The organism is Aestuariivita boseongensis (genome assembly GCF_001262635.1).
Classification (GTDB): Bacteria; Pseudomonadota; Alphaproteobacteria; order Rhodobacterales; family Rhodobacteraceae; genus Aestuariivita; species Aestuariivita boseongensis.
Window position 1 is genome coordinate 1 of record NZ_JXYH01000018.1, and the last position, 56,988, is coordinate 56,988.

Here is a 56,988-nt window from a genome sequence, read left to right on the forward strand (position 1 = left end):
CAATCAGATCGGGCTGCTCAGATATCTCGGACAAGGGCGAACGCCAGTCTCATGGCACGATGGTCAACTATCTCTACGACCTTGGAAAAGTCTCCGAAAACCACGAACAATTCGCCAGCTCTCACAGGGTTGCGCAATCGCCGGAAATCCGGTCTCTCTCTGCCAACGCAGCGAAACTCATCCCAGACGAGGCGCATTGATGTCCAACCCTCTCTACGATCAGCTCTTCGGCGTCCATGCCGGGAAAACAACACCATTCCTGCAACTGGAAGATGGCCAGGTGATCACCCATTCCCAGTTCCTGACCACGGCGGCGCAGCTGGCCCATGTGCTTGTTCAGGCCGGGCTTCAGCCCGGTGACCGGCTGGCGGTGCAGGTACACAAATCAGCCCACGCGCTTGCCCTTTATGCAGCCTGCGTTCAGGCGGGTATCGTCTTCCTGCCACTCAACACGGCCTATACAACGGATGAGCTGACCTATTTCATCGAAAACAGCGGCGCGGGCTGCGTGGTCTGTGATGCCGCCAGCAAAGCCAGCCTGACACCGGTGGCAACCGGTCTGGGCGCGCGGCTTGAAACCCTGAATGCCGACGGGACCGGATCGCTGACCGATCTGGCCACGGCGATGCCATCGGACTTCCCGACCGTGTCGCGCGCGCCGGATGATCTGGCCGCCTTCCTCTATACGTCCGGCACGACCGGACGCTCGAAGGGCGCGATGCTGACACAGGCCAACCTTCTGTCCAACGCGCTGACGCTTCGCGATTACTGGCGGTTCACCGCGCAGGACGTGCTTTTGCACGCCTTGCCGATCTTCCACACCCACGGGCTGTTCGTGGCGACCAACATCTCGCTCGCAGCGGGAAGTTCGATGATCTTCCTGCCGAAATTCGACCTCGACCAGGTGATCCGCCTGCTGCCTCAGGCGACAACGATGATGGGCGTGCCCACCTTCTATACGCGCCTTCTGGACGATCCGCGCTTCACCAGGGAACTGGTCGCGCATATGCGGCTTTTCGTGTCGGGAAGCGCCCCGCTTCTTGCCGATACCCATGTTCAGTTCGAAACACGCACCGGTCACCGCATCCTCGAGCGTTACGGCATGACCGAAACGAACATGAACACGTCCAACCCCTATGACGGGGAACGGCGCGCAGGAACGGTTGGCTTTCCCCTGCCCGGCGTCGAATTGAAAATCACCGACCCCGCAAACGGAGAGACCCTGCCACCAGGCGACGTGGGGCAGATCGAGGTGCGCGGACCGAACGTTTTCAAGGGCTATTGGCAGATGCCGGAAAAAACCGCGGCCGAACTGCGCGAAGACGGGTTCTTCATCACGGGCGATCTCGGCAGGGTCGACGAGGATGGCTATGTCCACATTGTCGGCCGCAACAAGGATCTCATCATTTCCGGCGGCTACAACATCTATCCCAAGGAAATCGAACTTGTGCTGGATGAACAGCCCGGTGTGCTGGAAAGCGCCGTGATCGGCGTGCCGCATGCAGACTTCGGAGAAACAGTTCTGGGGCTGATCGTGCCAGAACCCGGCGCGCAACCGGATATCGACCAGATCTCCGAAGCCGCGCGCGCATCCCTCGCGCGGTTCAAGCATCCAAGGAAACTGATCGTGGTGGACGAACTGCCCCGAAACACGATGGGTAAGGTGCAGAAAAACCTGCTGCGCGAAAGCTATGCGGGGCTGTTTGCTCCGGCAGAGAACTGAACGCAGACCGATCGGGGCGGCACCATCGCCGGATGGCCGCTGCCCCGACAGATCAAGTCGCCGAACGCCGCGCGCCAAGGGCGGAAATCCCGCCCGTATGTTGATCCAGAACATTCCTTCAATCGCGATAATGCGAAAGACTGCCCCCAACGAAAGGCTGTGCGTGCTTTCCGGTGATTCGTAGGCCCTGCGCATTGCAGGGGGCCGAACATCCGGACACAGCTTTCAGGCCGTCTGGTTTTTGTTTGAGGGTAATCATCATGGCGCATATCACGAAACGGGCTTTCATTGCCGCCGGCGTCTCAGTCGCCGCGCTCGGAGCGGTCGGCTATGGTCTGTGGCCGCGCATGGACGGGTATCGGGACGAGGTTGAACGACAAAGGCGCCTCCTTGGCAGCGATCCTGACCTGCGGGAACTGGTTCGCATGGCTACGCTGGCGCCCAACGGGCACAACACGCAGCCCTGGACATTCCGGCTGGCCGAAGACAGCCTCAATATCCTGCCGGATTTCACCCGGCGCACCCAGGTCGTGGACCCCGACGACCATCACATCTACGTCAGCCTCGGATGCGCCGCGGAAAACCTCGCGACAGCCGCCGCCGCCCATGGCCGCGCCGCCGATATCACCATCCGGACCGATCAGGCGGCGCAGATCGACGTCGCCTTTTCACCAACGCGCGTTCAGGACGGGCCGTTTTACCAGGCGATACCGCTGCGACAATCCACGCGGTCGGTCTATGACGGGCAACCCGTGTCGGCCGAGGACCTCAGGCTGCTCGAAACGGCGGCGCGGGAGGATGGCGTCAACCTTCTGATGTTCACCGCACGCTCTGATCTGGATGCCATTCTTGATTTCGTGATCGCCGGCAACACGGCGCAGGTCAACGACCCGGCCTTTGTGCAGGAATTGCAGGACTGGATCCGGTTCAGCCCCGCCCGCGCGCTCGAGACCGGCGACGGCCTGTTCTCGGCCTGCTCGGGTAACCCGGTATCTCCGGAGTTCATCGGCTCGCGCCTTTTCCGCTCCGTCTTCAAAACAGAATCCGAAAACAGGAAATACACCGACCATGTGAAGTCCTCGGCCGGGATCGCCGTTTTCGTCGGCGACAGCGACACGCCCGAAAACTGGATCAAGGTCGGCCGCAGCTTCGAACGCTTCGCCCTGCAGGCCACGGCACTTGGCATCCGCAACGCCCATCTCAACATGCCGGTCGAGGTCCTGTCGGTGCGCCCCGATTTCGCCGACTGGCTGGGCGTGCCGGGAATGCGCCCAAACCTTGTGATCCGCTTCGGCCGCGCGCCCGCATTGCCCATGTCGCTCAGGCGGCCGGTCGAGGCCGTTCTGGTGTGAAGAGAACCGCATTCGGTTGGGACGCTGGGGCCCGCGCTGATGCCCTCACGGGCGCAGCCTTTGGCGCGATCGCGCGGCTGCGTCTTTTCGGCACTTGGGCGTCTGACCGCGTGCATAGGGTCTGTGCAAATTCAGGCAGACATGCAACCAATCCCCCATGACCAGAATGAACATCGAACAGCTTCGGACATTTCTTGCGGTGGTGCGGTATGGCGGCGTCCGCAAGGCGGCGCTGGCGTTGCATCTGACCCAACCTGCCGTGACCGCCCGGATCAAGAACCTTGAAGAGACGCTGGCCTGCGAACTTTTCGAACGGCGCGCGGGCGGAATGCGCCTGACAAAGCGCGGCGAACTTCTTCTGGCCCATGCCGAAAAATTCGAACAGCTGACCGAGCTTGTGGAACGCGACGTGGTGGATCCGAAAGGCGTGGAAGGACGGTTGCGCCTTGGGGTGTCGGAGACCATCGCCCAGTGCTGGCTGCCGGATCTGGTGTCGCGTCTGCACGCGCTCTATCCCCGGCTTGAGATCGAATTCAACGTCGATATCTCGACCAATCTCCGCGCCGGGCTGATGGACCGGGAAATCGACCTGGCGATCCTGTTGGGCCCGATTTCCGAGCATACGGTCAACAATATCGCGCTGCCGGGGTTCGAACTGGCCTGGTACGCGGCGGCATCGCGCAACGATCTTGCAACGACACCCGATCTGACCCGCCCCGTGCTGACCTATGCGCGCAACACCCGCCCCTATCGCGAGTTGAAAGAGATGCTGTTCGAACGCGTCGGACCGGATGTGTCGCTGTTTCCCTCCTCGTCCCTGTCGGCCTGTTTCCGGCTGGTCGAGGCCGATCTGGGCCTTGCCGTGCTGCCCCGCGCGCTGGGTCAGGAACATGTGGCAGCGGGCCGCATCGCCGAGTTCGATCCGGGCTGGGTGCCCTCGCCGCTGCAGTTCACCGCGTCCTATCTGGGCGAACCGAAAAGCCATCTTGTGGAAACGGCAGCAAAAACCGCGCTGGAGGTCGCGACGGCCTATCAGTCTGACCTGTCCCGCCGATAAAAATTTCTGATCACTTCAGAGAAAAACTTTCGATTTGATCCTATAGCCCAAACTTGTGACCCTCTGAACAACGCAGGGGGACAGCATTGACCGAATCCTATGAAACACTGAAAGCGCGCCCGCTTTCCGACCAAAGGGCCGCCATTCGTGCGGGTGATTACGGCTCGCATACCGCTGGTCTGGGCCAGGGCTGTCTGCAAGCCAATATCGTGATCATGCCCGAGGCTTACGCGCTGGATTTCATGCGCTATTGCCAGCGCAACCCCAAGCCCTGCCCGCTGACCGGCGTGTCCGATACCGGCAATCCGATGATGATGACCATGGGCCGCGATATCGACATCCGCACCGATGTGCCCGCCTATAACATCTATCGCGATGGTAAGCTGGCGGGGTCGGCATCGGACATCCTTGATCTCTGGCAGGATGACATGGTGGCCTTTGCCCTTGGGTGCTCATTCACCTTCGAACAGGCGCTGCTGCGCGCCGGAATACCCGTCTGGCATATCGAAAACGACAAGACCGTGCCCATGTTCCGCTCGAATATCGACACGGTGCCGGCAGGCCCGTTTTCGGGCAAGATGGTCGTGTCGATGCGCGCCGTGCCCGAAGACCGGATCGACGAGGTCGTCCGGATCTCGCGCCGCTTCCCGCTGGCCCATGGCGCGCCGGTCCATTGGGGCGATCCGGCCGATATCGGCATCACCGATCCTGCCGCGCCGGACTGGGGCGATCCCGCGCCGATTGGTCCCGGCGAAGTGCCGGTTTTCTGGGCCTGCGGCGTCACCCCGCAAGTGGCCATCGAAGCGGCCCGCCTGCCGATTTGCATTACCCACAAACCCGGTCACATGCTCATCACCGACGTGGCCGAGGACGCCGAAGTCCCGATCCTGCACTTTACCTGAAACACACCCCAACACCCAACAAGGAGACCCAAATGAAACGCATTGCATCCGTCCTGGCCATGACCACAGCGCTGGCTGGCCCCGCCCTGGCCGAAGACCTGTCCGTCGTGGGCAGCTGGTCCGGCCTGCCGCTTCACAAGCAATACGAAGCCCCCTTCTGGGGCGAGACCCTGCCCGCCGCGTCCGGCGGCGCCATCAATGTCAGCCTGACCACGCATAACCAGATGAACCTGGGCGTGGGCGACGTGTTCCGCCTGCTGGGCGACGGCGTCTATGACGTGGCCATGACCGTTGCCGATTACGCCGTGGCCGACGCGCCGGAACTGGAAGGGCTGGACGTGCCGCTTCTGGCGCTGACCGCGGACGAGGCGCGCGCCATGGTCGATGCCGCCCGCCCGATGGTGGCCGATATCTACAAGGACCGCTTCAACAGCCATGTCCTGGCCATCGCGCCCTATCCGCCGCAGGTCGTCTTCTGCAATGCCGAGATCAACAGCCTGGATGACCTCAAAGGCCTGAAAGTGCGCGCCTCGGGCCGGATGACGGCGAAGTTCCTCGAAGCGCTGGGGGCCGAAGGCGTGAATGTCAGCTTCTCGGAAGTGCCGGGCGCGCTGCAGAAAGGCGTTGTGGATTGCGCCGTCACCGGCGCCGGCTCGGGCTATTCCGCGGGCTGGTGGGAAGTGTCGACCCATCTTCTGCCAATCCCGCTGGGCGGCTGGGACAGCGTTGTGACCGCCATCAACATGGACAAGTGGAACAGCCTTGATGCCGACACCCAGAAACTGATCAGCGATCAGGTCGCCGCCGAATTCGAAGCCCCCGCATGGGACAGCGCACAGGACGCGCTGGTCAATGACATCGCCTGCCTGACCGGCAATGGCGACTGCCCTGCGGGCGAGGCGCGTGGCATGACGCTGGTCGAAGTGTCGGACGCCGATTTCGCCCGGGCACGCGACGTGCTGGTCGGAGAGGTGCTGCCCGACTGGGCCGAGCGCGCAGGCGGTGACTGGGCCGAACGCTGGAACGAGTCGGTCGGCGCCACGGTCGGTGTGACCATCGCGAACTAAACTGTCGGGATGGGTGCGCCGCGCCCATCCACCCTCGCCCGCCCGTGCGGGCATTCACCCGAAGTCAGATCCGTTTTCCATGCCACAGGACGGATATAGGGGGCCCTTATGGAAGAGATCCTTCTGGACAAACTTCGCAGCTGGAACAGGCGCATTGCGATCCTGACAGGGATAGTTCTTCTGATCTGTGCCGCCGTGGTCCTTCTGGACATCGTCCTCAGGCGGCTGGGCACATCCTTTGGCGGCACGGACGAGATTTCGGGCTATGTCATGGCCATCGCCACCTCCTGGGGCATGGCCTATACGCTGCTGGAACTGGGCCATGTGCGCATCGACATCCTGCGTACCCGCACCGGTCAGCTGGGCCGCGCGCTATTCGATCTGTTTGCCATGATCATGCTGGCCGGAACGGTCACGCTGATCGCGTTCAAGTGCTGGCCGGTTCTGGCCCGGTCGCTGGCCAATTCGTCCCGAGCCAACACACCGCTTGAAACGCCGCTTGCGCTGGTACAGGCGCCCTGGTTCGCCGGATGGGTCTGGTTCGCCATCGTATCCTGGCTGACGCTTTTCGCCGCGCTGATGCTGGTGCTGAAGGGCCGGTTCGACCAATCCGAAGCCGCCATCGGCTGCTTTGGCGAAGAAGAGGCGGCACTGAAATGATCGGTCCAATTACCATTGGCCTTTTGGGTCTTCTCGCGCTCTCGATCCCGGTGGGGATCGTTCTGTTCCTGCTGGGCTTCGGCATTGATGCCTTTTTCAGCCCCTTTCCCCTGATCCGGGGTCTGGGCAACCAGGTCTGGTCGACCTCGAACAACGCCACGCTGATCGCCATTCCGTTCTTTGTGCTGCTGGGCGAAATCCTCGTGCGTTCGGGCATCGCCACGCGCACCTACGCAGCCCTTGACCGCTGGGTCAGCTGGCTGCCCGGGGGGCTGGTTCATGCCAATGTGGCCACAGCGACCATGTTCTCGGCCACCTCCGGATCCTCGGTCGCCACCGCCGCGACCGTGGCCACCGTGGCGATGCCGCAGGCCGAAAAGCTGGGCTATGACCCGAAGCTGTTTTCCGGGGCCATCGCCGCGGGCGGCACGCTGGGCATCATGATCCCGCCGTCGATCAACCTGATCGTCTATGGGTTCCTGACCCAAACCTCTATCCCGCAGCTTTTCCTGGCCGGGCTGGTGCCCGGTCTGGCGCTGGCGCTTGGGTTCATGGCAATCACCATCCTGATCTGCATGATCCGCCCGTCGCTGGGTGGCACACGGCGCGTCTTTCCGTTCGCCGAAATGCTCAGGGCGCTGTTGCAACTCATCCCCATCGTGCTTCTGTTCACCATCATCATCGGCACGATCTACAAAGGCTGGGCCACCCCGACCGAGGCCGCCGCCGTCGGCGTCGCGGGTGCTGTCCTGATCGCCGGGTTCTTCGGTGGCATCAGCCTGCAGATGTTCACCGACAGCATTCTGGGCACGATCAAGATCACATCGATGATCATGCTGGTGGTCATCGGCGCGTCGTTCCTGAATTTCACGCTGGCCTCGGCCGGGCTGGGGCGCGAGCTGGAAGCCTTCCTCGGCAGCCTGGGCCTGTCGCCGCTGGGTACGATCCTTGTTGTGGTTCTGATCTATATCGTGCTGGGCTTTTTCATCGAAACCCTGTCGCTGATGGTCGTCACCATCCCGATCATCGTCCCGCTTGTGGTGGCGCAGGGCTTTGACCCGATCTGGTTCGGCATCCTGATGATCGTCCTGATCGAAATGGCACTGATCACCCCGCCCGTGGGGCTGAACCTTTACGTCGTGCAGGGCGCGCGCAAATCCGGCAAGATGAGCGAGGTGATGCTGGGCAGCATCCCATATGTCATCGCCATGCTGATCATGGCCGGTCTGCTGATCGCCTTCCCGGGCATCGCGCTTTATCTGCCTTCGGTCCTAAGCGGGTAAGACCTCATGCTGTTCAAACTCGACACATCCGAAATCGACATCCGGATCGACGATCTGATCGTCGCGGGCTGGACCGGGCGCGACCCCCATGCCGTTCAGCACCATATCGACGAACTGGCCGCCATCGGCGTGGCCCCGCCCAGCCAGGTGCCGCTTTACTATCGCGTGTCGGCATCCCTTCTTATGCAGTCGCCACAGATCGACGTGCTGGGCCCATCCACCTCGGGCGAGGTCGAGCCGCTTCTGATCCAGTCAGACGGCGTGCTATTTCTGGGCCTGGGCTCGGATCACACGGATCGGGAGCTTGAAGCGGTCTCGGTCGCCGCCTCCAAACAGGCCTGCCCGAAACCGGTCGCGCAAGCGCTTTGGCGCTTCGACGAGGTCGCGGCCCATCTCGATGACCTGACCCTGCGCTGCGAGATCGAGGAAGACGGCGCATGGATAACCTATCAGGATGGGCCCCTTGCCGGGATCCGGCCACTGCGCGACCTGGCGCAAGGCGCGGGCTTATCCGACGGTCAGGCCATGCTGTGCGGCACCCTTGGCGCCATTGGCGGCGTGCGTCCCGCGCAATCCTACCGGATGCGCCTGTCCGACCCGAAACTGGGCCGCTCCCTGTCGCTGGATTACCGGGCGCGCCCGCTTCCCGTGATATCCTGACCCGCACGGCCCCATGTCTGACCCCGCAACAGCCACCTGGCCCCAGATCCGCACCGCAGGCTATGACGGCTTCCTCGTCAGCTTCGGCGACAGGCTGAGCGAACCCGCTAACCGCGCCGCGCTCGCGTTCCGTGACGCCATCGAAAAGGCGGGCTGGGACGGGGTCGAGGAAAGCTCGACCTCGCTGGTGTCGGCCTATCTGCGCTTTGACCCGCTGCATCGCGATCACGCGACCATGCGCGCGGGGCTCGAGGCGCTTTTGCAAGACCGCGACTGGTTTGCCGCCGACCTGCCGGGCGGCCGCCGGTTGTGGCGCGTGCCCACCGTCTTTGGCGGCGACGCCGCGCCCCAGCTTGACGAAGCGGCCCGTGCCGCCGGGCTAAGCGCGGCGGACGCCATCGCCTCAATCACCTCCAACCCGGTGCGCGTCCAGACCATCGGCTTTGCCCCCGGCATGCCGTATCTGGGCGAATTGCCGCCCGCCTGGGATATCCCCCGCCAGACCACGCTGACCGGACAGGTGCCCGCAGGCGGGCTCTGCGTGGCGATCCGCCAGCTTGTTCTGTTTCCCGTCGCCACCCCCACGGGCTGGCGTCATATCGGCCAGACGGCCGTCCGGCTGTTCCGACCGGACGCGGCCGAGCCCTTCCTGCTGCGCCCCGGCGACGAAGTACTGTTTCAACCTGTCGAGACGGACGCGCTTTCTTCCCTGCAAAGCGACCCCGATGGCGGCGCAACCTGCGAAGTCATCGGATGACCCGCGCCCTGATCATCCACCGCGCCGGGCCGGGCGTCACCGTGCAGGACATGGGCCGCCCCGGATTTCTGGCCTTCGGCCTGTCGCGCGGCGGGGCGGCTGACCGTCTGGCCCTGTCCGAGGGGGCGGCCCTTCTGGGGCAGGACGCGGGCTGCGCGGCGCTGGAAATGGCCGGCATGGGCGGCGAATTCGAAGCGACCGAGGACATGCGCATCGCCCTGACCGGAGCGCCCATGCAGGCCAGCATCGACGGCACCCGCATCGCCTGGAACGCCAGCCACCTTCTGCCGCAGGGCGCGCGGCTGAGCATCGGCGCGACGCTGGCCGGGGTTTACGGCTATCTGCATCTGGGCGGCGGGATCGAAACGCCGCCGATCCTCGGGGCGCACAGCGCGCATCTGGCGGCGGGCCTCTCGGCACCGGTCAAAACCGGTGAGCGCCTGAATGTGGGCGAGGACGCACGAACCGACACCGGCTTCACCCTGCCCGCCGAAGACCGCTGCGGCGGCGGAACCGTCCGCATCGTGGCAAGCCTGCAAACCGAATTCTTCGCACCGTCAGAACGCACGCGGTTTCAGACAACCACCTTCCGCCGCGACGCGCGCGGCAACCGGATGGGCGTGCGCCTTGAACCCGAGGGCGACGGGTTTCACAGCGAAGCCGGTCTCAGCGTTCTGTCCGAAGTCATCGTGCCCGGCGACATCCAGATCACCGGCGACGGCACGCCTTTCGTACTGCTCAGCGAATGCCAGACAACAGGCGGCTATCCCCGGATCGGATCGGTCCTGCCCGTGGACCTGCCCCGCGTGGTCCAGGCCCGCCCCGGCGAAGAGCTTAGGTTCACCTTCGTGACGCTGGACGACGCCGTCCAGATCGAAGCCCGCGCCCGCGATGACAGGCAGGGGCTGCGCTCGAAACGCGTGCCCCTGATCCGCGACCCGGCGACCATCCCGGACCTGCTGTCTTACCAGCTGATCAGCGGTGTGACGGCTGGCCAGGACAGCGACGCGACAGAGGCCTGAGCGCCCCTTCCGACGAAAGCCTGCCCTGCGACGAAGCCGCTGTTGCTGGCCACCAACTTTGCAGCGATGATGCCGTCCAACACGATATCCGCAGCCTGGAAGACACGTGACATGACCCTGATCCGCGAAGATGACCTGATCGCCTCGATCGCCGAGGCGCTGCAATACATCTCCTATTTCCACCCCACCGATTTCATCCAGGCCATGAGCGCCGCCTGGCAGCGCGAGGAAAACCCCGGCGCGAAACAGGCAATGGCGCAGATCCTGGTCAACAGCCGCATGTGCGCCATCGGCCGCCGCCCGATCTGCCAGGACACGGGCGCGGCCAATATCCATATCCGCTATGGGGTTGAGGCAAAGACCGATTTCAAACGCTCCCTGCAAGAGATCTGCGACGAAGGCACCCGGCAGGGATATCTGCGCGACACCAACCCGTTGCGCGCCTCGGTCGTGGTGGACCCGTTCGGCGACAGGAAAAACTCGGGCGACAACACGCCCTGCATGCTGACCGTCGAAATGGTCGCGGGCGACAAGATCGAGGTCGAAGTCGCAGCCAAGGGCGGCGGGTCCGAGAACAAGGCGAAGTTCACCACGCTGAACCCGTCCGGTTCGATCGCCGATTGGGTGGTCGACACGGTCGAAACCCTGGGCGCGGGCTGGTGCCCGCCGGGCATCCTTGGCATCGGCGTGGGCGGCAATGCCGACAAGGCCATGGCGCTGGCCAAGGCCGCGCTGTCCGATCCCATCGACCTGCATGATCTGCAGCGGCGCGGGCCATCCAACCGCACCGAGGAACTCCGCCTTGAGATCGCCGAACGCGTCAACGCCCTTGGCATCGGCGCGCAGGGGCTTGGCGGCGTGACCACCGTGCTTGACGTCAAGATCCGGTCCTTCCCGACCCACGCCGCGTCCCTGCCCGTGGGGCTGATCCCCAATTGCGCGGCCACGCGGCATGTGCATTTCACGCTGGATGGCTCCGGCCCGGCCGAATTCACCCCGCCCGACCTGTCGCTCTGGCCCGAGATCCTGCTGGATGCCGCCAGCGCGCATGCCCGCCGGCTTGACCTCGACAACCTCACGGATGAGGTGCTTGCCACGCTGGAGCCGGGCCAGACGCTGCTTCTGTCGGGCACGCTTTATACCGGCCGCGACGCCGCCCATAAGCGGATGATCGACCTTCTGGACAAGGGCGAACCGCTGCCCGTCGACCTGAATGGCCGCGCGATCTATTACGTCGGTCCCGTGGACGCCGTGGGGGACGAGGCGATCGGCCCCGCAGGCCCCACCACCTCCACGCGGATGGACAAGTTCACCGACCGCATTCTGGCCGATACCGGCCTGAAACTGATGATCGGCAAGGCCGAACGCGGCCCCGTCGCGCTTGAGGCCATCGCCAAGCACAAGGCGGCCTATCTGATCGCCGTGGGCGGTGCGGCCTATCTTGTCTCCAAGGCCATCAAGGCCGCGAAGCCGGTGGCCTTCCAGGACCTGGGGATGGAGGCGATCTATGAACTGCAGGTCGAAGACATGCCCGTCACCGTCGCCGTCGATACCCAAGGCAACTCGATCCACAAGACAGGCCCCGCCGCCTGGAAACGCACGCCGGTCCTCGCCTGATCGGCAGCTGGCGCTGGGGTCGGTGCGCAGCCGGTAAAAAAACCCGTTGCCAGCCTACGCAAGCTGGGTACAGTCTCCCGCAATCAAAACGGGAGGAGAAAACATGTTCAAACAGGTTCTGTGCACAACCGCCGTTCTTGCGGCGCTTGCCACATCCGCAACGGCGGCAGAAAAGATGCGCATTTCGCTGCAGCTGCCGCTGACCAGCCACCTGGGTGAAAACCTGGTGCTGTTCGAAAAGGAAGTGGAAGAACGCACCGGCGGCGCCATCGACGTCGAGATCTATGACAGCGCCACGCTCTATCGCGACAAGGAAGTACCCGCCGCGGTGGGTTCCGGTTCGATCGAAGCCGGTGTCGCCTCGCTCACCCGCTATGTGGGCGATGCGCCGGTGGTCGATGTCTTCTATATGCCCTTCCTCTTCAACACCGAAGAAAAGGTCCGCGCCGCCGTTGCCGAAGGTTCGGTCGTGCGCAGCGTGATCGAGGAAGAGGTCGCCAAGACCGGCGGCCAGATCCTGTTCTGGCAGGCCTATGGCGGCGCGATCATGCTGTCCAAGGGCGGCCCGATCCGCACCCCCGCCGATCTGGAGGGCAAGAAGGTCCGCGTCTTTGGCAAGACACTGGGCGATTTCGTGAGCGCCGCTGGCGGCGCGCCGACGCTGATTTCGGGTTCGGAACAATACCTCGCCTATCAGCGCGGCACGGTTGACGTGGGCATGACCGGCGTCTCTGGCGTGAAATCGCGCAAGCTGTGGGAGGTGATGGATACCATCACCGTGACCAACCATGCCGACATCGAATTCGTCGTGGTGGTCAACACCGACTGGTGGAACGGCCTGTCGCCGGAAATCCAGGGCCATATCCGCGATGCCGCCGCCGTGGCGCAGGACGATGTGCGCGACCGCATGGCGCAGATCGAAGCCGATGCTTACGCCGCCGCCAAGGAAAACGGCATGACCATCGTGGAACTGACCGACGAGGATCTGGCCGCATGGAAAGCCGTCGCGCAGCCCGTTTATGACGCCTATCTCGAAGCGACGGGCGACGCGGGCAAACGCATCCTCGATTCCGTCTCCGGCGGGTCCTGATCCCTTTTCCATCCAATGAAGGAGCCTGGGCGGTCCCCGTGACCGCCCATGTTGATCCGGCATGCAGATCATCACGCGTATCTCCCTGGCAGCAGGGCTTTTCGGCGCCTGCCTGATGGCGGCCACGGGCGCGATGCTGACCTATGAGGTCGTCGCGCGCTATTTCTTCATCAAGCCCACGATTTGGGCGGCCGAGCTGTCGCAGCTCTGCCTGATCTGGGGCTGTCTTCTGGCCATGGCGCAGGTGCTGACGTTGCGCCGGCACATCACCGTGAACGCGCTGACCGCCCTGATGCCCACCGGGTTGCAACGGCTTTGCGCGGCGCTGGCGCTGATCTTCGTGATCGTCTTTTCCGCCATCGTGACCTTCTGGGGGGCCGAGATTTTCTGGGACAGCTTCCAGCGCGGCCGCACCACCGGATCGCTTCTGAACCTGCCCATCTGGATCACCGAACTGTCGATCCCCGTGGGCTTTGCCCTTCTGGCCGTGCAATCCGTGGTCGAGCTGCTGCGCCTGCCCGCCGCGACCGATCCCGGATTGGGGAGCACCCACGAATGACCATCATCGTAATTCTCGGCACGCTCTTCGTGCTGCTTCTGCTGGGCGTGCCCGTGGCCTTTGCCCTGGGCGGTCTGGGTCTGGGTATGCTGATTGCGGGGGACTTTTCCCCGCTCATGGCGCCGCAGGCCATCCTGTCGACGCTGGATGGGTTCATCCTTCTGGCGGTGCCGCTGTTCCTGCTGATGTCGAACGTGCTGCTGAAAGGCGGCGTCGGGCGCGACCTTTTCGCCGCGGTGCAGGCCTGGGTCGGGCACTGGCCCGGCGGGCTTGCCGTGGCCACCATCATCAGCTGCGCGCTCTTCGCGGCCATCTCGGGCTCATCGGTGGCCACCGCCGCCACCATCGGCACCGTGGCAATCCCCGAAATGATCTCGCGCGGGTATGAACGCCGCTTCGTTTATGGTCTGCTGGCCGCGGGCGGCACGCTGGGGATCCTGATCCCGCCCTCGATCCCGATGATCGTCTACGGCTTTGTCACCGAACAATCGGTCATCGCGCTGTTCCTTGCGGGCATTGGTCCGGGCCTTCTTCTGGTCTTTCTGTTCGTGATCTTCGCGATGGTGCATGCGCGGTTTTCCTCGGGCTATACCCAGATGGAAAAAGCCACCTGGTCCGAACGCTGGAGCGCCACCTGGCGCGCCACCCCGTCGGTCGCGCTGGCGCTTCTGGTGGTGCTGGGCCTCTATTCCGGGGCCTTCACCCCGACCGAGGCCGCCGCCATCGGCTTTGCCGCAGCCCTTCTGATCACCGCCTTCTGGCTGCGCACCCTGACATGGGAAGCGCTTTGGTCCGCGATCCGCGATTCCGCGATCACCACCGCCGCGATCCTGCTGATCGTCGCGGGGGCCAAGGTCTTCGGCAAGGCCATCGCGCTCTACCGCATCCCGCAGGATATCTCGGCCTTCATCGCGGCCAATATCGACGGGCCGATCATGTTCCTGCTGGTTGTCTCGATCGTGCTGCTGCTGATGGGGCTGGTGTTCGAGGCGCTCTCGATGATCCTGATCATGACGCCGGTGCTTCTGCCTGCGGCCATGGGGCTGGGCTTTGATCCGATCTGGTTCGGCATCTACATGGTGATCATGGTCGAATGCGCCCTGATCACGCCGCCGGTGGGTCTGAACCTCTACGTGATCCAGTCGGTGGCGCGGGCCACGCTGGCGGATGTGTCGCGCGGTGTCATGCCCTTCCTTGTGATGATGCTGATTTCGGTCGTGGTGCTTTACATGATCCCCGACCTTGCCCTTTACATCCCGTTCAAGTGGTGACCATGACCCAAGCTGACCGCCTGCGCGCGCTTCTGGCGCAAGACACCTGCCATATCATGCCCTGCTGCTTTGACGCGCTGTCTGCAAAGCTGATCTCGCAGGAGGGCTATGCGCTGACATTCATGTCGGGCTTTGCCGCCTCGGCCAGCCGGATCGGAGCGCCGGATCTGGGCCTGATGAGCTATGGCGAGGTGGTGGATCAGGCGCGCAACATCACCGAGGCCATCGACATCCCCCTGATCGGCGATGGCGACACCGGCTATGGCAACGCCATGAATGTGCGCCGCACCGTGGCGGGTTTTGCCAAAGCGGGCTGCGCCGCCGTGATGATCGAGGATCAACTCGCCCCCAAACGCTGCGGCCACACGCCGGGCAAGGCGGTGGTGGGCCGTGACGAGGCCTTCGACCGCATCCGCGCCGCCGTGGATGAACGCACCCGCCTGCGCGAGGCCGGCGGCGATATCCTGATCCTTGCCCGCACGGACGCCCGCCATGAACACGGCCTGTCCGAAGCCATCGACCGCGCCGCGCGCTTTGCGGAACTGGGTGCCGATATCCTGTTCGTCGAGGCCCCAAAAACGGTCGAGGAGATGACGCAGGTCTGCCAGAACCTTCCCGGCCCCAAAATGGCCAATATCGTCGAAGGCGGCGAAACCCCCGACCTGCCCGTGGCCCAGCTGCACGAGATCGGCTTTTCGCTGGCCGCCTATCCGCTGTCGCTGATGGCGGCGGCGATGAACGCCATGGTGACGGTGCTGCGCGGCATGCGCGACGACACCCGCCCCGGTCAGATGGATTTCACCGAACTGCGCCGCCGCATCGGGTTCGACAGCTATTACGACACGTCCGAGGCCTATGCCTCCTCCCGGCGGTCGTAACCCTTTCAGCTCCCTTCGATCGTAAAATCCGGCGTGCCGTCCCACACCAGCGTCCAGCTGGCGCCGGGCCGCACATTCTGGATGATGCCGGGATCGAACGCCACGAAACACCGCCCGCCAGGATGGCGCACCGAGGGATAGATCAGCCCGCGATGCCCCTCGGCCCGCAGATCAGCCGCCAAAGCCTGCCCCGCCGAATACCCGCGCGCCGGATCGGGATCCAGCGCGAGGTGGTCCTGCCCCCGCAGATCGGGGAAATCCCCGATGAAATCCGCCAGCAACTCCACATAGGGCGCCCTGTCCTGATACCGCCCCACATAACCCAGCTCGCGCGTGCGGTGAAAGCCCACCTCCTGCGCGCTGGTCAGCATTTCCCAGGCGCAATACCACGCGCCGCGCGCGCCGGTGTTGAACCGGTTGCCCGAGGGCCGGGTATAGGTGAAGGCCGCATTGATATGGCTTTGCCCGTAAACCGCCAGATCCCGCGCGCGGCGCACAAAGGCCAGCTCGCGCCGGTCAAGGCCGGGGGTGCCGTCGCGCTCTGCGATCAGGCGGGCGCTGGTCTCCCCCTCGATCCCGGCCAGGATGTCTGCCTCTTCCTCGCTATCGACCAGCCCGCGCAGGACAGGCGGCTTGTGATGGGTCTGGGGGATCAGCCGCACCAATGCGCGGTCATTGACGGCGGTGATCTTCACATCCCGCCTCTCAGCGCGTCCATATACATCCGCACCCGCAGGATCTTGGGCAGACCGCCCGCGATCATCGCATCCACCGGCCGGGCCCCGTCGAATTCCGGCCCGGTATTGGCCAGGCGCACCCAGTCGCGCGACAGCGGCGCGTCGAAATAAAGCTCCAGCGATTTGTAAAGCCCGATCAACGCGCTCAGCCGCAGCATCTGATCGCGCGTCAGATCACCGGAAAATCCGGGCTTTTTCGCGCGTTTCCAGGTCGATTCCGACATATCCGCCAGCGCCGCCGCCTCTTTCTGCGTCAGGCTCCACGCCTCGGCAATGCGCGCGAAGGCCTTCAGCGCGACCGCTTTGGCCTCCGGTGCGGGGCGATCCAGAACAGGGGTTTCCATCTTGCGGTCCTCATGTGGCACGCGCAAGATAGGCTCATTTGACCGTAAATTCAAGTCCATATGGACTTAGTCGGATGCGCTCAACACCTCTACCATCCGGTCGCGCATCACGAATTTCTGCGGTTTCCCGGTAATGGTCATCGGCAGCTCCTCCACCACCCGGATATGGCGCGGCACCTTGAAATGCGCGATCTGCCCCTGGCAATAGGCGCGCACCGCCTCGGGCTCCAGCGCCCGGCCCTGTTTGGCGACGACCCAGGCGCAGACCTCCTCGCCCAGCTTCGGATCGGGAATGCCAAAGACCTGCGCCTCGCTGATATCGGGATGGCTGAACAGAAACTCCTCGATCTCGCGCGGATAGATGTTCTCGCCGCCGCGAATGATCATGTCCTTCACCCGGCCGGTGATCGAACAGAACCCGTCCTCATCCAGAACCGCCAGATCGCCCGTATGCATCCAGCCGTCGCGAATGGCCTCGCCCGTGCGGTCGGCGTCTTCCCAATATCCCTTCATCACCGAATAGCCGCGCGTGCACAGCTCGCCCTGCACGCCCACCGGCACGATCCGGCCCGCCTCATCGACGATCTTGACTTCCAGATGGGGATGCACCCGGCCCACGGTCTCGCAGCGTTGGCGCGTTGTGTCATCCACAAAGCTCTGGAACGAGACCGGAGAGGTCTCGGTCATGCCATAGCAGATCGTCACCTCCTTCATGTGCATCCGGTCATTGACCGCCTTCATCACGTCCACCGGACAGGGCGCGCCCGCCATGATGCCGGTGCGCAGCGATGACAGATCGCGGGGCGTGGCGCTCAGATCCTGCAGCATGGCCACGAACATGGTGGGCACCCCGTAAAGCGCGGTGCACCGCTCGCGCGCCAGCGCATCCAGCGTGGTCGCGGGATCGAAGGCCTCGCCCGGGAAGACCATCGCGGCCCCTTTGCTGACGGCCCCCAAAACGCCCATCACCATCCCGAAGCAGTGATACAAAGGCACCGGTATCGCCAGCCGGTCGGTTTCGGTCAGCCTGATCCGGTCGGTCACGAACCGCGCATTGTTGACGATATTGTAATGCGACAGGGTCGCGCCCTTGGGCTGGCCCGTGGTGCCCGAGGTGAACTGAATATTGATCGCATCATCGGGCTGCAGCGTCGCGTCGATCTGGCCCAGCCGCAATTGCTGCGCCGGCCCGCCCAGGATCGAGACCTGATCGAAACTCCAGATCCCCTCCCCCTCGGGCGCGTCGCCCATCACGACCACATGGCGCAGATGCGGCAGCCGCGCCGCATGCAGACGCCCCGGCGCAGAATGCGCCAGCTCCGGCGCCAGCGTGCGGATCATCCCCAGGTAATCCGAGCTTTTGAACGACGCCGCCAGAACCAGCGCCTTGCAGCCCACCTTGTTCAGCGCATATTCCAATTCCGCCAGGCGATAGGCGGGGTTAATATTGACCAGCACAACCCCGATCCGCGCGGTGGCGAATTGCGTCAGCACCCATTCCAGACGGTTGGGCGACCAGATGCCCAGCCGGTCCCCCTTCTCCAGCCCCAGCGCCAAAAGCCCCGAGGCCAGCGCGTCCACCGCCCGGTCGACGTCATAGTAACTCAGCCGCGCCTCCGGAAAGACCAGCGCATCGCGCGGCCCATATCGCGACACCGCATCACGCAGCAGCTGCGGGATCGTGGCAAAGGCCAGTTCCGGCTGTTTCGGCCCCTGCACATAGGATTTTCCGTCCCGGGGGGCCAGGTCGGCCTGCGCCCCATCCTCCTGATCCAGACCGAAATTCTGGATCCGGCCCGCAATACTCTCATTCAGGATCGTCATGCCGAAACCTCCCTACATGTCGCGCCAGTCACCCGAGTGTTCAAAGGCGTCCGCCGCCTGATAGATCTTCATCTCGCCGTAATGCGGCCCCACCAGCATCAGGCCGATGGGCAGCCCCTCGCTCAGACCGCAGGGTATACTCATCGCGGGCAAACCGCCATTGAAAGGGGCGGTGTTGGGCACCATCTCGAAGGCGCGCTGCACATAGAGGCTCAGCGAACAATCCGCCGGAGGGTGCTCCTGCGGCTTGATCGGCAGCGTCGGCATCAGCAGAAGATCATACTGCTTCAGCGCCGCTAGATAGCGCTCGTTGCACCGGCGCATGATGTTCTGCGCCTTGCCATAAAAGCGTCCGCGATACTGGCGCTGGAAATGCTCGCCCACGAACATGCAGGCCTTCAGCGAATGGCTCAGCTCATCCGCGCGGCCCTTCCATTGGGCCATGTGATCGGTCATCGAGGGCAAAAACAGCCCGCGATAATTCGTGCCGGTAGAGTTGCCCCACATCATGCCATCCTGCAGCCCCTCCAGCGTGATCGCGGTCCAGGCATCCATGGCGGTATAATGATCGGGGATCGACACCTCTTCGACCCGCGCGCCCAGCTCGCGGAACCGCTCGGCGGCCTGCATCACCTTCGCATCCACATCCGCTTCGGAATTGGGATGGCCAAAGCCCTCTTTCAGCACACCGATGCGCAGCCCATGCGCGCCCCGGCCCAGCGCTTCGGTATAGGCATAGACCTTGGGCTTGTACTGGCGCGGGTCCAGCCCGTCTTCCCCGGCCAGAACCTCCAGCAGCAGGGCATTGTCGGCCACCGTATTGGTGACGGGGCCCAGATGGTCGATGGTCTGTTCGATCGGCATCGCGCCGGTATAGGGCACAAGCCCGTGCGTGGGTTTCATCCCATAGACGCCGCAATTCGAAGCCGGGATACGAATTGACCCGCCCTGATCCCCGGCAATGGCCATATCCACCTCTCCGGTCGCGACCAGCGCCGCCGACCCGCCCGAGGATCCGCCCGCCATATACCCTCGCTTCCACGGGTTGTGGATCGGCCCCTTGGCATTGGTGTGCGACCCGCCCGACAGGCATAAATTCTCGCAATGCGCCTTGCCCGCGATGGTCGCCCCCGCATCCAGCATCCGGGTGACGATGGTGGCGTCGATCTCGGGCGTATAGCCCTCCATGATCGAAGATCCGTTCATCATCGGCACGCCGGCCAGGCAGATCGTGTCCTTCAGCGCGATCCGCTTGCCGCGCAGCTTGCCATCTGGCGCGCCCCGCACCTCGGTCTTCACGTACCAGGCATTCAGCGGGTTTTCCGTCTGGCTGGGGAAATATCCCGGGCTGCGGGGATAGCGCACCTCGGGCAGGTTGTCGGGCATCGCATCCAGCCGGTCATAGGCCTGCATGTAAGGCTCGATGATCTCGGTATATTCGATCAGATCCTCGTCCGACAGGCTCATCCCGAAGCGATCGGCCATCGCGCGCATCTGGGCAAGGGTGGGTCTTTTGATACTCATGGCGGTCACCGTTGGAAGATGGGATTGCGGGCGTGGCGGCTTGGATTGTCGCGGCGCGTCAGGCGGAGCCGAGCCTCCAGAGACCCCTCGCGCAGGCGGCGGCGCGGCAGGGCCTGACCGGGCCGTGCCCTGCCGCGTACCCCGCGCCGCGCCGAAGCCCAGGAAATGATCGACCTTCGACTGGTCCGACAGGTCTGCACGGCTCAGCGATCCGGTGATCCGACCCCGTTCCAACACCAGCACCCGATCCGACAGATCCGCGATGAAATCGAAATTCTGCTCGACCAGCAGGATCGACAGGCCGCGGGATTTGCGCAGTTTCTGCAGCGTCTCGGCCATCTCTTCGATGATCGAGGGCTGGATGCCCTCGGTCGGCTCGTCCAGCAGCAGGAAATCCGGATCGCCCATCAGGCAACGCGCCAGCGCCAGAAGCTGCTGCTCCCCGCCCGACAGCGCGCCGCCCTCGCGGTCCAGAAGCCGGGTCAGCCGGGGAAAATCCGCCAGCACCGCATCCAGCACATCCGCCTCGGACCCTGCCCCATGATCCTGCCAGGCAAAGCGCAGGTTGTCGCGCACGCTCAGCTGCGGAAAGATGCCCCGGCCCTGCGGCACATATCCCAGCCCCATCTGGCCCCGCGCATGGGGCGGCAGCCGGGTGATATCCGTGCCGTCATAGCGGATCTGCCCGGACGTAGCGGGCAGAAACCCCATCAGCGTCTTCAGAAGCGTGGTCTTGCCCATGCCGTTATGGCCCAGCACGCCCACGACCTCATTCTCGGCCACATCAAGGTCGATGCCATGCAGGATCGGCACCCGGCCATAACCCCCCGACAAACCCTTGGTCGACAAAAGGATATCGCGTTCGTCCTGCATCACGCCTTTTTCCCCAGATAAACGGCGCGCACATGCGGGTCCGACATCACGCGGTCCACATGATCCTCCATCAGCACCGCGCCCTGATGAAAGACGGTCACCACTTCCGCGATCGAGCGGATGAACTGCATGTCATGCTCCACGATCACCACTGCCGCGCTGCGGGTCAGGTCGTGGATGATCGCGGTCATGCGGTCGACATCCTGCGCGGTCATTCCGGCGGCAGGTTCATCCAGCAGAACCAGCCAGGGATCGGCCACGGCGACGATGCCCAACTCCACCCGTTGACGCTCTCCATGAGCCAACTGGCCCAGCGCCGTCCGCGCGATGGACCCCAGCGCAAGCCGGTCGATCATCGTATCCGCGCGCGCGCGCGCCTCGGCCGGGTCGAAGAAACGCCGCGCGGCGAGCCAGATGTTTTCATGCACGCTCAGCGCATCCATCACATTGGGCGTCTGCGTCTTGATCCCCACCCCAAGCGAGGCGATCTGATGCGGCTGCCAGCCCGTGACATCCTGCCCGCGCATGAACACGTGGCCCTCGGTTGGGGTCAGAAGGCCCGTGACGCATTTGAAAAAGGTGGATTTTCCCGCCCCGTTCGGCCCGATCAGACAGCGCAATTCCCGCGCCGCCAGCTTGAAATCGACGTTGTCGCTGGCGGTCACCCCGCCAAAGCGCATGGTCAGCCCGTGGGTCTCCAGCACCGTCTCAGCCATGACGCAGCCTCCGCATGCGCCGGGCCGAAGGCTTGCGCCGGCTGCGCCCGAAAATGCTGGTCAGAAGTGCTGCAATCGCCGGCACCAGCCCGCGCGGCAGGAACAGAACGAAAAGAACAAGGATCAGCCCGGTGATCAGCGTGTTGTCGATCATGCTCTGCTGGCCCAGCAGAAACTTCAGATACGCCAGACCCGCCGCCCCCACGATCGGCCCCAGCCGCGTGCCCAGCCCGCCGACAATGCACCAGATGATGATTTCCGCCGACTGGCCCAGCGAAAACAGGTTCGGCGTGACGATCTCGCCCCAATTGGCGAAAAGCGCCCCCGCCAGCCCCGCAATCGCGGCCCCGATGGCAAACAGCACCGTCTTGCGCGCGGCCACGTCATAGCCCATCAACGCCATGCGCACCTCGTTCTCGCGGATCCCCACGGCGATCCGCCCAAAGGACGACCGCAACAGCCAGGTGACCAGCAAAAACACGATCACCAGCATCACCGCGCAGACATAGAAATAGGGATCGCCCCAGATGTAAGCGTCGGGATCGCCCGGAACGTTCAGCGTCTGGAAGCCGGGAATGCCGTTGAACCCGCCCAGCCGCGCCTCGCCGATCTTGTACTGAGGCCCGGCGGTTGAATTGACGAACTTGAACAGGATCAGCGTGACCACCAGCGTGATGACGCCCAGATACACATCCGTCAGACGGCCATAGAACATCATGGCCCCCAGAAGCGCTGCAAACAGCGCGGGCACCAGCACCGCCAAGATCATCGGCACTGTGCTTTCGCCGATATTGATCGCGGCAATGGCATAGGTATAGGCGCCCAGCCCGAAAAACGCCGCCTGCCCGAAACACAGGATGCCGCCAAAGCCCCAGATCAGCCCAAGGCTCAGCCCCAGCATCCCGTAGATCACCAGCACCGTCAGCGTATAGGTGCCGATGACCAGCGGCATCAGCCAGATCAGCAACGCCGCCACGACCAGCGTGACCAGCACCTCGCGCCCTGCTCCGCCCGCCCGCATCACAGCTTGCCCTTGAAGAAGCGGCCGGTGATGCCCTGCGGCATGGTCCGCAGCAGAACCACGGCGGCGATCAGAAGCGCGACCTCTCCGATCACGGGCGAGATGGCGAAGGTGAAGATCTGGCTGATCACCCCGAAGGACGTGGCCGAACTGACCAGCCCCGCGATCAGTGATGGCCCCCCGGCGATCACGGTGATGAACGCCTTGGCGATATAGGCCCCGCCCGAGGTCGGCACCAATCCCACCAGCGGCGCCAGGACAGCGCCCGCCAGCCCCGACAGGGCCGAGCCGCAAAAGAACGTGGCCATGTAAATCCGGTCGGGGCTGTATCCCAGCGCCGCCGCCATATCCGCCCGCTGCATCGTGCCGCGCGCGATCAGCCCGGCGCGCGTGCCGCGCAACACTGCGTAGATTCCGATGACCAGCAGGATCGACACCACGATGATGAAGAAATTGTACCCGTTGATCTGATACCCGCCGACCGCAAAGCCGGGGATCGGGGTCGAAATACCGGTTGTCGTATTGCCGAAAATCATCGTGGCCAGCCCGATGAAAACAAGGCTCAGCCCCCATGTGGCCAGCATCGTGTCGACCAGACGCCCGTAAAGATGCCGGATCACCAGCCGTTCGACCACCAGCCCGATCAGCCCGACAACCAAGGGCGCGATCACCAGCATGGCGACAAAGACATTCACCCCCAGATTGACCGCCGTGATGGTGGCATAGCCCCCCATCATCATGAATTCGCCATGCGCCAGGTTGATGACCTTCATCATGCCAAAGACCACCGCCAGCCCGGCACTGATCAGCACCAGCGACGCCACGGCGTAAAGCATCTCGACCAGGATGACGAAGGTAAGATCCATGAACCCACTGCCTTTCACATCTGCGGATCAGGGCGGCCAGCGCCGCCCCGATCCCTTGATCTGTTGATCAGATCTCGATCTCGTATTGGGTGTTGTCGTCGGGATTGGCGCTCAGATCGCAGACCGCCTGCGTGTCGATGGGCTGGCGCTGGGGCAGCGTCTCGACCACGCGCATCTGCTGGTCCTGCATCTCCATCAGATGCACGTCCAGAACCGCGTGATGCGTGTTGGGATCGACCGTCACCTTACCGCCCGGCCCGGTGATGGAAATCCCCGTCTCCAGCGCCGCGATCACCGCGTCACGCTCGATCGACCCGGCCTGGCGCACGCCCTCGGCCCAGGTCATCAGCCCGTGATATTGCGACACAGCGATTTCGTGCATCGACTGATCGCCATTGAACATCGCGGCCCATTTCTCTTTGAAGGCGGCGTTTTCAGGCGTGTCCAGCTCCTGGCTGTAGTTATAGGCGCACATGATGCCGTTGCCCTCTTCCGGGGTCAGCACCTTGTGTTCATTGCCCACCCCCAGCGTGGTCGAGGCCAGCGCGATCCGGTCCTTCATCCCCGCCGCGGCCCATTGCCGGAAGAACGACAGATGCGCACCGCCCACCAGCGGCGCGATCACCAGATCGGGCGCGGCGGTCTGCACCTTGGCGATGGTCGATCCGAAATCCGACACATCCAGCGGGAAGAAATCGGTGGCAACCACTTCCCCGCCATTGTCATTGACGAATTTCTCGATCCAGCGCGCGGTGATCTGGCCATAGTTGTAATCGGCCGCCAGGATATAGACCTTCTTGCCCGATTTCCCCATGGCGTAAGGCACCAGCGCCTCGACCTGCTGGGCAGGTGTGACCCCGTTGATGAAGATATTGCGGTCACACACCCCGCCTTCGTAAAGCACGTTGTAGAAATAAAGCGTCTTCGACTTGCGCATCGTCTGCCGGATCGCCTCGCGCGAGGCCGACAGGATCCCGCCATGAACCACGTCCACCCGGTCCTGCCGGGTCAGTTGCTGACCGTATTGCGAATAAAGCGCCATGTCCGACTGGGTGTCATAGGCCACCACCTCGACCGGGCGCCCCAGAAGGCCGCCGGCTTCGTTGATCTCGGCCACCGCCAGGCGTGTGGCCATGTCCATCGGCTTGCCATAGGCATCGAAAATGCCGGACGTATCCAAAATGGACCCCAGTTTGATCGCATCCGCCGCGAGCGTCACATTGGGCAGCAGGCTCGCCGTGGTCAGGGCGGCCGCTCCGCCAAGCAATTCTCTCCTGTTCAGAGACATGTCATGTCCTCCGTTGGTTGGGTGTTGGGAAGGGTGAGTTCAGATCACTCTTGTGGTTTCGGCTCGTCTTTCGCCTTGATCCGGTTGGCGTAATCGGCGGTCCGTCCCGCCGTGGGCACGTCGAAATCCAGTCCGATCTCCTCGCCCATCTGTTTCATCGCGGGCAGCCGCACGGCCATACCCAGGATCTGGTCCATCGCGGCCCCGAAGGCGCCATCGACACCCGTGCCGCCATCGCCGCCACCGCCGCCGATACCACCGATCTGGTTGATCCGGATCGAGTCGATCTTTTCCACGGGTTTCATCATCTGCGTCATGATCTCGGGCATCTTGTCCAGCTTGCGCTCTTCCAGCCGCATGCGGATCACCGCCTCGCTCAGGGTGTTTTCCGCCGAGTTCAGCGCCGCGCGCCCGGCCGCTTCGGCCTCCATCGCGGCTTTTTCGGCATTGGCCGTCGCCGTCCGGGCCGAGGCATCGGCCTGCGCACGCGCCAGAAGCGTGCTTACATCGCTTTTCACACGGGCGTCTTCCAGCTCGATATCGCGCTCCTGTTTCAGCTTGGCGATCTCGCGTTCCCGCAGGGTGATCGCACGCTCTTTCTGGGCCTGCACGTTCTCGGCTGCCAGGATCACCTGCGCGCGCGCCTCCTCTTCGGCGGCCTTGGCCTGCGCCTCTTTCGCGCGGGCTTCCGCCAGGCGGATGTCATTGGCGATCTTGGCCTCTTCCAGCTCAAGAAGGGCGCGCATCTCGGCCTTGCGCAGCGCCTCATCCTGGGCCACCTGCGCGGCCTTGGTTTCCTGCTCCTGCTGGATCCGCATCGTCTCCGAGGCGCGGCGGGCCTCTGCCCGTGCCTGGGCCGACCGGCTTTCGGCCTCCGCCTCAAGCCGCGCCAGATGCTCCTGCTGGGCGATTTCGGCCTCCCGCTCGGCGCGCTGCAACTCGATCTGGCGCTGATGCTGAGACAGGCGATGTTCGCGCACGGCCACTTCGGTGCTTGTCTCCACCGCGATACGCGCCTTGCGTTCCTCGGCAATCATCTCGGCCACGCGGCGCATGCCACGCGCGTTGAAGGTGTTGTTTTCGTCGCGATGGGCGAAATTGCTCTGATCCACCGACACCAGCGCAGCGGTGACCAGCTCAAGCCCTAGCCGCGCGGCGCGTTCGGCCACTTCGCCGGCCACTTCGGCGGTGAACGCCCCGCGCTCAAGATGGATATTGTTCAGCTCCCGCACCGCGGCGGCGGTCTGGATCGCATCGGCCAAAGGGCCTGCCAGCGCCTCTTCAAACGCCTCCCCGCCCCGCGCGATCCGGTGCCCGAAAGCCTGCGCGGCGGTGGCGATGCTGTCGGGCCGCGCCGCCACGCGCAATTCGAACTTCATCGCGATATCGGCCCGCAGCGGATCGGCGGTCAACACCGCGTCCTTTCCGGTGCGCGCCACGGTCACGGTGCTGGTCTGCATCGACACGCGCTGTGCCTGATGCAGGATCGGCAGCACCAGACAGCCGCCATCGGTCAACACCCGGCGTCCGCCCATCCCGGTGCGCACTAGCGCGCTCTCCAGCGTGGCCTTCGCGTAAAACCGCTGCAGGAACCAGATGCCCACAGCCAGAACGATCGCTAGAATGACACATGCCAAAAGCCAGTACACCGTGATCTCCCCTCTTCACATTTGACACCCCGTGCAGGGGGTGCGGATCAGGCAGGATCACGGTGGGCGAATTTATTTTCCATTTCAAGTGTTTTGTTTGAATTGGAAAATAAACAGATTTTACAGTTTATTTACAACAGCTTGAAGTCACAGAACTGAACGCCATCCGCCCGCGCCAGATAGACCGAGGCGCGTTTGACCCCGTTCTTCTGCGCAAAGCTTCGGCCGCTGGCGTGAATCACCGGAAGACCGTCGCGGGTCGAACGTTCACGCCACACATCGCCGAAATTGCGCAGCAGCGCGGCCAGGTAATGCAGCCCCTCATAGGTCGATTGGCCCAGCGCATTCAGCGCCGGCGCGGCCTCTCCGTGCAGCGCGTAATAGCGTTCCTTGAAGCTGGCGTTTTCCTCGGTCGCGACCGATCCGAAATAGGACGACACCGAAAAATGCCGCTCCAGGTTGCCGCTGCCACAGGCCATCAGCCCGTTTTCCTCCAGCGCGCAGGACAGGCGCAAAATGGATCTGTGCAGCCCGCGCCGCCCGAATTCGCGGTTGAACCGCACCGCGTCCTGCCCCACCAGCGACACCAGAACCGCATCCGCGCCCGAGGCCACGACCTTCTCCACCAGCCCGGTCATGCTGGGCAAACCGAAAGGCACATAGCACTCCATCGCCAGCGCCGCGCCCATCTGTTTCAGACAGCTCTTGGCATAGCTGTGCGAGGCGCGCGGCCAAACGTAATCATTCCCGATCAGCGCCCATTTCTTCAACCGAAAGGCCCGGCTCAGCGTGGTCATCGCCGGGCCAAGCTGTTCGCGCGGGGTCTCGCCAATGGCAAACAGGCCCGGCGTGGTCTCTCCGCCCTCGTAAAGCGGGGTATAGATATAGGGGATCCGCTTCTGCACCACCTTGGACAGGCGCTGGCGCACTGCGCTCAGGTGCATGCCGACAATGGCGTCTATCGCGCCCAGCTCGATCAGTTCGTTGACGATTTCCTCGATCGGCTCGCCCGCCTCGACGGCGGCATCGATCATCACCAGCTGAACCCGCCGCCCCTGTATGCCATTGGCGCGGTTCAACTCGGCCACCGCCACCTGCGCGCAGGAAATGCACGAGGGCGCCCAGATCCCCGCAGGCCCGCACATCGGGATCAGCAGCGCCACCCGGAAACTGCCCGGCGCGCGCAGCGGGCCACGCTCGCGCAGATCGGCAAGTTCGATGGGCCAGCTCAGGGCATCAGGTTGGCGTCCCAGGTCCGGATCCTCCCTCGGCATCCGCAGACAACCACCACATAGCAATTGAATTTGTTTTCCAAGTCAACTAATTTCAGGTCATCCGACGCCGCGAGGTCCGACCATGACGCAAGATCGACAGATATTTGGCAGCCACCTCTCCTATGCACTGGCGGCAGCGCATCGGTCTGTCCATCAATCGCTCAGCGCCCGGTTGAAAAAGCACGGCATCCAGATCGAAGCCTGGCGCGTGATGGAGTGCCTTGATTCCGGCGAACAGCTCACCATGGGTGAACTGGCCAAACGCGCCCTTCTCAACCCGCCTGCGCTGTCCAAGCTGGTGGACCGCATGGTGTCGGACGGTCTGGTGCACCGCCAGATCTCGCGCAGCGATCAGCGCCAGATCCACCTGCTGCTGACCGATCTTGGCCGTGCCCGCATGTTACAGATCCGCCGCGACGTGGAAGACGAAGACCGCGCGCTGGCAGGCCTGCTTGATACCGAAGATAGCGCGACGCTGATCCAGCTTCTGTCAAAACTCGCCTGACGGGCCTCAGCGGCCCTCAGCCCGCCTCGCCCAGCACGCGCAGCGCGTTTTCCTTCAGGATCAGCGGGCGCACCTCGTCCTTGAACGGCGCTTCGGCGAAATCCGCCAGCCAGCGATCCGGCGTGATCGCGGGCCAGTCCGATCCGAACAGCATTTTCTTTTTCAGGATCGAATTGGCGTATTTGATGAAGATGTCGGGAAAGTATTTCGGCGACCAGCCCGACATGTCGAAATAGACATTGGGCTTGTGCTGGGCCACCGCCAGCCCCTCTTCCGTCCAGGGAAAGGACGGATGCGCCAGGATGATCTTCAAATCGGGGAAATCCGCCGCCACATCGTCCAGATGCATCGGGTTGGAATATTTCAGCCGCATCCCCATGCCGCCGCGCATGCCTGATCCCACGCCGGTCTGCCCGGTGTGAAACAGCGTGATTACCCCCTCTTCGGCGCAAGCCTCCAGCACTGTGTAACAGGCCTCCCGGTCATTGGGGAAAAAGCCCTGCATGGTGGGGTGAAACTTGAAGCCGCGCACGCCGAACTCGCGCACCAGCCGGCGCACTTCGCGCGCACCGGCCTTGCCTTTGTGCGGATCGACCGACGCGAAGGGGATCAGGATATCGTCATTCTCGGCGCAAAGCTGGGCCACTTCCTCGTTCGAATAGCGGCGGAAGCCGGTTTCGCGTTCCGCATCCACCGGAAAGATCACCGCCGCGATATTGCGCTCGCGGTAATAGGCGGCGGTGTCCTGCACCGTGGGCAACATCCCCTCTGCCCCGGCGGGGTTGCGGAAATACGCGGCCATGCCGGCCTGGAATTCGTTATACCCGTCATCGCGCCCGTGATTGCAGGGCTCCTCTGCATGGGTGTGAAAATCAATTGCTGTGACGGCGTTGAAATCGACCATGCCCCTGCCCCTTGGATAATGCGCTGAAAGAACGCTATACAGAAAAACTGTTTACCTGTACAACAAAATCACGCGCAGACTGACAGAGGCCGACATGCACGACAGCCCCCAGACCCCCGACCAGGTCACCCGGACCGAGATTGACGGCGATATCGCCACGCTGATCTTCAACCGCCCCGACAAGCGCAACGCGATGAATGACGCGCTTGTGGATGCGCTGGACGCATTCTTTTCCAATCCGCCCGACGGGGTGAATGCCGTCATCCTGCGCGGCGAAGGCGGGCATTTCTGTTCCGGTCTTGACCTTGCCGAACATGAACAGCGCGAACCGGTGCCCGGTGTCTATCATTCGCGCAACTGGCACCGCGTGTCCGACCTGATCGAATTCGGCGGGCTACCAGTGATTTCCGTTCTGACCGGCGCGGTGATCGGCGGCGGGCTTGAGATCGCGGCCTCCACCCATGTGCGCATCGCCGAACCCAGTGTGCGCTTCCAGCTGCCAGAAGGCCGGCGCGGCATTTTCGTGGGCGGCGGGGCCACCGTGCGCGTGGGCCGCTTGATGGGCCCTGACCGCATGCGTGAAATGATGCTGACCGGGCGCAATTACGGGGCCGAAGACGGCGTCCGGCTGGGCCTTGCGCATTATGCCGTGGGCGAAGGCGAAGGGCTGGATCTGGCCAGGAAGCTCGCCCGCCGGATTGCCGACAACGCGCCCTTCTCGAATTACCTGATGATCAACGCAATCCCGCGCATCAATGACATGTCCCGTTCAGACGGGCTTTTTGCCGAAAGCCTTGCGGCGGCGATGTCGCAAACCTCGGACGGGGCCAAGGAAGGCCTGCGCGCTTTCCTTGAAAAGCGGGAGCCGAAATTCCGCTGAGCCTTGACCGGGGGCTTAATCCTCTACCGCGCGAATCTTGCGCAGCAGCTGCATCAGCGTCTCCTGCTCGGCCTTGGTGAAATTCGACAGCCGCGCGGCCTCATGCGCCTGAACCGCCGCGCGCGCCGTGTCATAGGCCGCAATGCCCGCCGCGGTCGGCGCCAATGCCTGCACGCGCCTGTCCCCCGGCACGGGCTTGCGCTGCACCAGCCTGCGCGCCTCAAGATCATCCACGATGGCCACAAGGCCCGAGCGTTCAATGCCCAGAACCCGCGCCAGTTCGCTTTGGGTGATGTCGGGATATTGCACGATCAGCGACAGGGCCGAAAAGACGCGCGGCGCGAAGCCATCCTCACCCAGCGCATCGCGGAAATCATTGCGCAGGATCACATAGGCGCGCTTGAGGTTATATCCCAAAAGCCCCTCAAGATCGCCCACGGGCGCGTCGTCGTCTTGCGCGCGCTGCAGGGATGCCTGCCGTCTAGCCATCGCGGCCCTCTCTCGCGTTGCGTTTCGGAAAGACTATGCTAGCTTGTTAACCACGTAAACAATTATCGCCTGTACCAAACATGGACCTGCCGACCCCGACGCTTGAGCATATCTGCACCCTGCGGGTGGAACTGGCCCCGATCCGCGAGATCGGACCGGGCCGCGCCGGGCGGCGACGGATCATCCCCATCATCGGCGGCACGGTGACAGGCACGCGCCTGTCGGGGCGCATCCTGAACTTGGGCGCGGATTGGCAGACGATTTTTGCCGATGGCATGGCGGAACTCGACACCCGCTACGGGATGGAAACCGATGATGGCGCCACGATCGAGATTATCAATTACGGCTTCCGCCACGGCCCGAAAGAGGTGATCGAGGCCATTGCCCGCGGCGAAGAGGTGGATCCGGCCAGCTATTACATGCGCACTCAGGCGCGGCTTGAGACCGGCGATCCGCGCTATGACTGGGTGAACCGCACGCTTTTCGTGGGCACCGGCGCACGGACAGAAACCGCCGTGCAGGTCGATCTCTACGCCATTCGCTGATCTGGCCACGCCGAAAGCCCCGCACGGACGGGTCTGTCCGGCAGGGGATCGTCGGTATGACTGGGATATGACAGCGTCAGGGGGCAGGCCCGCCTGGAAAAGGATGGATCTGCCGAACCGGGTTGAAAGGCCGGTCCGGACAGGATTTCCGCAGAAGAGTGTTCCATCTTCCTGATCGCGCCACCGGGTGCAAAACCGGCGGCCATGCAGCTACACGGGCCAGGGTATAGCACCGGGGGATTTACGATCTGTTAGGCATGCGCGCGGTAGGCCGCACGCCCCCCCCTTATCCCAGTGACCTCAGCAATTCGGGCGAAGGATCACCGGTGGCCGCCGCTCCGATGCTGCGCTGATAGGCGCTGATCGCATCGCGGCTCTTCGGCCCGATCACCCCGTCCGCCCCGCCCGTATCGAACCCGCGCGCGGTCAGGCGCCGCTGCAGGGCGATACGGTCATCCTTGGTCAGGCCGAACTCGTCGGGTGGAAAATTGCCGCGCAGCGGCCCGCCGCCCGCGATCCGGTCGGCCAGATGACCCACGCCGATCGCATAGCTGTCGGAGTTGTTGTAACGCTTGATCACCCGGAAATTCGACGTGGTCGAAAAGCGCGGCCCGCCCGGCTGCGGCTGGATCACGGTGCCTTGGGGGGCGGCGTTACCTACCTCCCCGCCCCAGCGGACACCGCGCGTCCAGCCGTTGCGCTGCAAATACGCGGCGGTGGAGGCCAGCGCGTCGGTGGGATCGTCCGACCAGATATCGCGCCGCCCGTCGCCGGTGAAATCCACCGCAAAGGCAAGATAGGATGTCGGGATGAACTGCGTATGCCCCATCGCACCGGCCCAGCTTCCGGTCATGCGAGATGCGGGGATATCGCCCGATTGCAGGATCTTCAGCGCGGCGATCAGCTGTTTTTCGAAAAACGCCCCGCGCCGCCCGTCATAGGCCAGGGTCGAGGTGGCTGAGATCACCGGCACATCGCCGCGCCTTTCGCCGTAAAAGCTCTCAAGCCCCCAGATCGCCGCGATGATCTCGGCATCCACGCCATATTCCGCCTCAAGCCGCATCAGCGTGCCGCGATGGCGGGCAAAGGCCGCGCGGCCTTTGCTGACCCGCTCATCCGAGGCGGCGATGGCCAGGTAATCCTCCAGCGTACGGCTGAATTCGACCTGATTGCGGTCGCGGGTGACCACACCCGGCAGGTATCCCGTACCCCGGAAGGCGGCGGTCAGCGTTGTGTCAGAAATGCCTTGTGCCGCCGCGCGGCCCCGGAACGCGGCGACCCATTGATCATAGCCCGCATTGGGCGTGGGGCGCAGATCGGGCGGCAGGCCCGAGGGCGTGGCGCTACTGGGGGTGCTGCCCACGCGCGGCCCCAGAACTCCGGCGCCCGTGCAGGCCGAGAGGCCCAGCGCGCCGGTGCCGATGACGAAAACCCGTCGTGAAATGCTCATTGCTCTGCCCGTTGGTTGTTTTCATCAAACCTAGCGCAAAGGCGGTGATCACGAAAGGGTGGCGCGACCGGATGAGCGGAGGGCCACGCAGTTTCAAAACTGCGTGGCAAGCGCGTTCGAACGCGCTTGCCCAAGGCCTTTCGAAAGGCCTTGGCGCCTAACGGACCTGCGCGGCCAGACGCTCCACCATGAACTCCATGAACAGCCGCGCCTTGGGATCCTGCCCCCGCCGGTGGGTATATAGCACCGCCATTTGCACCGGCTCGGGCGGGGTCTGCTGTGCCACAGGCACAAGGCGGCCCGCCTTCAGATGCTCGGCCACCTCGAAAATCGGCTTCAAGGCTATCCCCTGCCCCGCCAGCGCCCAATCGGTCAGGACCTCGCCATCGTCGGCCTCGAACCGGCCCGAGACTCGGAACCGTTTCCGCCCCTCGGGCGTAATCAACCGCCATTGAAACTCGGTCGCGCCGGGAAACCGCAGATTCAGACATTCATGCCCCTCCGAAATCAACTCGGCCCCCGAGGCCGGGTTGCCACGCGCCGCGACATAGTCAGGTGCCGCGCACAAAACCCGGTCCACGTCGGCGATCTTGCGGATGCGCAGCGTGCTGTCCTCGGGCGTGCCCAGAAAGAACGCCAGATCCAGCCCTTCGGTCGTCAGGTCCACCTTCCGGTCGGTCAGGCGCAGACGGACGCTGACCTCCGGGTAGGCCGCCAGAAATTCCGGCACCAGTGGCGCGATCAAGCGCCGCCCGACACCCAGAGGGGCCGCCACATAAAGCGAGCCGCGCGGGTTCTCCGTCAGGTTCACAACCTGTGCTTCGGCCTGATCCACCGCCTCCAGGATCTCGCAGGCCCCGCCATAGAACGCCTTGCCCTGTTCGGTGGGCGTCAGGTTCCGCGTGGTGCGCTGGAACAGGCGCACCTTCAGGTGGTCTTCCAACTGCGCAATCCGCGATGACGTCACCGCCGGAGAGATGCGCAAATCCCGCCCCGCCGCGGACATGCTGCCCAATTCATAGACGCGGACAAAGGTGCGGATGTTGTCGAGATAGGACATCTTTTGGAAATTTTTGAAGCTGCTTGGTATTTGACCCGAATACCAGAAGAATACCTTCACGCCTAGACTGGGCGACACGTCGAATCGAAGGAAGGCCACAGCGATGTATGATCTGGCGGTGATGTGGGATTGGATCGGCTTTGCCGTGCGCTGGCTGCATGTGATCACCGCGATGGCGTGGATCGGGTCGTCTTTCTATTTCATCGCGCTGGATCTGGGCCTGAACCGCAACATCCAGGGCCCCGCGGATGGGGAGGAATGGCAGGTCCATGGCGGGGGCTTCTATCACATCCAGAAATATCTGGTGGCCCCTGAGGCGATGCCCGATCACCTGACATGGTTCAAATGGGAAAGCTATTCCACCTGGCTGTCGGGCGCGGCGCTCTTGATGATCGTCTATTGGGTGGGGGGTGAGCTCTATCTGCTCGATCCCTCACGCGCAGATATCACGCTGTGGCAGGGCATTCTGATCTCCGCCGCGACGATTGCGGTCGGTTGGGTGCTTTACGATCTGCTGTGCAAATCCAAGCTGGGCGATCACCCCACGGCGATGATGCTGGTGCTGTTTGCCATCATCGTCGCGATGAGCTGGGGGCTTAATCAGGTCTTCACCGGCCGCGCGGCGCTTTTGCATCTGGGCGCGTTCACGGCCACGATCATGACGGCGAATGTGTTTTTCATCATCATGCCGAACCAGCGGATCGTGGTGGCCGATCTCAAGGCGGGGCGCACGCCCGATCCGAAATACGGCAAGATCGCCAAGCTGCGCTCGACCCATAACAATTACCTCACCCTGCCGGTGATCTTCCTGATGCTGTCGAACCATTATCCGCTGGCCTTCGCCACCGAACATGCGTGGATCATTGCAGCCCTTGTCTTCCTGATGGGGGTCACGATCCGGCATTTCTTCAACACGATGCATGCCCGCAAGGGCCGGCCCCATTGGACATGGGGGGTCACGGCGCTTCTCTTCATCGCGATCATGTGGCTGTCCACCGCGCCCATGGGCCAGAGCTATGAGGAGGCCGAGGCACGCGTCCTCACCCCGGCCGAGACGCGGCTTGTGCAGCTCGCCAGCTTTGACGCGGCCTATGACACCGTCCTGTCCAACTGCTCCATGTGCCACGCGCGCGAGCCGGTCTGGCAGGGCCTGCGCTGGCCGCCCAAAGGCGTGGTGCTGGAGACCGAGGCCGATGTCGCCCGCCATGCCAAACTGATCTATCTGCAGGCGGGCATCAGCCACGCCATGCCCCCGCCGAACGCGTTCGAGATGGATGGCGAAGCCCGTGCCGCCATCACCGCATGGTATCGCGAGGCATCAGGCTCCTGACCCGCGCACGCCTTCAGATCACGGCGCGTTCCACGATCGCTTCGTTGCGGATCACCCGGTCATAGCTGAATTCGCTCAGATCCAGCGCGCGATATTCCCCATGCACCAGCATCTCGGCCAGTCCGCGCCCCATGGCGGGGGATTGCTGCAGCCCGTGGCCGGAAAACCCGTTGATGAAATGGAAATTGCCCAGCTCGGGATGCGGACCCAGAACCGCGTTCTGATCCAGCGTGTTATAGGCATAGTGGCCTGCCCATTCGGTGATCACGCGGATCGCCTCGAAGGCCGGTATGCGGGTGGCCAGCGCGGGCCAGACGGTGCTTTCCCACAGGCCGTGATCCATGGCGAAATCGGTGGGCTCCACCGCCGGGTCCGGGTCGGGCTTGCAGCCCACCATATAGGTATCCGGCCCCTCTTGCCGGACATGCACGCCTGAGGGGTCGATGGTCAGGGGCAGCGGGCGGCCCAGTTTCTCCCGCGCCTCGAAAACCCAGGTAAAGCGCTTGCGCGGCTCGACCGGCAGGGCAATGCCCGCCATCGCGGCGGTCAGCGCGGCACGGGGGCCGGTGGCGTTCACCAGCTGGCCGCAGGCGATTGATCTGCCATCCGCCAGCGTGACCCCCTGCACCCGGCCTGCGGCGGTGGCGATCTGCACCACCTCGCCCTGCAGGTACTCGGCCCCGCCCTCCCGCGCTTTGCGGCGGAACCAGTCGAACAGCCCTCCGCCGTCGAAATAGCCTTCGTTGACCGTGTTGATACTGCCCAGAACGATGTCGTCGGTCCGGTAGAACGGGTATTCCGCCGCGATCTCCTCCGCGCTCATCAGGCGGGTGGGTGTGCCGGCGGCATGCTGTACCTTTTGCGCGGCCCGCAGGGCATCGGCAAAGCCGTCTGAATCGGCAAGATACATATAGCCATAATTCTGGATCGGCATGTCGGGGATACGCGGATCGCCCATGTGGTCGCGCAGGTTGGTGACAAACTCTGCCCCGAATTGCGAGATGCGCACATTCAGCTCGGTCGAAAACTGCTGGCGGATGCAGGAATTCGTGTGAGCGGTCGAACACATCGCGTAACTGGGGTCGCGTTCGATCACCAGGATGCGCCCGTCGAAATCGGGATCGCGGGTCAGAAACCACGCGGTGGCCGAGCCCATGATCGCGCCGCCGATGATGACCACGTCATAGCTGTCGTATTGCGCTTTTGTTGTGAATGCGGCGGTTGCCATGGCCGTCCCCATGCCTGTTTCGGGCAGTGATGGGCCAAGGCGCGGGCTTTGTGAAGGGGGATTGTGGCGGGTTGAAACAAAGACGCCCCGGGCTTGACCCGGGGCCTCTGTGTTTTTGGCGAGGTCCCGGCTCGCGGGCCGGGACGCGTTGCGCTATGCGCTATCCGGTGGCCAGCATCGGCAGCCACAGGACGATCATCGGGAAGGCCACCAGAAGGCCAATGGTGATCGCGTCGGCCACGAAGAACGGTGTCACGCCTTTGAAGACGTCCTGCACGCTCAGATCATCGCGCACGCCCGCCACCACGAAACAGTTCAGCCCGATGGGTGGCGTGATCAGACAGAACTCGGCCATCTTCACCACCAATATCCCGAACCAGACCGCGCACATCGTGCCCGACATGCCGAAGGTGCTGTCGGCGGCGGACACGAACTCCCCCCCGTTCAGCGCCATGACCGCCGGATAGACCACCGGCAGGGTCAGAAGCAGCATGCCGATTGCATCCATGAACATCCCCAGAAGCGCATAGGCCAGAAGGATGCAGACAAGGATCAGCATGGGCGACATCTCAAGCGAGGTGATCCAGGCCGAAAACGCCGCGGGAAGTTCGGCAAAGCCCAGAAAGCGGACATAGATCAGCACGCCCCAGATGATCGTGAAGATCATGATGGTCAGCTTGGCGGTTTCCAGCAGGGCCGATTTCAGCTCGGACCACCGCATGCCGCGATAAAGCGCCATCAGGAAGACGATGAACGCCCCCACCGCGCCACCTTCGGTCGGTGTGCCCCAGGCATCGCCAAAGGGGTTGTAGACGAAGAAGATGATGATCACGACCACCGCCACGATGGGCATGGCGGGCACCAGCGATTTGAACCGGTCGCCCCAGGAAAACCCGCCCACGGGCGGACCCACGGATTTGAACACCACCGCGATGGAGATGATCAGGATGCCATAGACGATGGCCGAGAACGCGCCGGGGATGAAGCCTGCCAGAAGCAGCATGCCCACATCCTGTTCGACGATGATCGCATAGATCACCAGGATCGCCGAAGGCGGGATGAGGGAGGCCAACGTGCCGCCCGCCGCCACGACCCCTGCCGCGAATTGCTTGTTATAGCCGATCTTCAACATCTCGGGGATGGCGATGCGGGAAAAGACCGCCGCCGTGGCGACGCTCGCCCCCGACACCGCTGCAAAGCCTGCCGTGGCGAACACGGTCGACACCGCCAGACCGCCCGGCACCCAGGCGATCCATTTCTTGGCCGCATCAAAGAGCGCTTTGGTCAGGTTGGCGTAATAGGCCATGTAGCCGATCAGGATGAAGGTCGGGATCAGGCTGAGCGCCTGGGCGCTGACTTTGGAGTGCGGTACCTGGCCTGCGACCTTGACGCTGATCTCGATGGCTTTCCACAGCCGGTCGGGATCGTAATCGAACTGGTTCCAGCGCAACCAGACCAACCCCACGAACCCCGCAAGGCCAGCGGCAAAGGCCACGCGCATGCCCAGCACGACCATGACAAGCATCCCCGAGGACACCCAGATGCCAATTTCAATCGGTTCCATCAGTCATGCCCCGCCAGTTGCTGCGCTTCCAGACGGGCCTGTTCCTCGACACTCAGGTTCAGTGGCACCGCGACCGGCGCCTCAAGGTTCAGGACAAAGGCGCGGCCATATCCGATGGCCTGAATGACCAGCCGCAGGCACAGCACGCCAAAGGCCACCGGCACCACCAGTTTCGAGGGCCATGTGGGCAGGCCGATGTCGATGGAGCTGTCGCGCGAACACAAAGGCCGCGCGCAATCGAAAGAACGGTCGAAATGCGCCCAGGCCCCCCAGACCAGCGCCACCATCAGAACAAGGATGAGAAGGACCGAGATCAGCTCGAACAGCCACAGAACGCGGCCCTTGAGGTTGCCCACAAGGATGTCCATGCGAATATGAGTGCCGTCGCGCTGCACCCAGGAAATGCCCATGATCGCGATCAGCGGCATCGCGGCTTCGATGTAATCGACATATCCCATCAGCGGCGCGCCGAAGAATTTGCGCCCGCCCACGGACCAGGCGGCCAGGAACATCAGTGAAAAGATTGCCAGACCCGAGATCAGCGCCATGAAACGCTCGATCGGTTCAAGGCCGCGGTCGAGCTTGCTCAACAGGCTGCTGTCTTCCAGCACGGATGCCGAAGATGCCATCGCCCCCCTCCTTCGGTTTTTTTATGCAGACGGGGGCCGGATGCGTGATCCGGCCCCCGCCCTGTTCGGGAAAGATCCCGATCAGTTGGTCATCTTGGCTTTGTCGAGGGTCGTCATCACCAGGTCATAAAGCTCCTGACCAGGCAGGCCCTGAGCGGTGATGCTTTCGATCCATGCGTCACGTGCAGGCGCTGCTGCCTTGGCGCGGAAGGCGTCCAGTTCAGCGTCCGAGATTACGACTTTCTGGACGTTCTTTTCTTCCAGAACGCTGTCCCAGCGCTGCAGCAACTCGCCGTAGTTTTCCAGGTAATAGGCAATCGCCTCATCAACCGAGCTGTCCAGCGCCTCGCGATGTTCGTCCGAGAGCGACTCATAGGCGTCAATATTCACCACGACCGGGCAGTTCACCGTGCCGGGGTTCAGGTTCGACGTCCACCAGGTGGCCTGGTTGATCGTGCCAAAGGACAGGTGCGCGTGCTGGGCGAAGGCCACGGTGTCAACGACACCGGATTCCATCGCCTGATAGGCCTCGGACGCGGTCACCGATGTCGGCACACCGCCCACGGCCTCGAACGCCTTGCCCAGACCGCCGGTGGCGCGGACACGCATGCCTTCGAATTCGCTCAGCTCGTCGCGCGGCTCGCCGGTGCCGACGAGGTTGTATTGCGGCATGGGCGAGGTCATCAGCAGTTTGGCGTTCCACTGGGCCATTTCGTCCTGCACCGCGGGGTGGTCATAGACGGCGTGGCTGACGGCCACTTCCTGCTCCAGGTTCTCGACGCCCAGGAAGGGCAGTTCCAGAACGGTGATCAGGCGGTTCTTGTCGGGGTGGTAGCCCGCGCAGAACTGCGCCATCTCGAACGCGCCGATGGAAATACCATCCAGGTTCTCGCGGTTTTTCGACAGGGTTTCACCATAGGCAAGGTTGATGGTGAATTCGCCGCCCGTCTTTTCGCTAACCAGTTCGGCCAGTTTTTCGACATGCTCGGTAAAGGCGCGGCGTTTGCCCCAGAGGGACACGTTCCATTCGGTTGCTGCCGCCTCGGCAACGAAGGCAACAGAGATGGCGGCCGCCGCAGCGCCGGTCAGGTATTTGTTCATATATCTCACTCCCAGTTTCTGCAGCCCCTCTCGGGGGGATGCTTGGCGGGGAAAATAGCGTGCAAGGCAATTGGTGCCAAGGCCCGAGCAGCCATAAGACGGCCCATCAGGCCAAGAAGTCGACTCATGGGCGGTGAAATGCGCGCCTCGCCTACCCAAAACCCCGTAGATCCGATGGCCGAAACAATATGTCACACCTGCCTCGGCGCTTGAAAACGCGCGGGCTTGACCATGGGTCAGGCGCTTTGCGGCCGCCGCGACAGAGGGGCGTTGACTCGGGATCGCGTTGCAGTGCAATGATTTTTCGCCACCCCGGCCGAGGGAATTTACAACATTCACTGCGGGTGGGGAAAAACATTTACAAGCAAATGCAGCAAAATCGGGCGGTTATTTTCTTATTTTCAAGCACTGGTATGATTTCGATCAAATTCAGGCTGAACCGGAATCTGTACTCAGCGCCCGGAAAGAACTGCCTCGATCACTGTCATGGGAGGACCCTCGATGACCAACACCGCGCAATCCGAAACCGCTCAGAGCAAGACCTATCCGCCCTCGGACGAGATGGTCGCACGGGCCCATATCGATGCGGCGAAATATGAGGAGATGTACGCCGCCTCGATCAATGATCCCGAAGCGTTCTGGGGCGAACACGGCAAGCGGGTTGATTGGATCAAACCTTTTACCAAGGTGAAGGACGTCAATTTCAACCTTGGCAATGTCTCGATCAAATGGTTCGAGGACGGCACGCTGAATGTCAGCGCCAACTGCATCGACCGCCACCTGGACACCCGCGGCGATCAGACCGCGATCATCTTTGAACCCGATGATCCGGAAGAGCCCGCACAACACATCACCTACAAGCAACTGCACACCAGCGTCTGCAAAATGGCCAATGTGCTGGAAAGCCTGGGCGTGCGCAAAGGCGACCGGGTTGTGATCTATCTGCCGATGATCCCCGAGGCGGCCTATGCGATGCTGGCCTGTGCCCGCATCGGCGCGATCCATTCGATCGTGTTTGCCGGCTTCTCGCCCGACGCGCTGGCCGCACGGATCAATGGCTGCGAAGCGAAGGTCGTGATCACCGCCGATGAGGCCCCGCGCGGGGGCCGCAAGACGCCGCTGAAATCCAACGCGGATGCCGCACTGCTGCACTGCAAGGACAGTGTGAAATGCCTGGTGGTCAAGCGCACCGGCGGTCAGACCACATGGGTCGATGGCCGCGACTTCGATTACAACGAGATGGTGCTGGAGGCCGATGACTACTGCGCCCCGGCCGAGATGAATGCCGAAGATCCGCTGTTCATTCTGTATACCTCGGGCTCGACCGGCCAGCCGAAGGGCGTTGTGCACACCACCGGCGGGTATCTGGTTTATGCCGCGATGACGCATGAGCTGGTCTTTGATTACCATGACGGCGACATCTACTGGTGTACCGCTGACGTGGGCTGGGTCACCGGCCACAGCTATATCGTCTATGGGCCGCTTGCGAATGGCGCAACCACGCTGATGTTCGAAGGCGTGCCGACCTACCCGGACGCCTCGCGCTTCTGGCAGGTCTGCGAAAAGCATAAGGTCAACCAGTTCTATACCGCCCCCACAGCCATTCGTGCGCTGATGGGTCAAGGCACTGAATATGTCGAGAAATGTGATCTGTCGTCGCTGCGCCTTCTGGGCACGGTAGGTGAGCCGATCAACCCCGAAGCCTGGAACTGGTACAATGACGTGGTGGGCAAAGGTAACTGCCCCATCGTGGATACGTGGTGGCAGACCGAGACCGGTGGTCACCTGCTGACCCCCCTGCCCGGCGCGCATGCGCTGAAGCCCGGATCGGCAATGAAGCCGTTCTTTGGCGTCCAGCCCGTGGTTCTGGACCCACAATCGGGTGAGGAAATTCACTCCTATCCCACCGAGGGCGTGCTCTGTCTGAAAGACAGCTGGCCCGGTCAGATGCGCACCGTCTGGGGCGATCACGAGCGGTTCGAGAAGACCTATTTCAGCGATTACAAGGGTTACTACTTCTCGGGCGACGGCTGTAAGCGCGACGAAGATGGCGATTACTGGATCACCGGCCGTGTGGATGACGTGATCAACGTCTCGGGTCACCGGATGGGCACCGCCGAGGTGGAAAGCGCGCTGGTGGCGCATGCCGCCGTGGCCGAGGCCGCCGTGGTGGGTTACCCGCACGAGATCAAGGGCCAGGGCATCTATTGCTATGTCACCCTGATGAACGGGGTGGAGGCTACGGATGACCTTTACAAGGAACTCCGCACCTGGGTCCGGACAGAGATTGGCCCGATTGCCTCGCCCGACGTGATCCAATGGGCGCCCGGCCTGCCGAAAACCCGTTCGGGCAAGATCATGCGCCGTATCCTGCGCAAGATCGCCGAAAACGACTTCGGTTCGCTTGGCGATACCTCGACCCTGGCCGATCCGTCGGTTGTCGATGATCTCATCGAAAACCGCGCGAACAAGTGAGGGGCCAAGACATGGACGGAACAGCCGTTGATACAACCCCCGCGGTCCTGATCCTGTTGGGACCGCCGGGTGCCGGCAAGGGCACACAGGCCCGGCTGCTGGAAGATCAGTTCGGGCTGGTCCAGCTGTCGACAGGCGATCTGCTGCGCGCAGCCGTCGCCGCCGGGACCGAGGCCGGCAAAGCCGCCAAGGCGGTGATGGAAGCCGGCGATCTGGTCAGCGATGAGATCGTCATCGCCATCCTGCGCGACCGTCTGGGCGATGCGGATGTGCAGCGCGGCGTGATCCTGGATGGCTTCCCGCGCACCACGGTGCAGGCCGAGGCGCTGGACGCGCTTCTGGCCGAGACCGGCCAGAAGATCAACGCGGCGATCAGCCTGGAAGTGGACGATGCCGAGATGGTCACACGCATCTCGGGCCGGTTCACCTGCGGCGCGTGCGGCGAGGGGTATCACGACACGTTCAAGGCCCCCGCGAAACCCGAGACCTGCGACAAATGCGGCAGCACCAACATGGTGCGCCGCGCCGATGACAAGGCTGAAACCGTGGGTCAGCGGCTGGAAGCCTATCACGCGCAGACCGCACCCCTGATCGCCTATTACGAGGGCAAAGGCGTGCTGCAAACCGTTGATGCCATGGGACAAATTGACAATATCGCGGGCGCGATGGCGCAGATTGTGCGCGATGTGAAATGACGAATTCGGTGTCCGGTCAACGGGCGCCGCTCCTCCAACGCGAGGGACAGTGAAGGCCCGCCTCTGGCGGGACTAGAAAATGCCTAAACCGGCCTAAAGGCGAGTTTGATCTGCATCAAATAAGTTCAAACGCACCAAGGCCATAAGGGTGAAAGACAAGGCGCAGTCCGGCAATACCGGTCTGCGCCAACGGGATCGCCGTAAGCGATGCCAACAACAAGGGAACCGGTGCCGGACCCCAAAGCTCGGCACGCAACTGGAGGAAAAGGAGGAGCCCGCGATGGCGGACCAAACCACCAATCCCGCGCAAAGTCAGGCGGAGGCCGATAAATCCTATTGGGCCGCCAATGTGCGCATGATCCTGATCAGCCTCGTCATCTGGGCGCTGGTCTCATTCGGCTTCGGCATTCTGCTGCGGCCCGTGCTTTCGGGCATCGAAGTCGGAGGCACCGATCTGGGCTTCTGGTTCGCCCAGCAAGGGTCGATCATCGTCTTTCTGGCGCTGATCTTCTTCTATGCCTGGCGGATGAACAAGCTCGATAAGCAATACGGCGTCGAAGAAGAATAAGGGACGCGAGGGACAATGGATCAGTTTACAATCAACCTGCTGTTTGTCGGCGCGAGCTTCGCGCTTTACATCGGCATCGCGATCTGGGCCCGTGCGGGTTCCACATCAGAATTTTACGCCGCTGGTCGCGGCGTTCACCCGGTCACCAACGGTATGGCGACAGCGGCTGACTGGATGTCGGCGGCCTCGTTCATCTCGATGGCGGGCCTTATTGCGTTCACCGGCTATGACAACTCGTCCTTCCTGATGGGCTGGACCGGTGGTTATGTGCTGCTGGCACTGCTGCTTGCGCCCTACCTACGCAAATTCGGCAAATACACCGTGTCGGAATTCATCGGTGACCGCTTCTACAGCCAGACAGCCCGTATCGTGGCTGTTGTCTGTCTGATCGTGGCCTCGGTCACGTACGTGATCGGCCAGATGACAGGCGTGGGCGTGGCCTTCGGCCGCTTCCTGGAGGTTTCCAATACCGCCGGTCTGCTGATCGGGGCCTGTGTCGTGTTCGCCTATGCCGTGTTTGGCGGCATGAAAGGCGTGACATACACCCAGGTCGCTCAGTACTGCGTGCTGATCACCGCCTATACCATTCCGGCGGTCTTCATCTCGCTGCAGCTGACAGGCAACCCGATCCCGGCCCTGGGCCTGTTCGGGGATCACGCCGCCTCCGGCGAGCCTCTGCTGGCCAAGCTGGATGCGATCGTGACCGATCTGGGCTTCAAGGAATACACGCTGCACCATGGCGATACGTTCAACATGGTTCTGTTCACCTTGTCGCTGATGATCGGCACCGCCGGTCTGCCCCACGTGATCATGCGCTTCTTCACGGTTCCCCGTGTGGCTGACGCACGCTGGTCGGCTGGCTGGACGCTGGTCTTCATCGCGCTGCTGTACCTGACGGCCCCTGCTGTGGGTGCCATGGCACGCCTCAACATCACCGAGATGATGTGGCCCAACGGCACGCAAGGCGAAGCTGTTTCGGTCGAGCAGATCGAAAACGACGCCCGCTATGACTGGATGGCCACTTGGCAGAAAACCGGTCTTCTGGACTGGGAAGACAAGAACGGCGATGGCAAGATCCAGTACTACAACGACGCCTCTGCGGAAATGCAGGAACGCGCCGCTGCAGCTGGCTGGCAAGGCAATGAGCTGACCAAGTTCAACCGGGACATCCTGGTTCTGGCCAACCCCGAGATCGCCAACCTGCCCGGCTGGGTGATCGGTCTGGTCGCGGCGGGTGGTCTGGCGGCCGCGCTGTCCACGGCGGCGGGTCTGCTGCTGGCGATTTCGTCGGCGGTCAGCCACGACCTGATCAAAGGGGCCATCAATCCGGGTATCTCGGAAAAAGGTGAGCTTCTGTCGGCACGGATCGCCATGGCGGCAGCCATTGTGGTGGCGACCTATCTGGGTCTGAACCCACCGGGCTTTGCGGCGCAAACCGTGGCCCTGGCCTTTGGTCTGGCGGCAGCCTCGATCTTCCCGGCGCTGATGATGGGGATCTTCTCGACCCGCATCAACAACACGGGCGCTGTGGCGGGCATGCTGGCCGGTCTGACCGTGACGCTGCTCTATATCTTCCTGCACAAGGGTTGGTTCTTCATCCCCGACACGAACAGCTTCACCGATGCTGATCCGCTTCTGGGCACGATCAAGTCCACCTCCTTCGGTGCGGTCGGCGCGGCGATCAACTTTGCGGTTGCCTATGTCGTCGCGGGCATGACCAAGGAAACCCCGCAGGAGATCAAGGATCTGGTCGAAAGCGTGCGTGTGCCTCGCGGTGCAGGCGCGGCGGTCGACGGGCACTGATCCCCTTGGGTGTGGGGGCGCATGTGGCCCCCTTCCCTTTTGATACCGTCCCGCCCAGGCCAGCCTTGGGCGGGACTTTTCTTGGCCCCATTCAAAGGTGTGACAGATGTCGCTGAACCAAGCTGACCTGATGCGGTTCCTGGCCACGGTGCATCCTTATGACAGCCTCGATGCGGCGCGGATGGCCGATCTGCTGCCCCTGTTCGAGATGCGCGCGCTGGCCAAAGGCGCACAGGTTTACGCGCTGGGAGACCGGCTGGAGGGGCTTTACATCGTCTATGAGGGCGAGATCGAGGTGTCGGATGAAAACGGCATCCCGCTGTCCATTCTGGGCACACGCAATTCATTCGGCGAACGTGGCCTGTCGAAAGACGGGATCGCCGTAACCACGGCTGTGGCGCAAAGCGACGCCACGCTTCTGATGCTGCCCAAGGCGGATTTCGACGCGCTCATGCGGTCAGAACCTGCCGTGGCGCGGTTCTTTGACCGATCGCGCGGCGCTGCGGGGCAACAAAATACCCTGGCCACCAGCCGGGTTGAAGACCTGATGACCCGCGATCCCGCCACCTGCGCGGCAGAGGCCAGCGTGCAGGAGGCCGCACGGCTGATGGCCGAAAAGCGCATTTCGTCGGTCTGCGTGACGCAAGGCGACCAGCTGGCCGGGATCGTCACGGTGCGCGACATCTCGGGCAAGGTGGTGGGCGCGGGCCTGCCTTTTGACACGCCGCTGGGCGCGGTGATGACGCCGGACCCCATCACGCTGGCCACGTCCGCTATCGGGTCGGACGTGCTGCACCTGATGATGGAGCGGCATATCGGCCATGTGCCCATCGTCGATGCGGGCAAGCTGGCGGGGATCGTCACGCAGACGGATCTGACGCGCTTTCAGGCGGTGAGTTCGGCCGAGCTGGTCTCGAAACTCTCGCGCGCCGGATCGGCGGAGGAGATGGCCGAGGTCACCGCCGAGATCCCGCGTCTTCTGGTGCAGTTGGTCGCCGCAGGCAACCGCCACGAGGTGGTGACGCGGCTGATCACCGATATCGCCGACACCGCCACCCGGCGGCTTCTGGCGCTGGCCGAGGAGAAACTGGGCCCTGCCCCGGTGCCCTATCTGTGGCTGGCCTGCGGCAGCCAGGGCCGGCAGGAGCAGACCGGTGTGAGCGATCAGGACAATTGCCTGATGCTGTCCGATGCGGTCACCGATGACCAGATGGGCTATTTCCGCGATCTGGCGCGGTTTGTCTGCGACGGGCTGAATACCTGCGGATATGTCTATTGCCCGGGCGACATGATGGCCACGAACCCGCAATGGTGCCAGCCGGTGCGTGTCTGGCGCGAGTATTTCCGGGGCTGGATCGCCAAGCCAGATCCGATGGCGCAGATGCTGGCCTCGGTCATGTTCGACCTGCGGCCTATTGGCGGGGACAGCGCGCTTTTTGACGGGCTGCAGGCGGAAACGCTGGCGGCGGCGGCGCGCAATTCGATCTTCGTGGCGCATATGGTGTCGAATTCGCTGAAACACACGCCGCCTTTGGGGCTGTTGCGCGGCTTTGCCACGATCCGGTCGGGGGAGCATCGCAACACGCTGGATCTCAAGCATAACGGCGTGGTGCCGGTGGTTGATCTGGGCCGGCTTTACGCCATTCAGGGCCGTCTGACGCCCGCCAATACCCGCGCGCGGATCGAGGCGGCGGAGAGCGTGGGCGTTTTGAGCGCATCAGGCGCGCGCGATCTGCTGGATGCCTATGACCTGATCGCCGAAACCCGTCTGGCTCATCAGGCGCGGCAGATCAAGGCGGGCCACGCCCCGGACAATTTCATGCCCCCCTCGGATCTGTCGGATTTCGAGCGCAGCCACCTGCGCGATGCTTTCGTCGTGGTCAAAACCATGCAATCTGCCGTCGGTCATGGTCGGGGGGCGTTGAGCTGACGGAGAGGTCGGGACTTTTTGGGTATTTTTAGCCAGAAAGAAGCAGCAGGTCTGCGCATAACGGTCTGAGGAGAGGCCGAGGAGGAGAGAAGACATGTTTCTGGAACTGATCGCGACGATCTTTGCCGGGCTGGCCGTGGCCGGGGTTGCGATGCTGCTCAACAAGCTGATCGGCAGCCGCCTGCCCCGCTGGATCGTGCCGGTGGCGGCTGGTTTGGGCATGATCGGAACGACAATTGCCAATGAATATGGCTGGTACGAGCGCACGGCGGCCGACCTGCCCGAGGGGATGGAGATTGCGCTGACCGTTGAAAACCAGTCTTTTTACCGGCCCTGGACGCAGATGAAGCCCTATGTCGACCGCTTCGTGGCCGTGGATGCGACCAGCCTGCGCGAGAACCCGGCCCTGCCCGGTCAGCGGATGGTCGATCTGTATTTCTTCGGTCGCTGGTCGCCGGTCAACAAGCTGTCGGTGCTGCTGGATTGCGAGGGGGCGCGGCGCGCCTCGCTGGCTGATGGGGCAGAGTTTGGCGCGGACGGGCAGATCACGAATGCCAATTGGGTGAGCGTGCCTGCCGATGATCCGGTGCTGGTGAAAGGCTGCGAGGTGTCGTGATGCTGAGCGGCCTGAGCCTGCGCCTGCGGATTTTCCTGTTCTTCTGCCTGCTGGCCTTGGGTGGGCTGGCGATCACTGCGGGCGGGCTGATCGCCGGATATCAGCGGGCGGGCCAACCCGAGCTCTTTGACGCCTATGTCTTTTCCGGGCTGATCATCGGGTTTCTGGTGCTGGCGCTGGTCACCGGTGTCTGGCTTTTGTTCGATGAAAACGTCGCCAAACCCATCGAACGGCTGGCGGCAGAGCTGCGGGTGCGCGCCCATAGCGGCGTGGCCGGTCAGATCGACATGGAGGCTGCGAAATACCTGGGCGATCTGGCCCCTGCGGCCAATGCGATTGCGGGTCAGCTGGCGCAGACAGCGGAAGAGGCCGCAACCAGCGTGGCCACCCAGACCGCGCGGCTGGCCGCTGAAAAGGACCGGCTGACCGCGCTTTTGTCCGAGATCCCCGTGGCGATGATCATGGTGAACCCCGCCCATCAGATCGTGCTGTATGACGCACAATCGGCAGCGGTTTTAGCACAGGTGGCGCATCCCCGGCTGAATGCATCCCTGTTCGACTATTTCGAGGCGGAGGCGTTGCAGACCGCCTATGCGCGGCTGATCAAAACCGGGAAAGAGGTGACCGCGACGCTGAAAGGCACCGATGGCGCGCAAAGCTATGACGCGGTGCTGAAACCTTTGGGCGATGCGCCGGGCTATATGCTGGTGATTGACGCGGCCCATGCGCAGATCGCGCCGGATGCCGCGCGGCCGCTGATTTATGATTTCGACCTGCTTTATGCCGAAACCCCGGCCGCGTTTGACGCGCGGCCCCTCAAAGACCTGTGTTTCGTGGTCTTCGACAGCGAAACCACCGGGCTTTTGCCGCACAAGGACGAGGTGGTGCAGATCGGCGCGGTGCGGGTGCTGAAGGGCCGGATCATCGAGGGCGAGGTGTTCGACACGCTGGTCGATCCTGGCAGGCCCATTCCCAAGGCCTCAAGCGAGGTGCACAAGATCACCGATGCGATGGTTCAGGGCGCGCCTGATATGATCAGCGCGGGCCGCAGCTTTCACAGCTTTTGCAGGGATGCCGTGATCGTCGCGCATAACGCGCCCTTCGACATGGCGTTTTTGCACCGGTACGGGCCGAAGATGGGCTGCAACTGGGATCACCCCATTCTGGATACGGTGCTTTTGTCAGCGGTGCTGTTCGGGGCAAGCGCCACCCACACACTGGATGCGGTGGGCGAACGGCTGGGCGTGACCATCCCCGACGCGCTGCGCCACACCGCCCTGGGCGATGCGCGCGCGACCGCCGAAGTGCTGTGCCGCATGCTGCCCATGCTGGAGGCGCGCGGCCTGACAACCTTTGGCGCGGTCATCGCCGAGACGCGCAAGCACGGACGGCTTCTGGAAGACCTGAACTGAGCTATTGCCTTGGGCCCCAGCCGGGTTATCTGGGCGGCTGAGCAGCAGATGGATCCAGACCATGACCTTTTCCGCCCCGGGCGATGGACAATTCGCGGTGCCCGTGTCACCTGACAGCCAAGGAGACCCGCGCGACATGTCCGAAACCGTTTTCACGCCGAATGCCGATACCACCCGCCAGTTCCGGGATGCGTTGGGCTGTTTCGGGACGGGGGTAACGGTGGTGACCGCCCAATCGGATCAGGGGCCGCTGGGGATGACGGCGAATTCCTTTTCATCGGTGTCGCTGGATCCTCCGCTGGTGTTGTGGGCGCCTGCGAAATCCTCGCGCCGCTATGCGAGCTTTGCAAAGGCGCAGCATTTCGCCATCCATGTGATGGGCGAAGACCAGGATGCGATGGCGCGCCATTTTGCCCGCGCGGGCGACGGGTTCGATGCGTTCGACTGGAGCCGGTCCGAGGCCGGTGTGCCCATTCTGGCGGGATGTCTGGCGCGGTTCGAATGCCATCTGGCCGCGCTGCATGACGCGGGCGATCATGCGATCATCGTGGGCCATGTGGATCGCGCCGCCTTCCGTCCGGGCAAGGGGCTGATCTTCAAACAGGGCCAGTACGGCGGGTTTTCCGAAAAGGGTTAGGCCACCTCAAGCCAGGTTTTCATGCCCGAGGCCTGATGGCCCAGCATGTGGCAATGCAAAAGCCATTTGCCCGGATTGTCGAACACGCACAGGATATCGCGGCTTTGCCCGCGCATCAGAAGCGTGGTGTCACGCAGGGGGCCTGGGCTGCCATCCTCTTCTAGCTCGTGGAAATGGTGGCCGTGCAGGTGCATGCCGTGCGGGAAGGCCGTGTCATTCACGATGGTGATCTGAACCGTGTCGCCGCGCGCAAAGCGCTGCCAGGGCGCGTCGGGAAGGTTCGAGACGCCATTCAGGCTCCAGATATCGTCGCCGGCGTGGCGGCCGCCCATCGCGCCGCCCTCAAGCCGCATGGTCAGGCGGTGATCGGGTGTGGCGGCGGGCTGGCTGATCCGGGGTTGCGGCAGGGCGGCGATGGGCGCGGTGATCGGCGTGGGGTTTTCGCCATCGACCGCGATATCGCCCAGCGGGTACGGATCCTGCCCCGTGGGGAAAAGGAACTGCACCGTGTCGGTGACATCGGCGATGACATCCATGCGTTGCGCCGGGGCCAGCACGCTGCGTTCCAGATCGCGCGGCTGGGCCAGCGGCATGCCGTCCAGCGCCACGATCTTGCCGGTGATACCGGTGATTTCCAGCGGGAAAATCCGCGCGGTGGCGGTGTTAATGATGCGCAGGCGCACGCGGTCGCCCTTGCGCACGGTCGAGACAGTCGGGACGATCCGCGCGAATGTCCCCATGCGCCCGCCATGGGCGAAATCGTGGCGGTTGCCGAAATCCTCGATCAGTTCGCCGGTGCGTTCGATGCGCCAGTCATCGACGATCACGGTGATGTCGTGATTGACCTCGGGCGGGGTTTCTTCCTCGATGATGAGCGCGCCGTACAGGCCGCGCTCCACCTGTTCCCAGGAGCGGTGGTGGGAGTGATACCAGAAGGTGCCCGCATCCGGCAGGCGGAAGCTGTAGTCATGCTCCGCCCCGGCCTCGACCAGCGGTTGGGTCAGACCCGGCACGCCATCCATGCCATTTTCGATGCGGATGCCGTGCCAGTGGATCGCCGAGCCCGATCCGATGCCGTTTTCGAACCGCACGTTCAGCATATCGCCCACCCGCGCGCGCAGTTCCGGGCCGGGGGTGGAGCCGTTGAAGCCCCAAAGCGCCGTGGTGCCGTCGCCTTCGGGCATGATCTGCGCGGTCACGGGGCCTGCGCGCAGGACCATGGGGCTGGCCAGTGCCACGCGTGGGAGCGCGGTGGCGGCTGCGGTGGCTGCAAGAAAATGTCGCCGGTTGAGAGGCATGGTGGGTCTCCGGGTCGGGTCGGTCTGGGTAATAGATAGCGCGTTTCGGTGCGATGTGCATCAGACTGGGCGTGTCTGGTGACGGCGTGACACGCCCCAGACTTGATCCGGGGCCTCGTGGTATCGGGGGAGGCCCCGGATCAAGTCCGGGGCGCATCGGAGCGGTGTTACTCGTCCAAAGATCCGTGAATGGCGAATTGATCGAGGCCCGCCGCCTGCGCCTCGATCGTGCGATAGGTTTCCTTCACGCCGGCCTCGGTCAGTTCGCGGGCGACGGTGATCAGGGTGTTGGGGTCGTGATCGTCGCACAGATCGACCATATGCATGATCTCGTCGCGCGCGACGCCGGTGGCGGCCTCGACCGAGGGCGCGCCGTAAAAATCGACGAAATGCTGGGCGAGCAGGCTGACAAGCACTTCGATCTCGGCCTCTTCGACCTGGGTGACGGCCACGAAGGTCACGCGCCCGAAGGTTTCCAGCCCCAGCCAGCCATTGGCAAAGGCCTGGCGGGCCTTGCCGGTCAGGTCGGCTTCGCCCCAGTTCGAAAACTCGAACCCGCCGGAGATGCACCATTCCCCGGTGCGCGCCGGAGAGTGGAAGACGTTCATGTCGCTTTCGTCAAAATGAATGGCGCGGGCAAGGTTCATGGGTTCAGTCCTCTAACACCTGGCTCAGGGGGATGAGATGTGTGGTTTCGTCGTCGCGGATCAACATGCCGAACTGGTCATCGACACCCAGAAAGCGGCCCTGTCGGCCCATCATGGTGATCGGGTCCCCCACCCCGTGCAGCAGGCCCATCCATTCGGCATGCAGCGGGCGGTTGCCATCGTCTTCCCAGCGGTTGACCCAGACCAGCGTGTGCCGCGCCCAGCTTTCGATCAGCTGGACGGGGTCCACATCGGCGCAGCCCTCGTCATAAAGCGAGGTGACATCGGGCGTGGCCCCCGGATCGGTGGCCGTTTGCAGCAAGGGCAGGTCCAGCCCGATCACCAGCCAATCGGGCAAAGCGCCCGGATCGGTGGTGGAGGAGGCCGCCCGCAGCCTGCCGCAGCTGGCATTGTTCACCCGGATACCGCCCTGCCATTCCAGATGCACGGCCACCTCGGGCGGGGCCAGCGCGCCCAGCGCGTTCTGAAAGCCCACGCCGCAGACAGGCAGCATCGCCATGGCCTGTTCCAGCGCCACTTCGGGGGCAAAGACGATGGCCGCGCGCAGGCGGTCGACCTGGATATTATGGACAACCGTGCCCGCATCGCAGCCCAGCGCCGCCATCGAGCGCGCCTTGTCGAAAGGGTCAATCCCCCCTTCGACGGCCACGCCCGACATCAGCGGCGGGAATGTGGGGGCGCTGTCGGTCATGCCTGGCCTTTTGCGATCAGGGCGCGGGCGATGTCGCGGAAAGCCTGGGCCTGCGCGCTTTCGGGTTTTGACACCACGATCGGCGCACCGCCATCTGCGGCCATGCGAATATCCAGATGCAGCGGCACCTCGGCCAGAAGGGGCACGCCCAGCTTTTCGGCTTCGGCCTTCACGCCGCCATGGCCGAAGACATGTTCCTCATGCCCGCATTTCGAACAGATATGGGTCGACATGTTCTCGATCAGGCCGAAGATCGGCGTTTTCATCTGGTTGAACATGTCAATGCCCTTGCGCGCATCCAGAAGCGCCACGTCCTGCGGGGTCGACACCACGACCGCCCCGTCCACGGCGAATTTCTGCGTCAGCGTCATCTGCACGTCACCGGTGCCGGGCGGCAGATCCACCAGCAGCACATCCAGCGCGCCCCACTGCACCTGGCGCATCATCTGTTCCAGCGCGCCCATCAGCATGGGCCCGCGCCAGACCACGGCCTGATCTTCGTTGGTCATCAGGCCAATGGACATCATGGTGACGCCGTGGTTGCGCATGGGCAGGATCGTCTTGCCATCGGGCGAGGCCGGCCGCCCGCTGACGCCCAGCATACGCGGCTGCGACGGCCCATAGACATCGGCATCCAGAAGGCCAACCCGGCGGCCTTCGGCGGCCAGGGCACAGGCCAGGTTGGCCGAAACGGTGGATTTGCCCACCCCGCCCTTGCCGGACGCAATCGCCACGATGCGGTCCACGCCCGGTACGGGCTGCGGCCCTGCCGGTTCGGCCTTGCGCGACGGTTTCAGATCGGGCGGCGCCTTGGCGGAATGGGCGGTCAGCATGGCGCTGACTTTCTCGACGCCAGGAAGCGCCTTGACCTTCTCTTCGGCCTCGGCGCGCACGGGTTCCATGGCCTGCGCGCGGGAGGCGTCAATCTCTATCACGAAACGGACGGTGCCCTCTTCGACATTCAGCGCCCGCACCATGCCCGTGGACACGATATCATTGCCGCTGACCGGATCGGTCACGGTTTTGAGCTGTTCCAGAACCTCATCGCGCGTGGCCATGGTGTTATGCGTCCCCTTTGATCGTGCCGGTCACAACGTGATCGACGTCAAGGCCATCGACGGTCAGGCGCACCGTCGCCTCATAGGTGTCGCCTGCCTTGGCGCCTTTGGCGCGCAGGCCTTCTTCGATCGCCTGCTGGCTGGTCACGCCCACCTGCTTGAGGAATTTGCGCATCGACATGTTGAAGCTGTCGTCCATTGCTTGTGTCTCCGTGATTTAATGGGGTGTCGTGGTTCGCCGGATTGACGGCGCGTGGGTTGCCCGCCTAGGCTGCACGCCATGCGGTTGATTTTGCTGAGCCTTCTGGCCGCCCTCGGACTGGCCCTTCCCGCCCAAGCCCAGGATGATCTGGGTCTGCAGGCCCCCGAGGCCGTGATTGACAGCGGGCTTTTGAAACATCTGCTGCCGCGCTTTTCGCTGAAAACGGGGATCCGCGTGCGCCCGGATGCGGGCGGGCAGATGATTATTGCCACCGATGGCACAGGCGTGGCCGTGTTCCAGCGCGGCGAGACAGTGTTTTTCCTGCAAACCGGCGATGACCCGCGCGAGGCGCGGTTTCGCGACTGGCTGACCTCCGACATCGGGATTCGCACGGTGGAAAGCTTTCAACCCGCGGATGGTGCGGCATTCACCGCGCCCATTCCGGTTGTGGCGGAAGAGGACGAGATGGTCTTTGACGGCGATCCGGTCGCAGGCGCGGCGCTGTCGCTGACCCATTGCGGGCGCTGCCACGTGATCGGGCCGCAGAACGCGATGAATTCCATCGGGTCCACCCCGTCCTTCGCGGTGCTGCGCGCCATGAGCAACTGGGACAACAAGTTCCTGAGCTTTTACGTGCTGCGCCCGCACGCCGTGTTCACCCAGGTCGAGGGGCTGACCCAACCCTTCGATCCGGCGGTGCCATCCCCCATCGCCCCGGTGCGTATCACGCCCGAAGAACTGGATTCGATCCTGGCCTATGTGGCGCAGGTCAAGCCTGCGGATCTGGGCGCGCCCCTGCAATTTCAATGATCCTTGCGCTTTGAGTAATAATCATCGGCGGTGCGCGGCCTGGGACGTTCACCGGCGGCGAAGGGGTTGTTCTGGCTGTGATATTGCGCCTGAACCCGGCAATCGTCGCACATCTGGATCATCCGCGCCTGTTCCGAGGTGGCAAACATCGGATGGGTGCCGGCCAGTTTCTCCATGATCCGGTTCACGGTGGATTGCGAGCCGAACAGGGCACCGCATTCGACGCAGGCGCAAGGCTCTTCCTCGTTCAGGACGACCTGGGTCAGGGCCTGATCGGTCAGGTCGAGCTGCGGTTTCAGGGTGATCGCCTTTTCGGGGCAGATGTTCGAACACAGACCGCATTGCAGGCAGGCTTCTTCCTGGAACCTGAGCTGCGGCATGTCGGGGTTGTCGACCAGCGCGCCCGACGGGCAGAGCGACACGCAGGACAGACACAGCGTGCAGGCATCCGTATCGACCAGCACCGCGCCATAGGGCGCGCCCTTGGGCAGCGTCAGCGGGTCAGATGCGTCCGGGTTCAGCGCCTGGGCGGCCAGCCGCGCGATCTGGCGGCGGTTGCCCAAGGGCAGGACGGGCGTGGCGAGAGGTTCGGGCGTGTGCGCGCCGTAGAGCGCGTCGGACATGGCGTCCGGATCCGCCTCGTCCAGCAGGCGGAGCTTGCCGGGGCCTGCGATGGCGGTGGCCAGATCAAGTTCACGATCCAGCGCGTCGCGTTCGGTGGTCGGCGCCAGCAGGATGTCGACGCTGGCAAAGCCATGGGCCAGAGCGGCAAGCATCTCGGCATGGCCGAAGCCGGAAATCACTTGCAATTCCAGTGGGATAACGTCAGAAGGCAATCCACTTCCGAACCGTGCCGACAGGCGGATCATCTCGGCCCCGTGGGCGTCATGCACCAGAAGACGGGGTGCGGTGCCGCCCGCCTTGCGGAAGGTCGAGGCCAGCGTCTGCATCCGGCTGACCACATGGCCCACGGGCGGGTCGTCATAAGTGATCGCGGTCGACGGGCACAGCGCCGCGCAGGCGCCGCAGCCCGCGCAGACCATCGGGTCGATCGCCACGTGGTCGCCTGCGGACGTGATGGCGCCGGTGGGGCAGATATCAAGGCAGTTGGAACAGGCCGATTGCCCGGCGCGGGAATGGGCGCAGAGGCTTTCTTCCAACCGGACGTAGAGCGGTTTTTCAAAGGTCCCGGTCAGGTGCGAGGCGGCCAGAACGATGCCCGCCACCGCCAGCGGATCGCGCGGATCGGCGCGCAGATAGCCTTCGCGCTTTTGCGGTGCGGGCACCATCGGCGTGCCGCCGGTCAGGTCTATGACGATATCGCATTGCGATTGCGCGCCGTCCTTCGGATCGGTCAGCGAAAAGGCCCCGCGCCCGCCCGGTTCGATCTGCTGGAAGGCGTCGATGCGTACGGTGAAGCCACCCAGCGCGCCGGTCACGCGTGCCATCCGCCCGCGCACCACGTCATAATCGCGGCTGACCGGCATATCGCCGTCATCCGTGATCAGAACCGTCAGCGCGAGCATGTCTTTCAACTGCTCGGCCACGGGCAGAACCACATCCGCCGCCCCCGCGAGCAAGGTCATCCCTTCCGAGACCACGTCGACCGTTTTTGCCCCTGCGGCGGGCATCATCGCCTCGGCCGCCAGAGCGGCCATTTTGGGGGTCGCGTCGGCGCCCTGATCGGACCATCCGGCACGGTCGCGCAGATCGACGAAACCGGGCGCGTCGATGCCCAGTTCATCGGCCAGTTCTTCGAAGGTCACGCGCTCCTGCTGGCAGGCGATCACCACCTCGCCCGATTGCATGGCTTGGGCGACTGATTCGATTTCACGGGTGCAAAGTGCGGTATGAACCCGCGAACAGCCCAGCCCGGTCGCATCGGCAATCGCGTCGCCGTCGACCTGCTGACTTCCCAAACAATCGCACAAAATCAACGATTTAGACATCGCACCTCACACCGTTTCCTCCGGTGCCCCCCCTGTTCGCCGGCGCAAACTATTCATATGGCCGCGCGAAGGTAAAGCCCTGTTGCGCGCCGCGCGGGCGGTGATTCTGTCATTCCGCACCGCAGAAGAATCACCCCGAGCCGCGCTGCATTGCGGAATATTATGCATTCAACATGCATTTTATTTCAAAAAGTTGACCCTGCGTCCGGAAAGAGGCCCGAATTTGCGTTTTTGGGCTTGGCCCCGGTCGGCACACTACGGCATACTTTGACACGGAACCGGGGCGAAGGGACACGACCCGGCGGAGGGAGCTTTGGCACAATCAGCCGCAACGCATATTTCCATGCCCTTGGGTGTGGTCGTTCGGAAAACGCCCGGCGTGACCCGGTGGGCCAAGTGGTCGTGGCGCGTCGTCGCCGTTATGCCCGGTGCGCCGCAAGCCGACTGGCGTGAACTGCGCCGCGATGGCGAAGCGGT

General features: G+C 63.6%; 53 protein-coding genes and 1 pseudogene (1 of these 54 only partly in view). 30 read left to right on the forward strand and 24 right to left on the reverse strand.

Annotation, left to right across the window (positions count from 1 at the left end):
• From TR61_RS20150 to TR61_RS09165, 16 genes and pseudogenes are all read left to right on the forward strand, one after another.
• Positions 1-200, forward strand: a pseudogene (locus TR61_RS20150) (hypothetical protein); the annotation flags it as partial.
• Positions 200-1,723: a malonate--CoA ligase gene (locus TR61_RS09095; protein WP_050929668.1), complete on the forward strand. Its 1,524-nt coding sequence runs from the start codon at positions 200-202 to the stop codon at positions 1,721-1,723. The pseudogene TR61_RS20150 and the gene TR61_RS09095, both read left to right, overlap by 1 nt.
• A 260-nt stretch (positions 1,724-1,983) precedes the next feature.
• Positions 1,984-3,075, forward strand: a complete 1,092-nt coding sequence (locus TR61_RS09100) for an Acg family FMN-binding oxidoreductase (RefSeq protein WP_050929669.1) — start codon at positions 1,984-1,986, stop codon at positions 3,073-3,075.
• A 157-nt stretch (positions 3,076-3,232) separates the two neighbouring features.
• The gene (locus TR61_RS09105) at positions 3,233-4,132 is read left to right on the forward strand and encodes a LysR family transcriptional regulator (protein WP_050929670.1); all 900 of its coding nucleotides are present in this window, start codon (positions 3,233-3,235) and stop codon (positions 4,130-4,132) included.
• An 86-nt stretch (positions 4,133-4,218) separates the two neighbouring features.
• A complete protein-coding gene (locus TR61_RS09110; RefSeq protein ID WP_050929671.1) occupies positions 4,219-5,034 on the forward strand; it encodes a putative hydro-lyase in 816 nt (271 codons plus the stop codon).
• Between the two features lie 32 nt (positions 5,035-5,066).
• Complete coding sequence (locus TR61_RS09115; RefSeq protein ID WP_050929672.1) at positions 5,067-6,101, forward strand: TRAP transporter substrate-binding protein; 1,035 nt, start codon at positions 5,067-5,069, stop codon at positions 6,099-6,101.
• A gap of 108 nt (positions 6,102-6,209) precedes the next feature.
• Entirely contained in the window at positions 6,210-6,761 is a 552-nt protein-coding gene (locus tag TR61_RS09120; RefSeq protein ID WP_050929673.1) for a TRAP transporter small permease subunit, read from the forward strand.
• Positions 6,758-8,044, forward strand: coding sequence for a TRAP transporter large permease (locus TR61_RS09125; protein WP_050929674.1), 1,287 nt, complete (start codon positions 6,758-6,760; stop codon positions 8,042-8,044). The genes TR61_RS09120 and TR61_RS09125 overlap by 4 nt, the downstream gene beginning before the upstream one ends.
• A gap of 6 nt (positions 8,045-8,050) precedes the next feature.
• Positions 8,051-8,704: a DUF2848 domain-containing protein gene (locus tag TR61_RS09130; protein ID WP_050929675.1), complete on the forward strand. Its 654-nt coding sequence runs from the start codon at positions 8,051-8,053 to the stop codon at positions 8,702-8,704.
• A gap of 13 nt (positions 8,705-8,717) precedes the next feature.
• Positions 8,718-9,461 (forward strand): 5-oxoprolinase subunit B family protein, encoded by a 744-nt coding sequence (locus tag TR61_RS09135; RefSeq protein WP_050929676.1) that lies wholly within the window; start codon positions 8,718-8,720, stop codon positions 9,459-9,461.
• Entirely contained in the window at positions 9,458-10,483 is a 1,026-nt protein-coding gene (locus TR61_RS09140; RefSeq protein WP_050929677.1) for a 5-oxoprolinase subunit C family protein, read from the forward strand. The genes TR61_RS09135 and TR61_RS09140 overlap by 4 nt, the downstream gene beginning before the upstream one ends.
• 42 nt (positions 10,484-10,525) lie before the next feature.
• Entirely contained in the window at positions 10,526-12,100 is a 1,575-nt protein-coding gene (locus TR61_RS09145; protein WP_245626855.1) for a fumarate hydratase, read from the forward strand.
• Between the two features lie 103 nt (positions 12,101-12,203).
• On the forward strand, positions 12,204-13,190 hold the full coding sequence (locus TR61_RS09150; RefSeq protein WP_050929679.1) for a TRAP transporter substrate-binding protein: 987 nt from the start codon (positions 12,204-12,206) through the stop codon (positions 13,188-13,190).
• 61 nt (positions 13,191-13,251) lie between these two features.
• Positions 13,252-13,749 (forward strand): TRAP transporter small permease, encoded by a 498-nt coding sequence (locus TR61_RS09155; protein ID WP_050929680.1) that lies wholly within the window; start codon positions 13,252-13,254, stop codon positions 13,747-13,749.
• Positions 13,746-15,020, forward strand: coding sequence for a TRAP transporter large permease (locus tag TR61_RS09160; protein WP_050929681.1), 1,275 nt, complete (start codon positions 13,746-13,748; stop codon positions 15,018-15,020). The genes TR61_RS09155 and TR61_RS09160 overlap by 4 nt, the downstream gene beginning before the upstream one ends.
• A gap of 2 nt (positions 15,021-15,022) precedes the next feature.
• Positions 15,023-15,898: an isocitrate lyase/PEP mutase family protein gene (locus TR61_RS09165; RefSeq protein ID WP_050929682.1), complete on the forward strand. Its 876-nt coding sequence runs from the start codon at positions 15,023-15,025 to the stop codon at positions 15,896-15,898.
• Positions 15,899-15,903: 5 nt separating this feature from the next.
• Here the strand turns inward: TR61_RS09165 and TR61_RS09170 are convergent, their stop codons facing one another.
• From TR61_RS09170 to TR61_RS09215, 10 genes are all read right to left on the reverse strand, one after another.
• Entirely contained in the window at positions 15,904-16,593 is a 690-nt protein-coding gene (locus tag TR61_RS09170; RefSeq protein ID WP_050929683.1) for an RES family NAD+ phosphorylase, read from the reverse strand.
• On the reverse strand, positions 16,590-16,979 hold the full coding sequence (locus TR61_RS09175) for an antitoxin Xre-like helix-turn-helix domain-containing protein (protein ID WP_050929684.1): 390 nt from the start codon (positions 16,977-16,979) through the stop codon (positions 16,590-16,592). Before TR61_RS09175 ends, TR61_RS09170 begins: the two co-directional genes overlap by 4 nt.
• Before the next feature lie 66 nt (positions 16,980-17,045).
• Positions 17,046-18,803 (reverse strand): AMP-binding protein, encoded by a 1,758-nt coding sequence (locus TR61_RS09180; RefSeq protein ID WP_050929685.1) that lies wholly within the window; start codon positions 18,801-18,803, stop codon positions 17,046-17,048.
• A gap of 12 nt (positions 18,804-18,815) precedes the next feature.
• Positions 18,816-21,200 carry an amidase gene (locus TR61_RS19645; RefSeq protein ID WP_082181903.1) on the reverse strand — a complete coding sequence of 795 codons (2,385 nt, stop codon included), beginning with the start codon at positions 21,198-21,200 and terminating at the stop codon, positions 18,816-18,818.
• Positions 21,200-21,916 (reverse strand): ABC transporter ATP-binding protein, encoded by a 717-nt coding sequence (locus TR61_RS09190; RefSeq protein WP_050929686.1) that lies wholly within the window; start codon positions 21,914-21,916, stop codon positions 21,200-21,202. Before TR61_RS09190 ends, TR61_RS19645 begins: the two co-directional genes overlap by 1 nt.
• Complete coding sequence (locus tag TR61_RS09195; RefSeq protein ID WP_050929687.1) at positions 21,909-22,937, reverse strand: branched-chain amino acid ABC transporter permease; 1,029 nt, start codon at positions 22,935-22,937, stop codon at positions 21,909-21,911. Before TR61_RS09195 ends, TR61_RS09190 begins: the two co-directional genes overlap by 8 nt.
• Positions 22,937-23,803, reverse strand: coding sequence for an ABC transporter permease subunit (locus tag TR61_RS09200; protein ID WP_050929688.1), 867 nt, complete (start codon positions 23,801-23,803; stop codon positions 22,937-22,939). The genes TR61_RS09195 and TR61_RS09200 overlap by 1 nt, the downstream gene beginning before the upstream one ends.
• 67 nt (positions 23,804-23,870) lie before the next feature.
• Positions 23,871-25,091, reverse strand: coding sequence for an urea ABC transporter substrate-binding protein (locus tag TR61_RS09205; RefSeq protein WP_050929689.1), 1,221 nt, complete (start codon positions 25,089-25,091; stop codon positions 23,871-23,873).
• Between the two features lie 44 nt (positions 25,092-25,135).
• Positions 25,136-26,740 carry a flotillin domain-containing protein gene (locus TR61_RS09210; RefSeq protein ID WP_050929690.1) on the reverse strand — a complete coding sequence of 535 codons (1,605 nt, stop codon included), beginning with the start codon at positions 26,738-26,740 and terminating at the stop codon, positions 25,136-25,138.
• Between the two features lie 131 nt (positions 26,741-26,871).
• Positions 26,872-28,014 (reverse strand): substrate-binding domain-containing protein, encoded by a 1,143-nt coding sequence (locus TR61_RS09215; protein ID WP_050929691.1) that lies wholly within the window; start codon positions 28,012-28,014, stop codon positions 26,872-26,874.
• An 82-nt stretch (positions 28,015-28,096) separates the two neighbouring features.
• Here TR61_RS09215 and TR61_RS09220 point away from each other — a divergent pair, with 82 nt between their 5' ends.
• The gene (locus tag TR61_RS09220) at positions 28,097-28,519 is read left to right on the forward strand and encodes a MarR family winged helix-turn-helix transcriptional regulator (protein WP_050929692.1); all 423 of its coding nucleotides are present in this window, start codon (positions 28,097-28,099) and stop codon (positions 28,517-28,519) included.
• A 16-nt stretch (positions 28,520-28,535) separates the two neighbouring features.
• Here TR61_RS09220 and TR61_RS09225 read toward each other — a convergent pair whose 3' ends face one another.
• On the reverse strand, positions 28,536-29,423 hold the full coding sequence (locus TR61_RS09225) for an amidohydrolase family protein (protein WP_050929693.1): 888 nt from the start codon (positions 29,421-29,423) through the stop codon (positions 28,536-28,538).
• A gap of 94 nt (positions 29,424-29,517) precedes the next feature.
• On the opposite strand from TR61_RS09225, the gene TR61_RS09230 reads away from it, so the two are divergent.
• On the forward strand, positions 29,518-30,303 hold the full coding sequence (locus tag TR61_RS09230) for a crotonase/enoyl-CoA hydratase family protein (RefSeq protein WP_050929694.1): 786 nt from the start codon (positions 29,518-29,520) through the stop codon (positions 30,301-30,303).
• A 15-nt stretch (positions 30,304-30,318) separates the two neighbouring features.
• Here TR61_RS09230 and TR61_RS09235 read toward each other — a convergent pair whose 3' ends face one another.
• On the reverse strand, positions 30,319-30,792 hold the full coding sequence (locus tag TR61_RS09235; protein ID WP_050929695.1) for a MarR family winged helix-turn-helix transcriptional regulator: 474 nt from the start codon (positions 30,790-30,792) through the stop codon (positions 30,319-30,321).
• A gap of 80 nt (positions 30,793-30,872) precedes the next feature.
• Between TR61_RS09235 and TR61_RS09240 the strand changes: the two genes are divergently transcribed.
• Complete coding sequence (locus TR61_RS09240; RefSeq protein ID WP_050929696.1) at positions 30,873-31,337, forward strand: DUF3237 domain-containing protein; 465 nt, start codon at positions 30,873-30,875, stop codon at positions 31,335-31,337.
• Between the two features lie 286 nt (positions 31,338-31,623).
• On the opposite strand, the gene TR61_RS09245 is transcribed toward TR61_RS09240, so the two are convergent.
• Both TR61_RS09245 and TR61_RS09250 read right to left on the reverse strand, forming a co-directional pair.
• Positions 31,624-32,787 (reverse strand): lytic murein transglycosylase, encoded by a 1,164-nt coding sequence (locus TR61_RS09245; RefSeq protein WP_050929697.1) that lies wholly within the window; start codon positions 32,785-32,787, stop codon positions 31,624-31,626.
• A 157-nt stretch (positions 32,788-32,944) separates the two neighbouring features.
• Positions 32,945-33,847, reverse strand: a complete 903-nt coding sequence (locus TR61_RS09250) for a LysR family transcriptional regulator (RefSeq protein ID WP_050929698.1) — start codon at positions 33,845-33,847, stop codon at positions 32,945-32,947.
• A gap of 103 nt (positions 33,848-33,950) precedes the next feature.
• Here TR61_RS09250 and TR61_RS09255 point away from each other — a divergent pair, with 103 nt between their 5' ends.
• Positions 33,951-35,177 (forward strand): urate hydroxylase PuuD, encoded by a 1,227-nt coding sequence (locus TR61_RS09255; protein ID WP_050929699.1) that lies wholly within the window; start codon positions 33,951-33,953, stop codon positions 35,175-35,177.
• A gap of 13 nt (positions 35,178-35,190) precedes the next feature.
• Here the strand turns inward: TR61_RS09255 and TR61_RS09260 are convergent, their stop codons facing one another.
• From TR61_RS09260 to TR61_RS09275, 4 genes are all read right to left on the reverse strand, one after another.
• Positions 35,191-36,405: an NAD(P)/FAD-dependent oxidoreductase gene (locus TR61_RS09260; protein ID WP_050929726.1), complete on the reverse strand. Its 1,215-nt coding sequence runs from the start codon at positions 36,403-36,405 to the stop codon at positions 35,191-35,193.
• Positions 36,406-36,565: 160 nt separating this feature from the next.
• On the reverse strand, positions 36,566-37,969 hold the full coding sequence (locus TR61_RS09265) for a TRAP transporter large permease (RefSeq protein WP_050929700.1): 1,404 nt from the start codon (positions 37,967-37,969) through the stop codon (positions 36,566-36,568).
• The gene (locus TR61_RS09270; RefSeq protein ID WP_050929701.1) at positions 37,969-38,598 is read right to left on the reverse strand and encodes a TRAP transporter small permease subunit; all 630 of its coding nucleotides are present in this window, start codon (positions 38,596-38,598) and stop codon (positions 37,969-37,971) included. The genes TR61_RS09265 and TR61_RS09270 overlap by 1 nt, the downstream gene beginning before the upstream one ends.
• 81 nt (positions 38,599-38,679) lie before the next feature.
• A complete protein-coding gene (locus tag TR61_RS09275; protein WP_050929702.1) occupies positions 38,680-39,699 on the reverse strand; it encodes a C4-dicarboxylate TRAP transporter substrate-binding protein in 1,020 nt (339 codons plus the stop codon).
• Positions 39,700-40,200: 501 nt separating this feature from the next.
• On the opposite strand from TR61_RS09275, the gene acs reads away from it, so the two are divergent.
• The 8 genes from acs to TR61_RS09315 all read left to right on the forward strand — a co-directional run bounded on the left by acs (position 40,201) and on the right by TR61_RS09315 (position 49,835).
• A complete protein-coding gene (gene acs, locus TR61_RS09280; protein WP_050929703.1) occupies positions 40,201-42,174 on the forward strand; it encodes an acetate--CoA ligase in 1,974 nt (657 codons plus the stop codon).
• Positions 42,175-42,185: 11 nt separating this feature from the next.
• Complete coding sequence (locus TR61_RS09285; protein ID WP_050929704.1) at positions 42,186-42,869, forward strand: adenylate kinase; 684 nt, start codon at positions 42,186-42,188, stop codon at positions 42,867-42,869.
• A gap of 280 nt (positions 42,870-43,149) precedes the next feature.
• Complete coding sequence (locus tag TR61_RS09290; RefSeq protein WP_050929705.1) at positions 43,150-43,437, forward strand: DUF4212 domain-containing protein; 288 nt, start codon at positions 43,150-43,152, stop codon at positions 43,435-43,437.
• Positions 43,438-43,452: 15 nt separating this feature from the next.
• On the forward strand, positions 43,453-45,240 hold the full coding sequence (locus TR61_RS09295; RefSeq protein ID WP_050929706.1) for a sodium:solute symporter family protein: 1,788 nt from the start codon (positions 43,453-43,455) through the stop codon (positions 45,238-45,240).
• A gap of 106 nt (positions 45,241-45,346) precedes the next feature.
• Entirely contained in the window at positions 45,347-47,170 is a 1,824-nt protein-coding gene (locus TR61_RS09300; protein ID WP_050929707.1) for a DUF294 nucleotidyltransferase-like domain-containing protein, read from the forward strand.
• Positions 47,171-47,264: 94 nt separating this feature from the next.
• Entirely contained in the window at positions 47,265-47,786 is a 522-nt protein-coding gene (locus tag TR61_RS09305) for a hypothetical protein (RefSeq protein WP_050929708.1), read from the forward strand.
• Entirely contained in the window at positions 47,786-49,198 is a 1,413-nt protein-coding gene (locus tag TR61_RS09310; RefSeq protein ID WP_050929709.1) for a 3'-5' exonuclease, read from the forward strand. Before TR61_RS09305 ends, TR61_RS09310 begins: the two co-directional genes overlap by 1 nt.
• A gap of 136 nt (positions 49,199-49,334) precedes the next feature.
• On the forward strand, positions 49,335-49,835 hold the full coding sequence (locus TR61_RS09315) for a flavin reductase family protein (protein WP_050929727.1): 501 nt from the start codon (positions 49,335-49,337) through the stop codon (positions 49,833-49,835).
• Here the strand turns inward: TR61_RS09315 and TR61_RS09320 are convergent.
• The 5 genes from TR61_RS09320 to TR61_RS09340 form a co-directional block, all read right to left on the reverse strand.
• A complete protein-coding gene (locus tag TR61_RS09320) occupies positions 49,832-51,073 on the reverse strand; it encodes a multicopper oxidase family protein (RefSeq protein WP_245626856.1) in 1,242 nt (413 codons plus the stop codon). The two genes, TR61_RS09315 and TR61_RS09320, sit on opposite strands and share 4 nt — an antisense overlap.
• Before the next feature lie 227 nt (positions 51,074-51,300).
• Positions 51,301-51,780, reverse strand: coding sequence for a DUF6505 family protein (locus tag TR61_RS09325; protein WP_050929711.1), 480 nt, complete (start codon positions 51,778-51,780; stop codon positions 51,301-51,303).
• A gap of 4 nt (positions 51,781-51,784) precedes the next feature.
• Entirely contained in the window at positions 51,785-52,492 is a 708-nt protein-coding gene (locus tag TR61_RS09330) for a biotin/lipoate--protein ligase family protein (protein ID WP_050929712.1), read from the reverse strand.
• Positions 52,489-53,550, reverse strand: a complete 1,062-nt coding sequence (gene apbC / locus TR61_RS09335; protein WP_050929713.1) for an iron-sulfur cluster carrier protein ApbC — start codon at positions 53,548-53,550, stop codon at positions 52,489-52,491. Before apbC ends, TR61_RS09330 begins: the two co-directional genes overlap by 4 nt.
• Before the next feature lie 4 nt (positions 53,551-53,554).
• Positions 53,555-53,749: a DUF6494 family protein gene (locus TR61_RS09340; protein ID WP_050929714.1), complete on the reverse strand. Its 195-nt coding sequence runs from the start codon at positions 53,747-53,749 to the stop codon at positions 53,555-53,557.
• Positions 53,750-53,830: 81 nt separating this feature from the next.
• Here TR61_RS09340 and TR61_RS09345 point away from each other — a divergent pair, with 81 nt between their 5' ends.
• On the forward strand, positions 53,831-54,562 hold the full coding sequence (locus tag TR61_RS09345) for a c-type cytochrome (protein ID WP_050929715.1): 732 nt from the start codon (positions 53,831-53,833) through the stop codon (positions 54,560-54,562).
• On the opposite strand, the gene TR61_RS09350 is transcribed toward TR61_RS09345, so the two are convergent.
• On the reverse strand, positions 54,556-56,511 hold the full coding sequence (locus TR61_RS09350; RefSeq protein ID WP_050929716.1) for a 4Fe-4S binding protein: 1,956 nt from the start codon (positions 56,509-56,511) through the stop codon (positions 54,556-54,558). The two genes, TR61_RS09345 and TR61_RS09350, sit on opposite strands and share 7 nt — an antisense overlap.
• 343 nt (positions 56,512-56,854) lie before the next feature.
• Here TR61_RS09350 and TR61_RS09355 point away from each other — a divergent pair, with 343 nt between their 5' ends.
• On the forward strand, positions 56,855-56,988 hold the beginning of the coding sequence (locus tag TR61_RS09355; protein WP_050929717.1) for a DUF3305 domain-containing protein. It continues 397 nt past the right edge of the window; only the first 134 of its 531 coding nucleotides appear in the window; it begins with the start codon at positions 56,855-56,857; its stop codon lies beyond the right edge, outside the window.

Excerpts from the sequence above, each read along its gene's own strand:
- TR61_RS09125 (WP_050929674.1), top strand. The coding sequence starts at position 6,758 with ATGATCGGTCCAATTACCATTGGCCTTTTGGGTCTTCTCGCGCTCTCG.
- TR61_RS09295 (WP_050929706.1), top strand. The coding sequence starts at position 43,453 with ATGGATCAGTTTACAATCAACCTGCTGTTTGTCGGCGCGAGCTTCGCG.
- TR61_RS09260 (WP_050929726.1), bottom strand. The coding sequence starts at position 36,405 with ATGGCAACCGCCGCATTCACAACAAAAGCGCAATACGACAGCTATGAC.
- TR61_RS09215 (WP_050929691.1), bottom strand. The coding sequence starts at position 28,014 with ATGCCGAGGGAGGATCCGGACCTGGGACGCCAACCTGATGCCCTGAGC.
- TR61_RS09315 (WP_050929727.1), top strand. The coding sequence starts at position 49,335 with ATGTCCGAAACCGTTTTCACGCCGAATGCCGATACCACCCGCCAGTTC.
- TR61_RS09350 (WP_050929716.1), bottom strand. The coding sequence starts at position 56,511 with ATGTCTAAATCGTTGATTTTGTGCGATTGTTTGGGAAGTCAGCAGGTC.
- TR61_RS09240 (WP_050929696.1), top strand. The coding sequence starts at position 30,873 with ATGGACCTGCCGACCCCGACGCTTGAGCATATCTGCACCCTGCGGGTG.
- TR61_RS09230 (WP_050929694.1), top strand. The coding sequence starts at position 29,518 with ATGCACGACAGCCCCCAGACCCCCGACCAGGTCACCCGGACCGAGATT.
- TR61_RS09165 (WP_050929682.1), top strand. The coding sequence starts at position 15,023 with ATGACCCAAGCTGACCGCCTGCGCGCGCTTCTGGCGCAAGACACCTGC.
- TR61_RS09115 (WP_050929672.1), top strand. The coding sequence starts at position 5,067 with ATGAAACGCATTGCATCCGTCCTGGCCATGACCACAGCGCTGGCTGGC.
- TR61_RS09175 (WP_050929684.1), bottom strand. The coding sequence starts at position 16,979 with ATGGAAACCCCTGTTCTGGATCGCCCCGCACCGGAGGCCAAAGCGGTC.
- TR61_RS09275 (WP_050929702.1), bottom strand. The coding sequence starts at position 39,699 with ATGAACAAATACCTGACCGGCGCTGCGGCGGCCGCCATCTCTGTTGCC.
- TR61_RS09225 (WP_050929693.1), bottom strand. The coding sequence starts at position 29,423 with ATGGTCGATTTCAACGCCGTCACAGCAATTGATTTTCACACCCATGCA.
- TR61_RS09265 (WP_050929700.1), bottom strand. The coding sequence starts at position 37,969 with ATGGAACCGATTGAAATTGGCATCTGGGTGTCCTCGGGGATGCTTGTC.
- TR61_RS09245 (WP_050929697.1), bottom strand. The coding sequence starts at position 32,787 with ATGAGCATTTCACGACGGGTTTTCGTCATCGGCACCGGCGCGCTGGGC.
- TR61_RS09255 (WP_050929699.1), top strand. The coding sequence starts at position 33,951 with ATGTATGATCTGGCGGTGATGTGGGATTGGATCGGCTTTGCCGTGCGC.
- TR61_RS09100 (WP_050929669.1), top strand. The coding sequence starts at position 1,984 with ATGGCGCATATCACGAAACGGGCTTTCATTGCCGCCGGCGTCTCAGTC.
- TR61_RS09200 (WP_050929688.1), bottom strand. The coding sequence starts at position 23,803 with ATGGATCTTACCTTCGTCATCCTGGTCGAGATGCTTTACGCCGTGGCG.
- TR61_RS09270 (WP_050929701.1), bottom strand. The coding sequence starts at position 38,598 with ATGGCATCTTCGGCATCCGTGCTGGAAGACAGCAGCCTGTTGAGCAAG.
- TR61_RS09195 (WP_050929687.1), bottom strand. The coding sequence starts at position 22,937 with ATGCGGGCGGGCGGAGCAGGGCGCGAGGTGCTGGTCACGCTGGTCGTG.
- TR61_RS09340 (WP_050929714.1), bottom strand. The coding sequence starts at position 53,749 with ATGGACGACAGCTTCAACATGTCGATGCGCAAATTCCTCAAGCAGGTG.
- TR61_RS09290 (WP_050929705.1), top strand. The coding sequence starts at position 43,150 with ATGGCGGACCAAACCACCAATCCCGCGCAAAGTCAGGCGGAGGCCGAT.
- TR61_RS09220 (WP_050929692.1), top strand. The coding sequence starts at position 28,097 with ATGACGCAAGATCGACAGATATTTGGCAGCCACCTCTCCTATGCACTG.
- TR61_RS09160 (WP_050929681.1), top strand. The coding sequence starts at position 13,746 with ATGACCATCATCGTAATTCTCGGCACGCTCTTCGTGCTGCTTCTGCTG.
- TR61_RS09190 (WP_050929686.1), bottom strand. The coding sequence starts at position 21,916 with ATGGCTGAGACGGTGCTGGAGACCCACGGGCTGACCATGCGCTTTGGC.
- TR61_RS09095 (WP_050929668.1), top strand. The coding sequence starts at position 200 with ATGTCCAACCCTCTCTACGATCAGCTCTTCGGCGTCCATGCCGGGAAA.
- TR61_RS09205 (WP_050929689.1), bottom strand. The coding sequence starts at position 25,091 with ATGTCTCTGAACAGGAGAGAATTGCTTGGCGGAGCGGCCGCCCTGACC.
- TR61_RS09305 (WP_050929708.1), top strand. The coding sequence starts at position 47,265 with ATGTTTCTGGAACTGATCGCGACGATCTTTGCCGGGCTGGCCGTGGCC.
- TR61_RS09345 (WP_050929715.1), top strand. The coding sequence starts at position 53,831 with ATGCGGTTGATTTTGCTGAGCCTTCTGGCCGCCCTCGGACTGGCCCTT.
- TR61_RS09150 (WP_050929679.1), top strand. The coding sequence starts at position 12,204 with ATGTTCAAACAGGTTCTGTGCACAACCGCCGTTCTTGCGGCGCTTGCC.
- TR61_RS09155 (WP_050929680.1), top strand. The coding sequence starts at position 13,252 with ATGCAGATCATCACGCGTATCTCCCTGGCAGCAGGGCTTTTCGGCGCC.
- TR61_RS09140 (WP_050929677.1), top strand. The coding sequence starts at position 9,458 with ATGACCCGCGCCCTGATCATCCACCGCGCCGGGCCGGGCGTCACCGTG.
- TR61_RS09105 (WP_050929670.1), top strand. The coding sequence starts at position 3,233 with ATGACCAGAATGAACATCGAACAGCTTCGGACATTTCTTGCGGTGGTG.
- apbC (WP_050929713.1), bottom strand. The coding sequence starts at position 53,550 with ATGGCCACGCGCGATGAGGTTCTGGAACAGCTCAAAACCGTGACCGAT.
- TR61_RS09250 (WP_050929698.1), bottom strand. The coding sequence starts at position 33,847 with ATGTCCTATCTCGACAACATCCGCACCTTTGTCCGCGTCTATGAATTG.
- TR61_RS09300 (WP_050929707.1), top strand. The coding sequence starts at position 45,347 with ATGTCGCTGAACCAAGCTGACCTGATGCGGTTCCTGGCCACGGTGCAT.
- TR61_RS09135 (WP_050929676.1), top strand. The coding sequence starts at position 8,718 with ATGTCTGACCCCGCAACAGCCACCTGGCCCCAGATCCGCACCGCAGGC.
- TR61_RS09285 (WP_050929704.1), top strand. The coding sequence starts at position 42,186 with ATGGACGGAACAGCCGTTGATACAACCCCCGCGGTCCTGATCCTGTTG.
- TR61_RS09180 (WP_050929685.1), bottom strand. The coding sequence starts at position 18,803 with ATGACGATCCTGAATGAGAGTATTGCGGGCCGGATCCAGAATTTCGGT.
- TR61_RS09130 (WP_050929675.1), top strand. The coding sequence starts at position 8,051 with ATGCTGTTCAAACTCGACACATCCGAAATCGACATCCGGATCGACGAT.
- TR61_RS09235 (WP_050929695.1), bottom strand. The coding sequence starts at position 30,792 with ATGGCTAGACGGCAGGCATCCCTGCAGCGCGCGCAAGACGACGACGCG.
- TR61_RS09310 (WP_050929709.1), top strand. The coding sequence starts at position 47,786 with ATGCTGAGCGGCCTGAGCCTGCGCCTGCGGATTTTCCTGTTCTTCTGC.
- TR61_RS19645 (WP_082181903.1), bottom strand. The coding sequence starts at position 21,200 with ATGCAGGACGAACGCGATATCCTTTTGTCGACCAAGGGTTTGTCGGGG.
- TR61_RS09325 (WP_050929711.1), bottom strand. The coding sequence starts at position 51,780 with ATGAACCTTGCCCGCGCCATTCATTTTGACGAAAGCGACATGAACGTC.
- TR61_RS09330 (WP_050929712.1), bottom strand. The coding sequence starts at position 52,492 with ATGACCGACAGCGCCCCCACATTCCCGCCGCTGATGTCGGGCGTGGCC.
- acs (WP_050929703.1), top strand. The coding sequence starts at position 40,201 with ATGACCAACACCGCGCAATCCGAAACCGCTCAGAGCAAGACCTATCCG.
- TR61_RS09120 (WP_050929673.1), top strand. The coding sequence starts at position 6,210 with ATGGAAGAGATCCTTCTGGACAAACTTCGCAGCTGGAACAGGCGCATT.